Below are 57,671 nucleotides of genomic sequence, written 5' to 3' on the forward strand. Positions count from 1 at the left end.
GGTCAGTGGAGGCGCATTATAGGGAGTTCCTGACAGCCTGCAACCCCTAATTTCAAAAAACTTTTCAACCGTGTTTTTTTTCAGCAAAAATGGGGTAAAAGGCCAGAATTTAAACAATTATTAAGCTAAACATTAACTACCCAAGTTAAACAGTAGAGTAAAATAGAAGTATAAGAAGATAGATAGGACAAAACACCATGCAACTAAATACCCAACAGCAGGCCGCCCAGCGCAATCTTTCGTATCTGCTGGCCGAAAAAATTGGCCAGCGCATTCTCGCAGGGGAATATGAAGCCGGCAGTATATTGCCTGGCGAGATAGAGTTGGGGGAGCAATTTGGTGTCAGCCGCACCGCTGTACGTGAAGCGGTAAAAATGCTCGCTGCGAAAGGGATGTTATTACCGCGTCCGCGTATCGGTACCCGAGTGATGCCGCAAACCAATTGGAACTTCCTTGACCAAGAGTTGCTGACCTGGTGGATGACCCGAGAGAACTTCGATCAAGTGATGCAACACTTCCTTATATTAAGGAGGTCACTCGAACCTCAAGCCTGTTATCTGGCAGCTATCAATGCCAGTGAAAAACAAAAAGCCCTGTTAGCATTATTAATGACAGAAATGTACGAGCTGCATACCCATTTTAATCGCGAACGATGGATTCAAGTGGATGCCCAATTTCATCAATTGATCTATGAGGCCAGTGGTAATCCATTTTTAACGTCTTTCGCTAATTTGTTCAGTTCGGTTTATCACAGTTACTTTCGTTCTATTACCGGCGATGAGGTGATTAAGCTGCAACACCATCAAAATATTGTCGATACCATTCTGGCTGGCGATAGCCAAGGTGCATTGGTGGCTTGTCAGGTGTTATTAAAAGAGAAAGACTAACGGTCAGATATTCTTTATATCTATATAGAGAGGGTACTCACGCCCACCCAATATAATCAGGACGGACAATGATAAAATCTGCGCGCAGCATGGCGGGTCTCCCTTGGATCGCCGCCATGGCTTTCTTTATGCAGGCTTTGGATGCCACCATATTGAATACGGCACTCCCTTCAATCGCTGAAAGCCTTAATCGCTCACCTCTAACCATGCAGTCAGCTATTATCAGCTATACCCTCACGGTGGCGATGTTGATTCCGGTCAGTGGTTGGTTGGCCGATCGTTTCGGCACTCGGCGCATTTTCATTTTGGCCGTTTCATTATTTACGCTGGGGTCATTACTGTGTGCGCTTTCTGGTTCTCTACCATTTTTGGTGGCATCCCGAGTTATTCAAGGGGTGGGTGGTGCCATGATGATGCCCGTCGCCAGGCTAGCACTTATCCGGGCTTATCCGCGCAGTGAGTTATTGCCAGTATTAAATTTCGTCACCATCCCCGGATTAATCGGCCCTGTCATGGGACCATTATTAGGGGGATTATTGGTCACCTACGCCACATGGCACTGGATTTTTATCCTTAATATTCCCATCGGCTTACTGGGTATCTTTTATGCCCGTAAATATATGCCCGACTTCACCATGCCGAAACGCGCCTTTGATATTATCGGTTTCCTGTTATTCGGTAGCAGCTTGGTTATGATATCCGTGAGTCTGGAAATAATGGGCCGACCAGATATTGCCAGTTACCTGCCAGCCACAGTGCTGTTGGGCGGTTTATTAATGCTGCTCTTCTATATATTCCACGCCAAAGGCCATCCTAATCCGCTAATTGGTTTGCCGCTGTTTAAAACCCGAACCTTTTCCGTCGGTATTGCGGGTAACGTAGCTTCACGTTTAGGCACTGGCTGCGTTCCTTTCCTGATGCCACTCATGTTACAAGTCGGGTTTGGTTATTCCGCTATTATTGCTGGTTGTATGATGGCCCCCACCGCCATTGGTTCAATGATGGCAAAATCAGCGGTAACTCAAGTTTTACGTTCGCTGGGTTATCGCACCGTATTAGTGGGCATTACGGCCATTATCGGCGTACTGATAGCCTTGTTTGCTTTTCAATCGCCGGGCATGTCACCTTGGATGATGATATTGCCACTGTTTATATTGGGTATGGCAATGTCGACACAATTTACGGCAATGAACACTATTACTCTGGCTGATTTAACCGATAACAATGCCAGCTCAGGTAACAGTGTTTTGGCGGTAACCCAGCAACTGGCGATTAGCTTTGGCGTTGCCATCAGTGCCGTAGTTTTGCGGTTTTACGATGGGTTGTCGTTTGGGGATAATATTGACCACTTCCACTACACCTTTATTACGATGGGTGCCGTGACATTGCTGTCATCCGTGGTGTTCTTATTACTCAAACCTAAAGATGGAGATAACTTGATTCAGGGCCGTAATGTGAAAAAAATTACGCAACCCGCAGAGAGTGAAGTTTAACGGACGGCGACTGAGCCGCGCTCGATTAGCTCGGGAGTGAGAATCAGAACTTGTGGTTCCGCTTCCGGGTTATTTAGTCGATGAATAAGAGTATCAATAGCCAGCTCACCGAGATCATCTTTTGGTTGATGAATAGTCGTCAACGGTGGCGTCATATATTGTGCAATTTCGATATCATCATAACCAATGACCGCCATGTCCTGCGGAATCGATAACCCAGCCTGATGTAAGGCCTGATAAACCCCAACTGCCATCGCATCATTACTGGTAAAGACCGCTTCAGGGGGCTGCGGCAATGCCAGTAACTGCTTCATGGCAACCAATCCGCCACTAAATTCAAAATCACTGATCACTTCATAATCAGGAAGCACCGGTAGACCCGCGCGATCCATTGCCTGGCGGAATCCTTGCAAACGTTCTTTCGCCGGTGTTTTATCTTGTGGGCCAGCAATACAGGCGATACGAGTATATCCTCTGGCAATCAGGTACGAGGTTGCCATTTCCCCACCTAATAAAGAGTTATCCTGAATGACATCATTCACCCCTTCAAAAGGGGCCCAGTCCATCATAATAATCGGTAGAGAGGGGTAGCAGCGCAGAATATCCTGCGATGGGCGGTGACTTTCGGTACACATCAGCAGCAAACCGTCGACACGTTTTTGCATTAGAGTTTCAATACTACGACTCATGCGATCGATGTCACCCTCGGTATTACACAAAATCAAACTGTAGCCGCGCTCATAGCAACTACGCTCCACACCACGAACCACTTCGGCGTAAAACGGGTTGCTACTGGCAGTGACTAACATGCCGATCGTCCGGGTTTCATTGAGTTTTAAACTGCGCGCTAACGCAGATGGGGCATAGTTAAGTTGCTTGATGGCAGCCAGCACTTTGTCGCGAATAGGATCGCTAACAAAACGATTTTTATTAATAACATGCGAGACTGTAGAGGTTGATACGCCCGCTAAACGGGCGACATCTTTCATGGTGGTCAAAGTTATACCCGACCTTGTAAGAAACTATCGATCTCGGCCCGCCAAGGAATGGAAGGTTGTGCGCCAGGGCGAGTCACTGCAATCGCAGCCGCAGCATGAGCAAAACGGACAGCGGAATCCATTGCCTGGCCTTCCAGTAAAGCAGTCAATAATGCGCCATTGAATGTATCACCGGCGGCAATAGTATCTACTGCATTAACTTTAAAGCCAGCGACCAATTTACCCAGGCCCTGCTCACTAAGCCATACACCACGGCTACCCAAGGTAATGATGACGGTGGCGATACCTTTATCATGCAAAATTTGCGCGGCTTTCGCTGCGTCATCATCCTGCTCAATATGAATGCCCGTTAAGTGCTCAGCTTCTGTTTCATTTGGAGTAATCATATCCACCAGCGATAACAGCTCATCTGGCAGTTCGCGGGCAGGAGCTGGATTCAGGATAACCTGAGTGTGATGCAGCTTTGCCAATTTAGCGGCGGCGATAACCGTCTCAAGTGGAGATTCCAGTTGCATCAATAATGCATCGGCATCAATAACTTGCTGTTGATAACGGCCAAGATACTCTGGTGTTACTGCCGAGTTTGCCCCAGCATGAATACCAATGACGTTCTCGCCTTCACCATTAACAAATATCAGCGCTACCCCCGTGGTAGTGCCTGCTACCGCTTCAATAGGTGCGGTATCAATATTGTCACTGGCTAATTGCAGACGTACCCGGTCACCAATATCATCTTCACCCACACAGGCAATAAACGCGATATTCGCCCCACTACGGCCAGCAGCAACGGCCTGATTAGCACCTTTGCCACCGAAAGCAACTTTATACTGCTTCCCGATCACCGTTTCACCTGGACGCGGAAACTGCTCAATATTCAGAATATGGTCGGCATTAATGCTGCCCAGGACCACCAGTTTACCTGCTTCCATCGTATTTATTCCTTTGTGAATGATGCCGCTGCCGGTACGTTTTGTTTTCCGTTTTAAGGCAGCGGCGTTATATGCCATGCTTTTCGATATTATTAGTGAATGACGATATTATTTAGTCACTAACTTCAGATCTACTGGGATAACGGCCTGGACTTTCTCGCCTTTCAATACTTTATCCGCAGTTTGTACACCAATGACACCAATCTGGTCTGGGCGTTGAGCAATAGTTGCGCCCATTTTGCCACTCTCGACAGCTTTAATACCATCGTCAGTACCATCAAAACCAACCACTAACACATCAGTTTTGCCCGCAGTCTGCAAGGCGCGTAAAGCACCCAGTGCCATTTCATCATTCTGAGCAAACACGGCCTGAACATCTGGATGAGCAGTCAGCAAGTTCTGCATGACGTTCAAACCTTTAGTCCGGTCAAAATCTGCTGGCTGACTAGCCAACAACTGGAATTTGTTTTTTTCCATTGATTGCTTGAAGCCTTCACCGCGCTCACGAGCAGCAGACGCGCCAGCAATCCCTTCCAACTGAATGACTTTGGCATCACTACCGACTTTCTTAGCAATATAATCACCAGCCATTTTGCCACCGAAGCGGTTGTCAGAGGCAACGTGGCTCACCACCGTACCGGCATTAGCCAGGCGGTCGAGAGTTATAACGGGAATGTTTGCCTGATTAGCCATTTTAACCGCGTTGCCCACGGCATCGGAGTCAGTTGGGTTGATCAATAGCAATTTGGTGCCGCGCACCGTTAAATCCTGCACGTTGGCTAATTCTTTAGCTGGGTTGTTTTGGGAATCCAAAATCACCAGGTTGTAGCCCAGTTTATCTGCTTCTTTTTGCGCGCCGTCTTTCATTGAAACAAAGAACGGGTTATTCAGCGTGGAAACAACCAACGCAATCGTGTCTTTTGCCAGCGCGTTAGCACTGACAGTAGCGCTCAATGCAACAACAGAGATCAAAGTAGCCAGTTTCTTCATTTTCATGGTCGCAATTCCTGTAGGGAGAGAGGTTATTTGCTGCTTTTATTGTCTACCAATACCGCAAGCAGGATAACCACTGCTTTGACGATCATTTGGTAGTAAGAGGAGACACCCAATAAATTCAAACCGTTATTTAAAAACCCGAGGATTAATGCGCCGATCAGGGTGCCAACAATCCGCCCTTTACCCCCAGCAAGACTGGTACCCCCCAGAACCACGGCTGCTATCGCATCCAGTTCATAACCGGTACCGGCAGTAGGTTGTGCTGATGATAAGCGGGCAACTTCGATAATTCCCGCCAATGCCGCCAACAATCCACAGAGTGAATAAACAATAATTTTAACTTTATCAACGCTGATACCAGAGAGGCGTGTTGCGGACTCATTGCCCCCCAGCGCATAAATATAACGACCCAGACGCGTGTGATGCAGCATGTACCATGCCGCAATAAAGACAATCGCCATCAGCCAGATAGGTGTTGGGATACCCAATGGGCGACCAATACCGAACCAGCCAAAGGTATCTGCCACATCAGTAAAACCGGTATTTATCGGGCTACCATTGGTGTAAACCATGGTGACACCACGCAGTAACAGCATCATGACCAGGGTAGCAATAAAGGCCTGCACTTTACCTTTCGCCACAATCACCCCAGTGATGCCACCGACAAACGCCCCCAATGCCAGCGCGGCACCCACGGCAACCAGCGCATTAACTTCCAACCCGACAATGGAGGCCGCAACCGCACCGGTCAGCGCCAATAATGACCCCACTGACAGGTCAATCCCTGAAGTCAGGATAACCAGTGTCATCCCGACGGCCATAATGGCGTTGACGGAAGTCTGCTGGAGAATGTTAAACATGTTATTCAGGGTAAAGAAGTTCGGGCTTAGTGACGAAACCACAGCAATCAGCACCAGCAGCGCAATCAGTGATTTTTGTTCTAATAACCATTCCTTACTGAACCAGCGCTTGGTATTGATAGTTTGGGAACTCATATCTGATTACTCCTGCTCTACGCTGTATTGCTTGCCGACGGCAGCTGCCATCAACACTTCCTGGGTAGCCTGTTCAATGGAGAACTCGCCGCTTAGCTGGCCTTCATGCATCACAATGATGCGGTCACTCATGCCCAACACTTCCGGCATTTCCGAGGAGACCAATATGATGCTCAGCCCTTCTTGTTTGAATTGGTTTATTAGCTGGTAGATCTCTTTTTTAGCCCCGACGTCCACACCACGAGTCGGTTCATCAAGGATCAACACTTTTGGCCGGGTCATCAAACCTCGAGCGATAGCCACTTTTTGCTGATTACCACCGGATAACAGGCCAATAGGCTGTTCCATGGAAGGCGTTTTGATATTAAATAAACGAATGAAATCCGCCACCGCCTGCTGCTCATCAGCATGTTTGAGCGAACCGCCTGAACGACTGAAATAACGCAATGCAGTCAAAGACATATTCTCTTTAACTGACATTCCGAGCACTAAGCCATCCCGTTTGCGGTCTTCGGAAATATAAACAATGCCGTTTGCCAAACCATCCTGCGGCGAATGAGTCACCACTTCGCGGCCATCTAACATCACAAAGCCCGATTTACGCGGCAGCGCACCATAAATGATTTTCATCAGCTCAGTGCGGCCTGCGCCCATCAAGCCCGCTACCCCCAAGATCTCACCACTGTAGAGAGTGAAATTGACATTCTCGACCCCAGGGCCGCATAGCTGTTTGACCTGTAAACGTTTTTCGCCGCGCGGTAAATTCAGACGCGGGTATTGCTCTTCCAATTTACGGCCAACCATCATTTCAATCAGAGAGTTTTCAGTGAGTGTATTAACCGGTTTTTCGGCGATAAACTGCCCATCACGGAATACCGTGACGTCATCGCAAATCTCAAAGATTTCTTTAAGACGGTGGGAAATATAAACAATGCCGCGACCTTGCGCTTTCAGCTCCTTAATAACATTAAATAAAGAAGCTGTTTCGGTGTCAGTCAGCGCATCGGTAGGCTCATCCATAATGATGACTTTGGATTCAAAGCTCAGCACTTTGGCGATTTCCACCATTTGCTGATCACCAATCGAAAGCTCGCCCACCAGCCGATGGCTGCTATAGCTGATATTAAGGCGCGCCAACAGTAAATCAGCTTCGGCATACATTTTTTTCCAATCAATGCCGCCAAAACGATTTACAAACTCGCGCCCTAAAAAGATATTTTCTGCGATGGTTAACTGTGGAATCAGGTTAAGTTCCTGATGAATAATGCCAATACCCGCTTCCTGCGACTCTTTCGGGCCATTAAACACCACTTCTTTACCCAAAAAATGCTGACTGCCGGCATCCTTATTGTAGATGCCAGTCAGCACTTTCATCATGGTCGATTTTCCGGCCCCATTTTCGCCTACAAGTGCCATCACCCTGCCAGGATAGACACTTAGCGCAGCACCTGAGAGTGCTTTGACGCCGGGAAAGGCTTTATCAATCCCTTTCAGTTGCAGCAAAGGTTGCATAAACGCCTCAGAAAGTTACGCCGGAGCAGAGAATGATGTTAGCAAAGGGGGAACATTCCCCGCTACGAATCACTGCCCGGCTTTGTTTGGTCTGCTCTTTAAAAGCCTCATGGCTGATATAGTGCAAAGCAATTTGGTTTCCCTGGTGTTGCTCAAGTTGTGATAATTGTGCGAGTAACGTTTCATGGAGTTGCGGATTATTTTTAACAATCTCCTGCGCAAGGTAAGCACTCTCAACCTGCATTTCTTGCGTTACCACCTCAAGAACCTGGAGGAATCCAGGGACGCCTTGAGTCAGTGCCAAATCGATACGTGTGGTGGTTGCCGGTATTGGCAGCCCCGCATCACCTATCACAATCTGATCGGTATGGCCCAGGCGAGAGATAACAGCGGAAATATCAGAATTTAGTAACGCGCCTTTTTTCATTTTCTACTCCAACAGCGAAACGTTTCGCTGATACTGAGTTTAGAAAAATGGCAGCAGAAGGCAAACCCAATTTGATGAAATTGTGATCGCCATCGAAACGTTTCGCTGAACAAATGAAAAGCGGGATGATGAATGTAAAAAAGGCCGTTATGTTTAACGGCCCAGACTGCTGACAAAATCTAATAAAGGGGAATCGTACCGTTGGGGTCGTAGTGGCGTGAGCCACCGAAGTGCCCCTAGGTGCGATCCCCCCTTCAATCACTGAACTATCAGCGACTTTATTATTAACTTCAGTCCGTTATGTTTAACGGCCTTCTAAGTTAAATCTCTACCTGCGTCCCCAGCTCAATAACCCTATTCGGAGGGATCTCAAACTGATCGGCTGCACGCAGCGCATTACGACTAAGGGCCACAAACAACTTGCCGCGCAAGAACAAATACCACGGCCGCTTGGTCAGGATAAGTGACTCGTGGGACATAAAGAATGACGTTTCCATCATCTGGCAAGGTAACCCCTCCAAACCGCAGCGATGGAAAATCTCTTCCACATTCGGGGTTTCGCGCCAACCGTAACTCGCCACTACCCGCCAGAATGTCGGCGAGAGCTGCTCGATAGTTACTCGATTAACGTTATGAACATAAGGCGCATCTTCAGTTCGCAGTGTCAGTAGAACAACCCGATCATGTAACACTTTGTTATGTTTAAGGTTATGTAGTAATGCAAACGGGATAACATTCATCGCCCGAGACATATACACCGCCGTGCCCGGAACCCGTACCGGAGGCGATTTCTCCAATGAGGCAATCATCGCCTCCAGAGAGTTACCGTGTTCGTGCATACGGCGCAGCAAGCTGAAACGTTCACTCTTCCAAGTGGTCATGATGATAAACATCACCAGGCCCAGTGACAGTGGTAACCAACCGCCGGAGAACAATTTCAATGCGTTAGCGGAGAACATTGGCACATCAATAACCAATAACGCCACCAGCAATAAGTAGACAAAGAAGCGGTTCCAGTGCCAATTTTTCAGTGCCACGGTGCAGAACAGAACACTGGTAATAACCATCGTGCCCGTCACCGCGATGCCGTAAGCCGCTGCCAGATTACTGGAACGTTCAAAGCCAACAATCACCAATACCACCGCCAGATACAGTGTCCAGTTAATCACCGGGATATATATCTGGCCTGACTCCATTTCTGAGGTATGAATAATACGCATCGGCGGCAAATAACCTAAACGGACGGCTTGCCGGGTCAGGGAAAAGACACCGGAGATAACAGCCTGTGAGGCAATTACCGTCGCCAACGTTGCCAGTATTAACAGTGGAATCAATGCCCAGTCAGGGGCGAGTAGGAAGAAGGGGTTTTTGATAGCTTCCGGGTTTTTCAATAATAACGCGCCCTGGCCAAAATAATTCAGCACCAATGACGGTAAAACCACAGTAAACCACGCCAACCGAATAGGAAATTTACCAAAGTGCCCCATATCTGCATATAAAGCCTCCACCCCGGTAATTGCCAACACCACCGCACCAAGGGCAAAGAAAGAAACAGATTTATATTCAGTAAAGAAGCTGATTGCCCATTTAGGATTCAGTGCAGCCAATACTTCTGGATTGGCGATAATGCTGCGCAACCCCAGCAGCGCCAGTGTCAGGAACCAAACCAGCATCACCGGGGCAAATAATTTACCCACGCTACCGGTACCGTGTTTTTGAATAACAAACAGTAGGGTTAAAACGGCAATCGAGCAGGGGACAATATAAGGATCAAGTGCAGGCGCGGCAATTTCCAGCCCTTCGATGGCCGACATAACGGATATGGCCGGCGTGATGACCACCTCACCATAAAAGAAGCTGCCGCCAATTAAACCGAGGATAACCAAAATTGAAGTGGCTCTGGAAGAGGTATTACGCCCAGCCAAAGACATTAATGTTAAAATCCCCCCTTCACCGGCGTTATCCGCACGCATGACATAGGTCAGATATTTAACCGAGACAATCAGAATTAACATCCAGAAGATCAGTGATAAAAAACCAAATACCACATCAGGGCGGACATCAAAACCATAATGACCAGAAAAACACTCTCGCAGGGTATAGAGTGGGCTGGTACCAATATCACCATAAACGACCCCTATTGCAGCCAGGGTTACCGCCGATAAAGATTGTTTTTTATGTTCTGTGCTCATAATTGATTTCTTTTTGCTAGAACATCCATAAGCCGATGCGTGCACTTAGTCATCGCTACTGCCTGTTATGTATTCTTATACACCTGCCAAAAGGCGCACAGTATGCACCATTTCAATAGATTGCCTACTCTTAAATCAAACAACAAAAAGCACGAAAATAGATCGACTACAAATAGCTGGTGATATAAAAATATTACTAATCAATGAGCTATCCTATTAAGAAAAACATGCTATACCACTAAGAAAAAGAGGATCTATTCCCCCTGATCAGGTAACAATCAATCAACTAACGGAACATATAGAGCAATTATGGCGCAATCATCACAATTAGCTGAAAGAATCTCCCGCTTGAGCAGTGCCCTTGAAAGTGGTCTGTATGAAAGACAGGAAGCTATCCGCTTATGTTTGCTGGCCGCACTGAGTGGCGAAAGCGTATTCCTGCTCGGCCCTCCGGGGATTGCTAAAAGTCTGATTGCTCGACGCCTAAAATTTGCTTTTCGCAATGCCAGGGCATTTGAATATCTAATGACCCGTTTTTCGACACCAGAAGAAGTGTTTGGCCCACTCTCTATTCAAGCTCTGAAAGAAGAGGGGCGCTATCAGCGCATGACTGGAGGTTATTTACCTGAAGCTGAAATCGTTTTTCTGGATGAAATTTGGAAAGCTGGCCCAGCTATTCTGAATACTTTGCTGACCGCTATTAACGAACGACGCTTTCGTAATGGTGATCGGGAAGACAGTATCCCGATGCGCTTGTTGGTGACGGCCTCTAACGAATTACCCGATGCAGACAGCAGCCTGGAAGCGCTTTATGACCGAATGCTGATCCGCCTGTGGCTGGATCGCGTGCAAGAAAAACAGAACTTCCGCTCATTGCTGCTCAGCCGACAAAATGAAAATCATAATCCGGTAGCGGAAAATCTCAGTATCAGCGATGAAGAGTTTTATCAGTGGCAGCCCTTAATAGACAAAATAGCCCTACCGGATAACTGTTTTGAGCTTATTTTTCAGCTACGTCAGCAGCTCAGCGCACAAGAACAAGCGCCGTATGTCTCTGACCGGCGGTGGAAAAAGGCTCTGCGTTTGCTGCAAGCCAGCGCCTTCTTCAGCGGGCGAGATGAAATAGCGCCAATAGACTTAATTTTGCTGAAAGATTGCTTATGGCATGATTTAAGTTCGCTTAAATTGCTACAGCAACAGCTTGAACAGTTGCTAACAGAGCAGGGATATCAGCAACAGAGCCTATTGATGAAGCTCCAGCATATCCATGCTCAATGGTTGAAACACCAACAGCAACAAAGTGACCATCAAGCGCTGACAGTGAACAAACAAAGCGGTATGTTCAGCCGTAAACCACAATATTCCCTGCCAGACCATCTTACTGATAGCACCCTGACACTATTCCTGCAAAAGCCGCTTAACTTGCATGACATTCAGGTCAATCATCTGCAAATAGAGAAAGAGGCACTGGCGCAGTGGTTAAATAAAGGTGGGGTTTTACGCGCCAAATTAAATGGTGTCGGTTATGCCCAATCTATTGATGCTGAAGTTGATGATCAACTACATATCACGGTGCTGGATGTCAGCCGCCAATCATCAATATTGTCGCAACCCGGAGCTTCCAGCACCAGTGTGCCCCCCGAGTTGCTGGTGGAGTTGGCGGAATTGGAAAATAGCCTGGCTGAGCAACGGCGGCTATTCAGTCAACATCAACCTTGCTTATTCACGCCGTCCTCTTGGTTGGCGAAAATAGAAGCCAGCTTATTGAATGTGGCTGAACAAGTGAAACAGCTACAACAAAAACTACGTGGTCATTGATCTATGCTCAGCCTGGCAACCCTGGATTTGCTGCTATCGATAAGTGAAAGTGAGCTTATCGAAGAGATGGTGGTGGGGTTACTGGCCTCACCGCAGTTAGCCATATTCTTTGAAAAATTTCCGCGCATTAAACGGGCATTAATGAAGGATATCCCTGGCTGGAAGCAAAACTTACAACAGCGAATTCGGGAGGCAAAAGTCCCAGCTGGTCTGGCAAACGAGTTTGCTTTATACCAACAGAGTCAATTGGAAGATAGCTCACTATTTTATGCCCATCTCCCGCAGATTGTGGTGCAACTGCAACAATGGCATTCCCCTTTCGCCACACAAGCTAAAACATTGCTGCATACCGCTGATTTAGAAAGAAATCCCCAAACCGGTGATAGTTTTCAAACTCTCTTTTTACAGCGCTGGCGTGTCAACCTGACCTTACAAACCATCACCATCCATCATCAGCTACTGGAGCAAGAGCGAGAGCAACTTTTAGCTGAGTTACAACAGCGACTTGCGCTCAGTGGTGCTTTGGAACCCATTCTTGCAACCAATGATGGGGCGGCAGGCCGGCTTTGGGATATGAGCCAGGGACATTTGCAGCGTGGTGATTATCAATTATTGCTGCAATATGGCGATTTTCTACAACAGCAGCCGGAATTACAGCAACTTGCAGAGCAATTGGGGCGCAGCCGCAGTGCTAAAGCGCAACCTACTCCTGATGCCCGCTTTGAACCTTACACCGTCATGGTTCGCCAACCTGATACCGTGCCAGAAGAGGTCAGTGGCATTCACCAGAGCAATGATATTCTACGATTATTGCCGACCGAATTAGTTATGTTGGGGATGAGCGAGCTGGAGTTTGAGTTTTATCGCCGCTTACTGGAGCGACGTTTACTCACCTATCGCCTACAAGGTGATAATTGGCAGGAAAAGACCTTGCAGCGGCCAGTCAGCCTTAAAAGTCATGACGAACACCCGCGCGGCCCTTTTATCGTCTGTGTTGATACCTCCGGTTCGATGGGAGGCTTCAATGAACAATGTGCCAAAGCTTTCTGTTTAGCGCTGTTACGTATTGCGCTGGAGGATAATCGCCGCTGTTACATCATGCTGTTCGCGACAGAAATCATTCACTACGAGCTATCATCAGCCAGTGGTATTGAGCAGGCGATACGCTTTCTCAGCCAACATTTTCGTGGCGGCACTGACCTGGCAGCCTGCTTAGCCAGCACTCTGAGCAAAATGGAAGAGCGAGACTGGTATGATGCCGATGCCGTGATTATTTCAGATTTCATTGCCCAGCGCTTACCCGAGGAATTGATCCGAAAAATTAAAATCCAGCAGCAAGCTCATCAACACCGGTTTCATGCCGTGGCGATGTCGGCCTATGGCAAGCCCGGTATCATGCGGATTTTCGATCATATCTGGCGCTTTGATACCGGGTTAAAAAGCCGTTTAATGCGCCGCTGGAAGCGCTAAGAAACTATTTTAGTTCAGTAACCCTGCCCCGACGTTAATTGATAATCCCAAGATCGTCATATTGAAAATAAAGGATAACACTGACTGCAAAAGCACCACACGACGGATATCTGACGTGCCGGTCGAGACATCAGCGGTTTGGGAAGCGACACCAATAGTGAATGAAAAATAAAGAAAATCCCAATAAGTAGGTTCAGTAACCTCTTTAGGGAAAATTAACGGGAGAACAGCGTCTGACTCATCGCGGGATAAATAAAATAGATGGGCATAATGCATAGTAAAAGCAGTTGGCAATAATAGCCAAGAGACCAATAACGTCATTCCAGTAAGGACTAAATGGAATGCTTTGGCCGAACCCGATAATTGATTCGCCGTGCTTAACTCAAACAGAATAACCAGAATACTCGCCAGACACGCCATGCTGACAATACTCAGCACCATGGTGGCACTTTCATCCTGCACACGAGCTATTAATCTGATTTTTTTCGGATCATTGCGCAATAATTGCAGCCATAAAAAGAACAAATAGAGCCACGCAAATATATTCCAACTCACCATCAAGCGCAGTAATACAGTGAAATGCGATGGCAACAGGAAGTAAGTGATTATTCCAGCACCAACGGATAATAGCAGCCTTGGACGCGCATGTGAGTAGTGTTTAAGAGGGTGAAATCGGGCCATAATATCAACAACCTTATAGGTGAAATACCTCAGTATTATGCCACCTACAGCATAGATGAAAGAACTCGCTTATGTTTATAATGTTAAAAACCCGCTATAGCGGCATAAGCCATAACGGGTTGAAATAATTCAGAGATAACCTGGAGGGAATTACAGCAAGCCTTCTACCTGCTCGCTGACGTCTGGCCCCCATACACCACATTGCACCTGACCAATATGCTGCAGTTGCAGCAATAACATCACTAAACGGGATTGCCCAATGCCACCACCGATTGTCTGCGGCATTTCACCTTTCAGCAGCGATTGATGCCATTCCAGTTTCAGGCGATCTTCATCAGATGTCAGCGCCAATTGACGTTTCAGCGCTTCTGCATCAACGCGAATTCCCATGGATGAAATTTCAAAAGCATCTTCCAACACGGGGTTCCAAACAATAATGTCACCGTTTAGCCCGGCAAAACCTTCCCCGCACGGAGAGGTCCAGTCATCATAATCCGGGGCACGAACATCATGAGATTTACCGTCAGCCAATTTGCCGCCAATCCCAATCAAGAAGACGGCACCCAACTCTTTAGCAATGGCGCGTTCACGGCCTTTCGCATCCAGATCAGGGAATTTAGCGCGCAGGCTTTCACTGTGGATAAAATGAATCTGTTCTGGCAAGAAAGGTTTTATATCAAATTCTGCACTGATCGCGGCTTCGGTTTCTTTAATAGCCGCGTAGATTTTGTTAACAGTGGATTTCAGGTAAGCCAGGTTGCGCTCGCCATCACCCATAACGCGCTCCCAATCCCACTGATCGACATACACAGAATGAATGGCACTCAAGCGATCTTCATCAGGACGCAATGCTTTCATATGAGTGTAAATTCCTTGGTCAGCACCAAAATCAAAGCGACCTAAGGTTTTACGTTTCCATTTAGCCAATGAATGAACAACTTCAAAAGTTGCATCTGGCAAGCTTTTTACTTTTACCTGAACGGCTTTCTCTGAACCAGACAGGTTATCTTGGGTACCGTCACCCACACGGCTCAGGATAGGTGCCTGCACCTCAATCAGGCCCAATTGCTGCTCTAATTGACGGGAAAAGAAGGATTTTACAAAACTGATCTGTTGTTGTTTTTGGATAAATTGCTTTTTCATTGTCGTTTTCTCAATTCGTTGCTGTCGATTATGCAAATTGTCTGTTGTGCCGTTTGGCTTGTCATCGATTAAGCAACAGAATGAGGGTTAAATTCAATATCCAACAAACAATATTGCCTTTTCACTTTTAATCATTCATTTTTATGCATCTATAATTAGATAATCGATAAAAAAACGGGGTTAATATGAGTGAAATTTATCAAATCGATAATCTCGATCGCGGCATCCTGAACGCGTTAATGGAAAATGCGCGTACGCCTTATGCGGAATTAGCTAAAAATTTTGGTGTCAGCCCAGGAACAATTCACGTCCGAGTTGAGAAAATGCGTCAGGCGGGGATTATCACCGCAGCCTGTGTTCATGTTAATCCAAAGCAACTGGGTTATGACGTGTGCTGCTTTATCGGCATTATTTTGAAAAGTGCCAAAGATTACCCTTCGGCCCTAAAAAAACTGGATAGTTTAGAAGAAGTTGTCGAAGCCTATTACACCACTGGCCATTACAGCATCTTTATTAAGGTCATGTGTAAATCGATAGATGCACTGCAACAGGTACTTATCAACAAGATCCAAACCATTGATGAGATCCAGTCAACCGAGACGCTTATTTCCCTGCAAAACCCCATCATGCGTACCATCGTGCCCTGAGCACTAAATAACTATACCCACATTATCCACAGGTAGATCCCAGCTGATTCACAGCGTACAATACCGGTTCATTACTTCGGTTGGGTTCTTTATGGCTGACATTACCTTGATCAGTGGCAGTACGCTTGGCAGTGCTGAATACGTTGCTGAACATTTAGCTGAGAAATTAGAAGAGGCGGGTTTCACGACAGAAACACTGCATGGCCCGGAATTAGACGAGCTTACTCTGGATGGTATGTGGCTAATTATCACTTCCACCCATGGTGCGGGTGATCTGCCAGACAATCTTCAACCCTTATTAGAGCAAATCGAGCAGCAGATACCGGATCTCTCGCAGATTCGCTTTGGTGCTGTTGGTTTGGGCAGTTCAGAATATGACACTTTCTGTGGTGCGGTCAGGAAATTGGATCAACAACTGATCACTCAAGGAGCGATTCGTGTGGGTGATATTTTAGAAATTGATGTCATTCAACATGAAATTCCTGAGGACCCGGCAGAGATTTGGGTTAAAAATTGGATTAATTTACTCTAATTTGCTTAAAGATCATGCGAACGAATGTGGATAAGTAAGCTTGAAAGCAGGGTATAAGCAGTACATATCCACATAACAACCTTAGTGACTTAAAGTGCCTGTGCATAACATGCCATTTAGATCCCAGCTTATACGCAATAGGATCACCGATCATTCACAGCAAACGATCCTCCTTAATTACATGATCTTAAATGTGAATAGTCACTTATCCACAGAGGATCACGATCCTAATAAGAGATCTAATAAAGAGATCTTTAAATAAAAAGATCTTCTTTTAATTAAGAGCGATCCTAAGCTGCTTGGTCGATCGTCTAAACTTGAGTAGAATCCCCCACCCCAGGGCAAACACAGAAATTCGCATAACGGCGAGGTGCAGTACCATGTTTTATCCAGATCAATTTGACGTCATCATCATTGGTGGTGGCCATGCCGGCACGGAAGCTGCAATGGCAGCGGCACGCATGGGACGTCAGACCTTATTGCTGACGCACAATATCGACACTCTGGGACAAATGTCTTGTAACCCAGCGATTGGCGGTATCGGTAAGGGGCATTTGGTAAAAGAGATCGATGCTCTGGGCGGGTTAATGGCAATGGCAACTGACCAGGCGGGTATTCAGTTTAGGATACTAAACGCCAGCAAAGGGCCAGCGGTAAGAGCAACTCGAGCCCAAGCCGACCGTGTTTTGTATCGCCAGGCTGTACGTACCGCATTGGAAAACCAGCCTAATTTGATGATTTTCCAGCAGCCAGTAGAAGATCTGATTGTTGAAAACGATCGAGTGGTCGGTGCTGTGACCCAAATGGGGTTAAAATTCCGCGCTAAAGCTGTGGTTTTAACTGTCGGCACTTTCCTCGATGGCAAAATTCATATTGGTCTTGAGAACTACAGCGGCGGCCGTGCGGGTGATCCGCCATCCATCTCCTTGTCACAACGCCTGCGTGAATTACCGCTACGGGTAAATCGCCTTAAAACCGGCACTCCGCCACGTATTGATGCACGAACTATTGATTTTAGCCAATTGGCCCCGCAACTGGGCGATACACCTATTCCGGTCTTTTCATTCTTGGGGAATGCCAGCCAGCATCCAGAGCAAATGGCATGTCATATCACCTACACCAATGAAAAAACCCATGAAGTGATCCGCAATAACCTGGATCGCAGCCCGATGTATGCGGGGATCATTGAGGGGATCGGGCCACGTTATTGCCCATCGATCGAAGACAAAGTCATGCGCTTTGCGGATCGTAATTCACATCAGATCTTCCTTGAACCTGAAGGCCTGACCAGCAATGAGATCTATCCAAACGGTATTTCTACCAGCTTACCTTTTGATGTTCAGATGCAGATAGTCCGCTCGATGAAAGGGCTGGAAAATGCACGTATCGTCCGGCCTGGTTATGCCATTGAATATGATTTCTTTGATCCTCGCGATTTGAAACCGACTCTGGAAAGTAAATATATCCAGGGCTTGTTCTTTGCCGGACAAATCAATGGGACTACGGGCTATGAAGAAGCTGCTGCCCAAGGGCTGCTTGCAGGCCTCAATGCAGGCCGTTTCGCCAACGATGAAGACGGATGGTCACCTCGCCGCGATGAAGCTTACCTTGGCGTGCTGGTGGACGATTTAAGCACCCTCGGTACCAAAGAACCGTACCGCATGTTTACCTCACGAGCGGAATATCGTTTGATGCTGCGTGAAGATAATGCGGATCTGCGTTTGACCGAAATGGGCCGTAAACTAGGGCTGGTCGATGATACCCGGTGGGCTCACTTTAGTCAGAAAATTGAGCAAATTGAAAAAGAACGCCAGCGCCTGCGTGATATTTGGGTTCATCCTCATTCTGAGAACGTAGCTGAAATCAATGCGCTGCTGAAAGCCCCATTGTCAAAAGAAGCCAACGGGGAAGAATTACTGCGTCGCCCTGAAATTGACTATCGTTTGTTAACAACGTTGCCTTCGTTTGGCCCGGCATTAACCGATCCCCAAGCGGCAGATCAGGTTGAGATTCAGGTTAAATATGAAGGTTATATTGCCCGTCAGCAGGAAGAGATCGAAAAGCAGTTACGGAATGAGAATACCTTATTGCCCGCTGATCTCGATTATCGCCAAGTGTCTGGTTTATCGAATGAAGTTATCGCTAAATTGAATGACCACAAACCTAATTCGATCGGGCAAGCTTCACGTATTTCAGGCATTACACCTGCGGCAATTTCCATCTTGTTGGTTTGGCTGAAAAAACAAGGTCTGTTGCGCCGTAGCGCGTAACCATCAAACATTTACCGGGTTGCAAGAATAAGCGGCCCGGTAATTCAGGCCACAACCAACTATTCAAACCACTGCTAAGCTAGATTATCATTCCACATATTGGCTCATTACACGCTGACAGATTTTTTCAGTCAGAGGATACTGTTGTGTTAAAAAAATTAGATTCCCTGCTGAATGCAGCAGGTATTGCGTTACCCGATCAGCAAAAACACCAATTGATAGGCTATGTGGAACTGCTTGATAAGTGGAACAAAGCTTATAATCTGACTTCTGTGCGTGACCCAATGCAAATGCTGGTGCGGCATATTCTGGATAGCATTGTCGTTAATCCACACTTGCAAGGTAGCCGTTTTATTGATGTTGGCACAGGGCCTGGACTGCCTGGAATACCGTTAGCCATTGTGCGCCCTGATGCACATTTCGTATTGCTCGATAGCTTGGGTAAACGGGTTCGTTTTCTACGTCAGGTACAGCATGAGTTAGGACTAAGCAATATCGAACCGGTACAAAGCCGTGTTGAGGACTTTGCCGCAACACCACCATTTGACGGTGTTATAAGCCGTGCATTTGCATCCTTACAAGATATGCTGTCCTGGTGCCATCATTTGCCAGCCAAGCCTGAAGGGCGTTTTTATGCGCTTAAAGGGGTAAGGCCGGATGATGAATTAGCCACATTGCCTGAAGGAATAGTTCTTGAGTCGGTTGTTCGATTGCAGGTACCGGAGTTGGACGGTGAACGTCATTTGGTTATTCTTAAGTCAAACTAACTTTGTTATTTATCAAAAAAATGTAATAAATCCTTAGAGTAAGCAAGGTAATTTGTCGACTATAGCACTTTTAATATTGGCGATTATTTATCCGCTGGCTATAGTTCGAAAAGAATATATTTAACGGCTTGTTTACAATATCAGCAGCAATGAACGACATAATCATATTGAAGATGATCAAATAGTCACCCTGGTCATTATTTTATCGAAGATGTCATTCTTTTTATGTGTCCGAAGTGTTGCAGGATTATTATCTGAAATGTCAACGGTAAGTTTTTACTAAGTAGATAAGTTGTTTGATAATGGTTTAATTTTAACATTATGATTTATAAAAGTTTTTAATGGCTCTTTTCGTTAAAGACAAATCAGGCTGTTATGGGCTATAAATCGTTTTGTTTTAAGTTTTGTGATCCGTTGCACGCTTTATTGATAATAATTGGAATCGTCAGACAATTAAATTTGGCCTATATTCCGAGAGCAATCTGCTGAAAAGAGCCAGAAAGTAAAAAAATTGAATAATTGTTCACCTTTTCGTTACTTATCGATTGAATTCGTTTGAGTGGCCCGTATAATTTGCTCGTTTTTTGCTGCTTGACTCAATGGGGTAAAAGGCAGTTCTATACCTCACTCAATATACCTTTAGTGTGGTTCGGAGAGAACAAACGTCATGCCTGTATCCCTTTACAGTGGGAAAATTGCACGAAAGTTGCTGTTGTTGCAGTTAATGACTTTTGTTGTTCTCAGTGCTGTTTTTGGTTTTAAAAGCCTGGAATGGAGTGCTTCTGCTTTGGCGGGAGGGTTGGCAGCCTGGTTACCCAGTGCCATATTTATGTTGTTTGCTTGCCGCCATCAGGCAAAAACAGCTGCTCCGGGTCGTGTTGCGTGGTCATTTGCCATTGGCGAAGGGTTAAAAATTATCATGACGATAATTTTGCTGATCGTGGCATTAGGGCTGTTTAAAGCAGCGTTTGCGCCACTCGGTTTAACCTATTTAGCGGTGCTGATTGTGCAGATATTGGCACCGGCCGTGATAAGCGGCTACCGTACTTAACAGTTATCGTATTTAACTACAAAAAGGGTAAGAGGCATCATGTCTGCATCAGGAGAAATCTCTACTCCAAGGGACTACATAGGTCACCATCTGAATAACCTTCAGTTGGACCTGCGTACCTTTGAGTTGGTCAATCCCCACTCACCTGGCCCTGCGACGTTCTGGACGTTGAACATTGACTCTTTGTTCTTCTCTGTCGTGCTGGGGTTAGCTTTTCTGTTTGTTTTCCGCAAAGTCGCGGCAGGTGCCACCAGTGGTGTGCCTGGCAAATTGCAGACGGCTGTTGAGTTAATTATCGGTTTTGTCGATAACAGCGTACGGGATATGTACCACGGCAAAAGTAAAGTCATCGCACCATTAGCCCTGACCGTGTTTGTTTGGGTTTTATTGATGAATATGATGGACTTACTGCCAATCGATTTACTGCCTTACATTGGTGAACATGTCTTTGGGTTGCCTGCACTGCGTGTGGTACCTACCGCTGACGTGAGTATTACCTTGTCCATGGCATTGGGTGTCTTCATCCTGATCCTGTTCTATAGCATTAAAATGAAAGGTGTAGGCGGCTTCGTAAAAGAATTAACGATGCAGCCGTTCAATCACCCGATATTCATTCCAGTTAACTTAATTCTGGAAGGTGTCAGCCTGCTGTCCAAACCGGTTTCACTCGGTCTGCGACTGTTCGGCAACATGTATGCGGGTGAGTTGATCTTCATCCTGATTGCTGGCCTGTTGCCGTGGTGGTCACAGTGGATGCTCAGTTTACCTTGGGCTATCTTCCACATACTGATTATTACGTTACAAGCCTTTATCTTCATGGTTCTGACGATTGTCTATCTGTCGATGGCGTCCGAAGAGCACTGATTTTCTTATAACACTACTGCGTTTTAACTGAAATAAACTGGAGACTGTCATGGAAAACCTGAATATGGATCTGCTGTACATGGCTGCCGCTATAATGATGGGTTTAGCGGCAATCGGTGCTGCGATCGGTATCGGCATCCTGGGTGGTAAATTTTTGGAAGGCGCTGCACGTCAGCCTGACCTGATTCCTCTGCTGCGTACACAGTTCTTTATCGTCATGGGCCTGGTTGACGCCATCCCTATGATCGCTGTTGGTCTGGGTCTGTACGTGATGTTTGCTGTCGCGTAAGTAGAGTTTTCTCTACTGTGAACTACACCAAACTATTAACTTTTAAAGAGGCATTGTGCTGTGAATCTTAACGCAACAATCCTCGGCCAGGCCATCGCGTTTGTCCTGTTTGTCCTGTTTTGTATGAAGTATATATGGCCGCCGATTATGGCTGCCATCGAGAAGCGTCAAAAAGAAATTGCTGACGGTCTCTCTTCTGCAGAGCGTGCCAAAAAAGATTTGGACTTAGCGCAAGCCAATGCGACCGACCAACTGAAGAAGGCCAAAGCAGAAGCACAGGTGATTATTGAGCAGGCAAGTAAACGCAAAGCTCAGATCCTTGATGAAGCTAAAGCAGAAGCTGAACAGGAACGTAACAAAATCGTGGCGCAAGCGCAGGCAGAGATCGACGCCGAACGTAAGCGTGCTCGTGAAGAGTTGCGTAAGCAAGTCGCGATGTTGGCTATAGCTGGCGCCGAGAAGATCATCGAACGTTCCGTGGATGAAGCTGCTAACAGCGACATCGTTGATAAACTGGTCGCTGAACTGTAAGGAGGGAGGGGCTGATGTCTGAATTTGTAACTGTAGCTCGCCCCTACGCCAAAGCAGCTTTTGACTTTGCTGTTGAGCACCAGGCGGTTGATCGTTGGCAAGATATGCTGGCTTTTACTGCCCAAGTGACTCGCAATGAACAGATCGCTGAATTGCTTTCCGGTGCGGTAGCGCCAGAAACAATGTCTAAGACGTTTATTGCAGTCTGTGGTGATCAGCTCGATGAACCCGCACAGAACTTCATTCGAGTTATGGCGGAGAATGGCCGTTTACTGGTTCTTCCTGAGGTACTACAGCAGTTTATTCAACTGCGTGCCTCGCTGGAGTCGACCGTCGACGTTGAAGTGAGCTCTGCGAGCCCATTGAACGACGAACAGCTGGCTAAAATTGCCGCTGCGATGGAAAAACGTCTATCACGCAAAGTTAAGCTGAATTGCAAAATCGATAAGTCCGTAATGGCCGGCGTAGTAATACGTGCAGGCGATATGGTGATAGATGGCAGCGTTCGCGGTCGTCTAGAACGCCTGGCGGACGTCTTGCAGTCTTAAGGGGACTGGAGCATATGCAACTGAATTCCACCGAAATCAGCGAACTGATCAAGCAGCGCATTGCTCAGTTCAATGTAGTGAGCGAAGCTCACAATGAAGGTACTATTGTTTCCGTTAGTGACGGGATCATTCGTGTACACGGTCTGGCTGATGTAATGCAAGGCGAGATGATCGCACTGCCTGGCAACCGTTACGCAATCGCACTGAACCTGGAGCGCGACTCCGTAGGTGCTGTAGTTATGGGTCCGTACGCCGATCTTGCTGAAGGCATGAAGGTTAAATGTACTGGCCGTATCCTGGAAGTTCCAGTCGGTCGTGGCCTGTTGGGTCGCGTCGTCAATACTCTGGGTGAACCTGTTGATGGTAAAGGTCCGGTAGAAAACGACGGCTTCTCAGCTGTTGAAGCTATCGCGCCTGGCGTTATCGAACGTCAATCCGTTGATGAACCTGTTCAGACTGGCTATAAGTCAGTCGATGCCATGATTCCAATCGGTCGTGGTCAGCGTGAATTGATTATCGGCGACCGTCAGACAGGTAAAACTGCTCTGGCGATTGATGCGATCATCAACCAGCGCGATTCAGGCATTAAATGTGTGTATGTTGCTATCGGCCAGAAAGCCTCTACTGTTGCAAACGTAGTGCGTAAACTGGAAGAACATGGCGCGTTAGCTAACACCATTGTGGTGGTAGCGACTGCATCAGAATCTGCAGCATTACAATACCTGGCACCTTACTCCGGTTGTGCCATGGGTGAATATTTCCGCGACCGCGGTGAAGATGCGCTGATTATTTATGATGACCTGTCTAAACAGGCTGTTGCATATCGTCAAATCTCCTTGCTGCTCCGTCGTCCACCAGGTCGTGAAGCTTATCCTGGCGACGTATTCTACCTCCACTCCCGTTTGTTGGAGCGTGCTGCGCGTGTTAACGCCGATTACGTTGAAGCCTTTACCAAGGGTGAAGTGAAAGGTAAAACCGGTTCTTTGACCGCATTGCCAATCATTGAAACCCAAGCAGGGGACGTTTCCGCGTTCGTTCCGACCAACGTAATTTCTATTACCGATGGTCAGATCTTCCTGGAATCCAGCCTGTTTAACGCCGGTATTCGTCCTGCGGTTAACCCAGGTATCTCCGTATCCCGTGTGGGTGGTGCAGCGCAGACTAAGATCATGAAAAAACTGTCCGGTGGTATCCGTACCGCTCTGGCACAGTATCGTGAACTTGCTGCGTTCTCCCAGTTCGCATCCGATTTGGATGATGCAACACGTAAGCAGCTGAGCCACGGTCAGAAAGTGACCGAGCTTCTGAAACAGAAACAATACGCACCGATGTCAGTTGCGCAGCAGTCTCTGGTTCTGTTCGCAGCTGAACGTGGTTATCTGGGTGATATCGAGTTGGCGAAGGTAGGTAGCTTTGAAGCTGCGCTGTTGGCGTTTGCTGACCGTGAGCATGCCGAGCTTCTGCAACAAATCAACCAAACTGGCGCGTATAACGATGAGATCGAGGCCAAGCTGAAAGGCATCCTTGATACATTTAAGGCAACCCAGTCCTGGTAACGCTATGCGGCCCTGCTTTTCATTAGGAAAGCAGGCCGTCTGGCAATGAGGAGAAGCAGAAATGGCCGGCGCAAAAGAGATACGTTCCAAGATCGCCAGCGTGCAAAACACGCAAAAGATCACCAAAGCCATGGAGATGGTCGCCGCCTCCAAAATGCGTAAATCGCAGGAACGCATGGCGGCCAGCCGTCCTTATGCAGAAACAATGCGTAGTGTGATTGGTCACCTTGCGCTAGGTAATCTGGAATACAAACATCCATACCTGGAAGAGCGTGATGTTAAGCGCGTTGGGTATCTGGTGGTTTCTACAGACCGTGGCTTGTGTGGTGGTTTGAACATTAACCTGTTCAAAAAACTGTTGGCTGAGATGAAAGGTTGGTCTGAAAAAGGCGTTGAATGCGATTTAGCGCTGATTGGATCAAAAGCAGCTTCTTTCTTTGGTTCCGTGGGCGGCAAAATTGTTGCTCAAGTGACTGGCATGGGGGATACCCCTTCTCTGTCAGAACTTATCGGGCCGGTGAAAGTGATGCTGCAAGCCTATGATGAAGGTCGTTTGGATAAACTGTATATCGTTAATAACAAGTTTATCAATACGATGTCTCAGGAACCACGGATCATGCAGCTATTACCTCTTCCGCCTGCGGAAGACGGTGAGCTGAAGAAGAAATCCTGGGATTACCTGTATGAACCCGATCCTAAAGCACTGCTGGATACCCTCCTGCGTCGCTATGTAGAATCGCAAGTTTATCAGGGCGTCGTTGAAAACCTGGCCAGCGAACAGGCCGCGCGAATGGTAGCGATGAAAGCCGCCACCGATAACGGCGGTAGTCTGATCAAAGAGCTGCAGTTGGTTTACAACAAGGCTCGTCAGGCCAGCATCACTCAGGAACTCACCGAGATCGTCGGGGGAGCCTCCGCGGTTTAACCAGGTTATTACCCTAAATAGTTCAGATTGCGGGAAGGCGGCAACTGAGCACATCCCCAGGTGCTTGCTCAAGTAGGCAACTAGGGTGAGAGAAAGCAGCCAACGCCCCAGCAATTTGGAATATGACGGGTAAACGTATTACGTAGAGGATTCAAGATGGCTACTGGAAAGATTATCCAGGTAATCGGCGCCGTAGTGGACGTCGAATTCCCCCAAGACGCTGTACCAAAAGTGTACAACGCCCTTGAGGTTGAAGGCGCGGCTGAGAAGCTCGTGCTGGAAGTTCAGCAACAGCTGGGCGGTGGTGTTGTTCGTTGTATCGCAATGGGCTCTTCCGATGGTCTGAGCCGCGGGTTGAAAGTCATCAACCTAGAACACCCAATTGAAGTGCCAGTGGGCAAGTCAACTCTGGGCCGTATCATGAACGTATTGGGTGACCCAATCGACATGAAAGGTCCTATCGGTGAAGAAGAGCGTTGGGCAATCCACCGTGAAGCGCCTTCTTACGAAGAGCTTGCCAGCTCGCAAGACTTGTTAGAAACCGGTATCAAGGTAATGGACTTGATTTGTCCGTTCGCTAAGGGCGGTAAAGTCGGTCTGTTCGGTGGTGCGGGTGTAGGTAAAACAGTAAACATGATGGAGCTGATTCGTAACATTGCGATTGAGCACTCAGGTTACTCTGTATTTGCCGGTGTGGGTGAGCGTACTCGTGAGGGTAACGACTTCTACCACGAGATGACTGACTCCAACGTTCTGGACAAAGTATCCTTGGTTTATGGCCAGATGAATGAGCCACCAGGAAACCGTCTGCGCGTTGCACTGACTGGCCTGACCATGGCGGAGAAATTCCGTGATGAAGGTCGTGACGTATTGCTGTTCATCGATAACATCTATCGTTATACCTTAGCCGGTACGGAAGTTTCCGCACTGCTGGGTCGTATGCCATCTGCCGTAGGCTACCAGCCAACTCTGGCAGAAGAGATGGGTGTGTTGCAGGAACGTATTACTTCCACCAAGACGGGTTCAATCACCTCTGTTCAGGCCGTTTACGTGCCAGCGGATGACTTGACTGACCCATCTCCAGCAACCACCTTTGCTCACTTGGATGCAACCGTCGTTCTGAGCCGTCAAATCGCCTCTCTGGGTATTTACCCGGCGGTTGACCCGCTTGACTCCACCAGCCGTCAGCTTGATCCGTTGGTTGTTGGTCAGGAGCACTACGATGTAGCGCGTGGCGTGCAGTCTATTCTGCAACGTTACCAGGAACTGAAAGATATTATCGCAATCTTGGGTATGGACGAGTTGTCAGAAGATGACAAACTGGTGGTATCCCGTGCGCGTAAAATCCAACGCTTCCTGTCTCAACCGTTCTTCGTGGCAGAAGTCTTTACCGGTTCACCGGGCAAGTTCGTATCGCTGAAAGATACCATCCGTGGTTTCAAAGGCATCATGAACGGCGACTATGACCACCTGCCGGAGCAGGCGTTCTACATGGTTGGCACCATTGAAGAAGCAGTGGAAAAAGCCAAGAAACTGTAACGCTGTTGACTGGAGGGTGACATGGCTGCAATGACTTACCATCTGGATGTTGTGAGCGCGGAGAAGAAGATGTTCTCTGGCGTGGTGCAAAAAATTCAGGTGACGGGTAGTGAAGGTGAGCTAGGGATCTTCCCTGGTCATGCCCCACTGCTCACTGCCATTAAGCCTGGCATGATACGTATCGTTAAGCAGTTCGGTGAGGAAGAGTTTATTTATCTTTCTGGCGGCATCCTTGAGGTGCAACCGAGTGTGGTGATCGTATTGGCTGACACTGCTATTCGTGGAACTGATCTGGATGAAGCTAAGGCGTTGGAATCTAAACGCAAAGCAGAAGAACATATCAATAATTCCCACGGCGATGTCGACTATGCACAGGCATCCGCTGAATTGGCGAAGGCGATTGCAAAACTACGTGTAATCGAGCTGACCAGGAAAGCGATGTAATTTTACAATGGTGGGTTTTTAGTAACCCACTAATTTGTAAAGTTATTATATATTCAACGTAATTGAGGTTGTCGGTTGTCAGCGAAGGTTGCTAAACCGCCCGTAACTTCAAATACGAAGATATAAAGAACGATAGAATGCCAGTCAGTAAAGCTGATTGGCATTTTTTTTTTACCTTCGCACCCAATAATATGCATTCGTTAGCCACCTTCTTCCGACTTTCTGCTATTTAATTAAGCCTCAGCTAAACTAAAAGCGTTTCTTTCTAAAAACTCTTGTTTCTTGCCGTAAAATAAGTAGTTAATAATCTCTGTGGTAGATTGTTTTTTGAGAAAAATAGGTCAAAAAACGTCGCTGATCGCAGACACTTTTTGCGACATTTTTTTATTACATGCCTCATCGCTACAACCCTCTAACCATGCGGGTTGAGTACGTTTTTCGCTGAGAAATATGTAGTAATTATTTCGCTAAACAGGTTTACTTCCGTCTATTAATTTGGAGTTATCAGGTTGCTTATGTCTAACAGCTCAATGAGTGTAGTCATCCTTGCCGCAGGTAAGGGGACACGTATGTATTCCGACCTTCCTAAGGTGTTACACCCACTGGCAGGTAAGCCGATGGTTCAGCATGTTATTGATGCTGCCATGAAGTTGGGTGCACAACAGGTTCATCTGGTTTATGGGCATGGCGGCGAGTTGTTGCAAAAAACACTCACTGACCCGGCATTGAACTGGGTGCTGCAAGCTGAGCAGTTGGGTACCGGGCATGCGATGCAACAAGCTGCGCCACATTTTTCTGATGATGAAGATGTCCTGATGCTGTACGGCGATGTACCGTTAATCTCAGTTGATACGCTCCAGCGCTTGTTAGCGGCTAAGCCACAAGGTGGTATTGGCTTGCTGACAGTGAAGCTGGATAACCCTAGTGGCTATGGCCGTATTGTTCGCGAAAATGGTGATGTAGTCGGAATTGTTGAGCATAAAGATGCCAGCGACACGCAGCGTGAAATTAATGAAATCAATACCGGGATTTTGGTTGCCAACGGTCGTGATTTAAAGCGTTGGTTATCACTGCTGGATAACAATAATGCCCAGGGTGAGTTTTATATCACCGATATTATTGCGCTGGCCCATGCTGATGGTAAGAAGATAGCTACGGTGCATCCCACTCGTCTGAGTGAGGTTGAGGGGGTCAACAACCGCCTGCAATTAGCCGCTCTTGAACGCGTTTATCAGTCAGAGCAAGCTGAGAAGCTTTTGCTCGCTGGGGTGATGTTGCTGGACCCAGCGCGCTTTGATTTGCGTGGAGAATTAACACATGGCCGCGACATCACTATTGATACCAATGTCATCATCGAAGGTCATGTGACTTTAGGTGATCGGGTTCGTATTGGTACTGGATGCGTTCTCAAAAACTGTGTGATTGGTGATGATTCCGAAATCAGCCCATACAGTGTATTAGAAGATTCTCGTTTGGATGCCGGTTGTACTGTTGGGCCATTTGCCCGCTTGCGGCCTGGTGCGGAATTAGCTGAAGGCGCACATGTCGGTAACTTTGTTGAGATCAAGAAAGCCCGCTTGGGTAAAGGCTCTAAAGCGGGTCATCTCTCCTATTTAGGTGATGCTGAAATTGGCTCTGGCGTAAATATTGGCGCAGGAACTATAACTTGCAACTATGATGGAGCTAATAAGTTTAAAACGATTATCGGCGATGATGTCTTTGTCGGATCCGATACTCAACTGGTGGCTCCGGTCACTGTTGCAAACGGCGCGACGATTGCCGCAGGGACAACTGTCACCCGTGATATCGCCGAAAACGAGTTAGTGCTTAGCCGTGTTAAGCAAGTCCATATTCAAGGATGGCAGCGTCCGGTTAAGAAAAAATAATATATAAAACAGTCCCTTCAACGTTCGTTATTCTGCATTGAAGGGATGTTTTGCCCTGTATTTTTGGCATATATATTTCTGCTGAGAGTACAGAACAAAACATAATAATCCCCAACTCTACAGGCTCGGGGAACCCGGAAAATCCGGAAATTCAGGTCACTGACATCGACAAGGTTCTAAAAGAACCTTACATAGGAATAAAACAGATGTGTGGAATTGTTGGCGCAGTAGCGCAACGTGATATCGCTGAGATTCTGATCGAAGGTTTACGTCGTCTTGAATACCGTGGCTATGACTCAGCCGGTTTAGCTGTAGTGGATGCTGAAGGTAATCTGACTCGTTTACGTCGTGTGGGCAAAGTTCAGGCGCTGTCTGATGCGGCCGAAAAGCAGGCTTTACATGGTGGAACCGGGATTGCACATACCCGTTGGGCCACCCATGGTGAGCCATCAGAGGCCAATGCGCACCCTCATGTTTCTGACTATATCTCCGTGGTTCACAACGGTATTATCGAAAATCACGAACCTTTACGTGAATTATTGATTAGCCGTGGCTACCGTTTCAGTTCTGAAACTGATACTGAAGTTATTGCTCATCTGGTGCACTGGGAGCTACAGCAGGGCGGTTCTTTGCTGGAAGTGGTCAAACGTGTGATCCCGCAATTGCGTGGCGCGTACGGCACTGTGGTGATGGATAGTCGTGACCCAAGCCGCTTGGTCGCCGCCCGCTCTGGTAGTCCTTTGGTGATTGGTTGTGGTGTAGGTGAAAACTTTATCGCCTCCGACCAACTGGCTCTGTTGCCAGTGACCCGTCGCTTTATCTTCCTGGAAGAAGGTGATGTGGTTGAAGTGACTCGCCGTAGCATCGCTATTTTTGATAAGCAGGGTAACGCAATTGAGCGCCCTGAAATCGAATCTCAGGTGCAATATGATGCCGGTGATAAAGGTGTTTACCGCCATTATATGCAAAAAGAGATTTATGAACAGCCGATGGCGATTAAAAATACGCTGGAAGGCCGTTTAAACCACGGGGCGATTGATTTATCAGAGCTTGGTCCGAAAGCCGATGCTCTGTTGGCCGATGTGCAACATATCCAAATCATAGCCTGTGGTACTTCTTACAACTCAGGTATGGTTTCACGCTATTGGTTTGAGTCATTAGCCGGTGTGCCTTGTGACGTAGAAATCGCCTCTGAATTCCGCTACCGCAAATCTGCTGTGCGCCCTAATAGCCTGCTGATCACCTTGTCACAATCGGGTGAAACTGCAGATACGCTGGCTGCTCTGCGTTTATCCAAAGAGTTAGGATACTTAGGTTCGCTGGCAATTTGTAACGTCGCCGGTTCCTCGCTGGTTCGTGAGTCAGATTTGGCCTTGATGACCAAAGCTGGTACCGAGATTGGCGTGGCCTCAACCAAAGCCTTTACCACTCAGTTGACCGTGTTATTAATGCTGGTGGGGCGTATCGGCAAGTTAAAAGGTGCTGATGCCAGTCTGGAGCACGATATTGTTCATGCGTTACAGGCGCTGCCTGCCCGCATAGAGCAGATGCTGTCTCTGGATAAAACCATTGAAGCGCTGGCTGAAGGTTTCTCTGATAAGCACAATGCATTGTTCCTTGGTCGTGGTGATCAATACCCGATTGCGATGGAAGGTGCGCTGAAACTGAAAGAGATCTCTTATATTCATGCCGAAGCTTATGCTGCGGGTGAATTGAAACACGGCCCATTGGCATTGATTGATGCTGACATGCCGGTCATCGTGGTCGCGCCAAATAACGAATTGTTGGAAAAACTGAAATCTAACATTGAAGAAGTGCGCGCACGCGGCGGTTTACTGTATGTATTCGCTGATCAAGATGCAGGTTTTGCTGATAGCGAAGGCATGAAAATTATTCAGTTACCACATGTGGAAGAGATTATTGCCCCTATCTTCTACACCGTGCCGTTACAGTTGCTGTCTTACCATGTCGCGCTGATTAAAGGTACCGATGTGGATCAGCCACGTAACCTGGCAAAATCGGTCACAGTTGAGTAATAAGCGGAAAATCGCATAAATAAAAGCCGGCATTTTGTCGGCTTTTTTGTTTTTATGATCCCGTCATAAACTGTCATTTTCGCGCAAAAAATAAACCAGTAATACAGTGTGTTAAAATGGGGAAAGTGAGGTTTTTACGAAATAAAGGATAAATTAATTACTATAAATAGAGATTAATTTGTTGATATATAATGTATTTATTTAAACCCTTCTTGTTTGTCATATAACTGTAATATTCCGTACATTTTTCTGTCATTAAACTGTCCTATTTTCCCTCCTGCACCATACTTAATCTGATGAAAACATTTTAGAGTTAATTCTAATATCCCATTAGGAGGGATTATGAAACTGATGCGTACCACCGTAGCCAGCATTGTGGCAGCGACTTTATCTATGACCACTGTGTCCGCGTTCGCTGCTGCAAGCCTGACAGGTGCAGGTGCGACATTCCCCGCGCCGGTGTATGCCAAGTGGGCAGATTCTTATCAGAAAGAAACAGGTAACAAAGTTAACTATCAGGGGATCGGTTCTTCAGGCGGCGTGAAACAAATCATTGCCAATACTGTAGATTTCGGTGCTTCTGATGCGCCATTAGCAGACGACAAACTGGCTGCTGAAGGTTTGTTCCAATTCCCGACAGTGATTGGCGGTGTGGTGTTGGCCGTGAATATCCCTGGCATTAAATCCGGTGAGCTGACTTTAGACGGTAAAACACTGGGTGATATCTATCTGGGCAATGTGAAAAAGTGGAATGACCCGGCTATCACTAAGTTGAACCCAGGCGTTAAATTACCAGATCAAAACATCGCTGTAGTGCGCCGCGCTGACGGTTCCGGTACCTCATTCGTATTCACCAGCTACCTGGCTAAAGTGAATGCAGAATGGAAAGAAAAAGTGGGTGCAGGTTCTACTGTTAACTGGCCGACCGGTTTGGGCGGCAAAGGTAATGACGGTATCGCCGCATTCGTACAGCGCCTACCAGGCTCCATTGGTTATGTCGAATATGCTTACGCCAAACAGAATAACCTGGCTTACACCAAACTGGTTTCTGCTGATGGCAAACCCGTTAGCCCGACTGAGCACAGCTTTAGCTCTGCGGCAAAAGGTGTAGACTGGAGCAAAACATTCGCTCAAGATTTGACCAATCAAAAAGGTGATGATGTATGGCCAATTACATCAACAACTTTCATCTTGGTACATAAAGAGCAAAAAAATGCCGCTAACGGCGCTGAAGTATTGAAATTCTTTGACTGGGGTTACACCCACGGTGCTAAACAAGCCAACGAGCTGGATTATGCAACATTGCCAGCTGAAGTTGTCGAGCAAGTCCGTGCTGCCTGGAAAACTCAGATTAAAGACAGCAGCGGTAAGCCAATCTTTTGATTTCCTGGCAACAAGCGGTTTATGAAATATTGATTCACAATATATACCCTAAATAATTCGAGTTGCAGGTAGGCGGCAATTGAGATAATCCCCAGGAGCTTACTCAAGTAAGTGACTGGGGTGAGCGAAAGCAGCCAACACCCCTGCAGCTTGAAGTATTAGCGGTAGGATGAGAAGAGAGTCTATGGCTGCGAACAAGCCGACAATCAAAGCACCGAGTCAATACGGTGACATCATTTTCAGTGCGCTGGTTAAACTGGCTGCGCTGATTACGCTATTTCTGTTGGGCGGCATTATCGTTTCACTGATTATTGCTTCCTGGCCAAGTATCGAGAAATTTGGTTGGGCTTTCCTGTGGACTAAAGAGTGGGATGCGCCAGCTGAACAGTTTGGTGCATTAGTACCGATTTACGGTACGGTTGTGACCTCGGTTATCGCTTTGCTCATTGCGGTTCCGGTTAGTTTCGGTATTGCCCTGTTTCTCACTGAACTCGCGCCGAACTGGCTAAAACGCCCGTTAGGTGTGGCGATTGAATTGCTGGCGGCCATCCCAAGTATTGTTTACGGCATGTGGGGTCTTTTCGTCTTCGCTCCGCTGTTTGCCCGCTACTTCCAAGAGCCGGTCGGCAACGTGATGTCCGGCATCCCCATTGTTGGCGTATTGTTCTCTGGCCCGGCATTCGGTATTGGTATTCTGGCCGCCGGTGTCATCCTGGCTATCATGATTATTCCTTACATTGCCGCGGTTATGCGCGATGTGTTCGAACAAACCCCCGTGATGATGAAAGAGTCGGCCTATGGCATTGGCTGTACCACATGGGAAGTGATTTGGCGCATTGTGCTGCCTTATACCAAAAATGGTGTTATCGGCGGTGTGATGTTGGGCCTGGGTCGTGCATTGGGTGAAACCATGGCAGTGACCTTTATTATCGGTAATACCTATCAGCTCGACAGCTTCTCACTGTTTATGCCGGGTAACAGCATTACCTCTGCGTTGGCAAATGAATTTGCTGAAGCTGAATCTGGTTTACATACCGCCGCGTTGATGGAACTGGGCCTAATCTTATTCGTTATTACCTTTATCGTACTGGCTTTATCTAAGCTAATGATTTTGCGTCTGGCTAAGAAAGAGGGGCGCTAAGATGACAACGATGAATATGCAAAGTGATGCGACGCTGATGGAAACCCGCCGTAAAAAGCAGGCCTGGCGTCGTCAAAAGAATCGGATTGCCTTGATACTTTCAATGGCAACTATGGCGTTTGGCCTGTTCTGGTTAGTGTGGATTTTATTTTCTACTATCACCAAAGGTATCGACGGCATGTCTTTGGCGCTGTTTACCGAGATGACACCACCGCCGAATACCGCTGGCGGTGGTTTGGCTAACGCCATTGCCGGCAGTGGATTACTCATTCTGTGGGCGACCGTCATCGGCACCCCATTGGGCATCATGGCGGGAATTTATCTGGCGGAATATGGCCGTAAATCCTGGCTGGCAGAAATTACCCGCTTTATTAATGATATTTTGCTATCAGCTCCTTCTATCGTGGTCGGCTTGTTTGTTTACACCATTGTGGTTGCCAAGATGGAGCATTTCTCGGGCTGGGCTGGGGTGATTGCACTGGCGCTGTTACAGATACCTATTGTTATCCGTACCACTGAAAATATGTTGAAACTGGTGCCTGATAGCCTGCGCGAAGCGGCCTACGCATTAGGAACGCCAAAATGGCGCATGATATCGGCCATTACGTTGAAAGCCTCTATATCAGGTATTTTGACCGGGATCTTGCTGGCAGTCGCACGTATTGCCGGTGAAACGGCACCTTTGCTGTTCACGTCGCTCTCCAACCAATTCTGGAGCACCGATCTGACGCGGCCTATTGCGAACTTGCCGGTCACTATCTTTAAGTTTGCCATGAGCCCGTTTGCCGAATGGCAGCAGTTGGCATGGGCCGGGGTGCTGTTAATCACGCTATGTGTACTGTTACTGAATATTCTGGCTCGCGTTATTTTCGCTAAGAAAAAATATTAATCGGCTGAGAAAGTGCCATTAATTAGCAAAGAAAATAACGATTCGCCAATAAATTCCAAAATGCGGCTACGGCGGCATTGGCTAAAAGAGAGAAGTCTTGATGAGTATGGCTACTGACATCAACAACAGCAAAATTCAGGTTCGCGATCTGAACTTCTACTACGGCAAATTCCATGCGCTGAAGAATATTTCGCTGGATATTGCCAAAAACCAGGTCACGGCATTCATTGGCCCATCAGGCTGCGGTAAATCAACACTGCTGCGTACATTCAATAAAATGTATCAGTTGTACCCGGATCAGCGTGCTGAAGGTGATATTTTGCTGGATGGGCAGAATATCCTGACCGATAAACAAGATATTGCATTACTGCGGGCCAAAGTGGGTATGGTTTTCCAAAAGCCAACGCCATTCCCAATGTCGATTTACGATAACATCGCCTTTGGTGTGAAACTGTTTGAGAACTTGTCTCGCGCTGATATGGATGAACGCGTGCAATGGGCATTGACCAAAGCGGCTTTGTGGAATGAAACCAAGGATAAGCTGCACCAGAGTGGCTATAGCTTGTCGGGTGGGCAGCAGCAGCGTTTATGTATCGCCCGTGGTATTGCCATCCGCCCTGATGTGTTGTTGCTTGATGAGCCTTGTTCAGCACTTGACCCAATTTCTACCGGTCGAATTGAAGAGCTGATTAGTGAGTTGAAGTCAGACTATACCGTGGTGATTGTAACGCACAATATGCAACAGGCCGCTCGCTGTTCAGATCACACAGCATTTATGTATTTGGGCGAGCTAATTGAATTCAGTGATACCGATACCCTGTTTACCGCGCCACAGCAGAAACAGACGGAAGATTATATCACCGGTCGCTATGGCTGATTTTACTCATAGGCTACTACATTTATTTTGCCTACTTGTACGGGAAGTATCATGGATAACTTGAATCTTAATAAACATATTTCCGGCCAGTTCAATGCAGAACTTGAACATATCCGCACCCAGGTTTTGACCATGGGCGGGCTGGTGGAACAACAATTATCTGACGCCATCACCGCCATGCACAATCAGGATGGTGAGTTAGCAAAACAGGTCATTGCTGGCGATAAGAAGGTCAATATGATGGAAGTGGCTATTGATGAAGCCTGTGTGCGCATCATTGCCAAACGCCAGCCAACAGCGAGTGATCTGCGCCTGGTGATGGCCATCATCAAAACGATTTCTGAGCTAGAGCGTATCGGTGATGTGGCCGATAAAATCTGCCGTACTGCGCTGGAAAAATTCTCGCATCAACACCAACCTCTGTTGGTCAGTTTGGAGTCTTTAGGACGCCATACTGTACAGATGCTGCACGATGTCCTGGATGCCTTTGCCCGCATGGATTTGGATGAAGCTATTCGAATTTATCGCGAAGACAAAAAAGTCGATCAGGAATATGAAGGCATTGTGCGCCAGTTGATGACGTATATGATGGAAGATCCGCGCACCATACCAAGCGTATTAACAGCGCTGTTTTGCGCCCGTTCAATTGAGCGTATTGGCGATCGCTGCCAAAATATTTGCGAATTCATCTTCTACTTTGTCAAAGGGCATGATTTCCGTCATTTGGGCGGCGACGATTTAGAAAAACTGCTTTCTAATAAAGCTGAAAAGTAACCTCTTTACCCCAATCATACCGAAGTTAAGGTGTGGTTGGGGGCTATTCCGTGTTCCCTCCTTCTTATGCTCCAACCCTTCTTAATGCGCGATTTTTTATCAATATAACGAGTCTTATTCACTGAGATTAATTGGTTATAAATATATCGTTTTATATTATTTCCTGACCTAACGCCGAATTGATAGCTTACACACAGCGCAACATCTTAATCCTCTTAGGAGCTTTCAATGAAGCAATCTCTATCCACAAAAAAAAGCGTTCTGGCACTGACGTTGTTAGCAAGCCTGGCCACACTTTCTGGTGCGGCTCATGCAGATAAACTGGATGATATCAAGAAGGAAGGAGTGGTGCGGATTGCTGTTTTCGATAGCAACCCTCCATTTGGCTACATCGACCCACAGACCAAAAAATTGGTGGGATATGATGTGGATGTGGCGAATGCGATTGCGAAAGATTTAGGCGTAAAAGTTGAATTGCGGGCAACCAACCCGGCTAACCGTATTCCGTTACTGACATCTAAAAAAGTGGATTTGATTGCTGCCAACTTTACCATTACTAATGACCGCGCCAAGGAAGTGAACTTCAGCTTGCCGTATTTTGCCACCGGTCAGAAATTTATTGCTCATAAAGGTGTGCTGAAAACGCCAGAAGATATCGGCAAATTACGTATCGGTGCGGATAAAGGCACAGTACAGGAAATAACCTTGCGTGATCGCTATCCAACCGCAAAAGTCATTTCCTACGATGATACTCCAGTGGCATTTACCGCTCTGCGCAATGGTAATGTTCAAGCTATCACTCAGGATGATGCCAAATTAGTCGGGCTACTGGGTAACCTTCCTGAAGCACAAAAAGCAGATTTTGAAATCTCACCATTCAGTATTACCAAAGAATATCAAGGTATTGGCATTCCTAAAGGTGAAGATCGTTTAACCGCTGAAGTGAACGAGACACTGGTTAAACTGGAAAAAGATGGCGAAGCAGCGAAAATTTATGATCGCTGGTTCGGGCCAGAAACCAAAGCTGCTCAGCCACGTGGTGATTTCAAATTTGCACCATTGGATCAACAGCCTAAAGCATAATATATCCTTCGTCCTTGAAGTTGCAGGGGTGTTAGCTGCGCGCACTTACCCGAATCACTTACTTGAGTAAGCTCATCGGGATTCGTTTGCTGGCTGCCTACCTGCAACGTCAATGACTTAGGCTATAACGTTATGGCTCATAGGTATGTAAGAGTAAAAAATGGATTTTATTGTGTGCCCAAAAAAGACCCTATTGAAGCGTCAAACAGAAATAGGTCTAAAGCCCTATGAATCTACATCACCTCACTGACTGGTTACTGGCCCCGCAGTATCTTGGCTGGTTGTGGCACGGTTTTCTGCTGACGTTATGGATTTCAGCCTGCACCGTGGTGGCCTCGACGTTATTGGGTTTTTTGCTGGCCGCCGCCAGAGACAGTGAACTCAAAGCACTACAATGGCTTGCCATTGGTTACAGCACCCTATTTCGCAACACACCACTGCTGATCCAGTTGTTCTTTTGGTACTTCGCTGCCAGTCAGTTTCTACCCGCATCCTGGATACCTTGGCTTAATACTCCTCATGAAATCACGTTTTTCGGGTTAACCCTCGGCTGGCCTTCTTTTGAATTTTTGGCTGGTTTTATCGGGTTAACCTGCTATTCCACGGCATTTATTGCTGAAGAGTTGCGTTCGGGGATCAGCGGGGTTGCGAAGGGGCAAAAGTATGCTGCCCATGCACTGGGGTTGACGGGATGGCAGGCCATGCGCCATGTGGTGTTGCCGCAGGCGTTGAAGATAGCGATGCCGCCGTTACTTGGCCAATATATGAATATTATTAAAAACTCGTCATTAGCAATGGCTATTGGGGTGGCGGAGCTTTCTTATGCCTCTCGTCAGGTTGAAACCGAAACATTGCGCACATTCCAGGCTTTCGGGGTTGCGACGGTGTTGTATATCGCGATTATTGCGTTGATTGAGGCCTGGGGCATGTGGCGTCAGCAGCGAGCCGTCGCTAAGGGGCACTGAGATGGATTTTACCATTATTGCTGATAACTGGACTTATCTGTTGTGGGGCACTTTTCCTGATGGCCCGCTAGGTGGAGCGGCATTAACATTGCTGATCAGCCTGTTGGCTGGGGTGGCTTCGGCAATTTTAGGCACGGTGCTGGGCGTGGCGTTGGCGATGTCCCGTGGTGTTTGGGCCGGAGTATTGGCCGCCGTTCTAGGGTTTTTCCGCGCCATTCCGGTGATTATGTTGATTTTCTGGACATATTTTCTTCTGCCAATTGTGTTTGGTGTGGATATACCGGAAATCACCACGGTGGTGTGTGCGCTGGCACTGATTGCATCAGCTTATCTGGCTCATGCGGTGAAAGCCGGGATCGCGGCAATTGGGGCAGGGCAGTGGCAGGCGGGTTTGTCATTAGGTTTCAATCGCTGGCAGGTTTTGTGGTTTATCGTCTTGCCACAGGCCTTACGCATGATGGTGCCATCATTCATTAATCAATGGATTTCTTTGATTAAAGACACCTCGCTGGCCTATATCGTCGGGGTAAATGAACTGACATTTTTGGCCACTCAGGTTAATAACCGCAGCATGGTTTACCCGATGGAAGTGTTCCTGTTCGTGGCATTGGTCTATTTCGTTTTATGTCTGACTTTAGACTTGCTGGCAAATGCACTTAATCGTCGTTTTAGCCCGCAACATACCATTAATAAACAAAGCGCCATGAAGCGATCATGGCGTTGGTGGCGAAATAAGTCAGTATTACCAGCAAGTTAATGGCGGGTAATCTGCCAGCCTCTTTCACGCCATAAGTCAGGCAGTTGCCGCATATCATCAAACATGGTGACCAATGGATGGTGAATCGGTTGGTTATGCGGGTCGGCGCAGTAATAATACACCGGTATCCCTGCGGCTATTCCGGCATGGGTGCCGGCTGCTGAGTCTTCAACTAAAATGCAGCGCTCGGCCGCAACCTGCATCTCTTCTGCTGCATGATAAATCAGTGTCGGATCGGGCTTCCAACGCTGAATGTCGTAGCCGCTATAAAGTCTGTCTTCAAAAAACGGCAGTAAGCCAGTCAGGCCAAGCGAGTGCTGCATTTTACTCACTGGCCCATTAGACACCACACAAACCGGCAATGTGATTTGCTCTAGCAGCTCTTTTGCTCCAGCAATAGGTTGTAGCTCCGCATCAAATAAGCGGGCAACTTCGGCACGGTAGAGTTTTTCCAGCTTTTCAATAGATTCATCCAGGCCGTTTTCTTGACTCACCCGCGCGACAATCTCATTGAGTTTTACGCCTTTAAACCGCTTAATCACTTCTTCCAGTGACAGGTGAATATCATAATGGGCAAACATCACGACATAGGCCCGACAACACAAGATTTCACTGTCGACCAGGGTTCCGTCGCAATCGAACATAACGCATTCAATATTACTCACTTATTTCTCCCTTTAATCATCCCAACCCTCTTTATTCCACTTTAACCATCCTGCCCCAGAATGCGATAGATAATTACCTTGCCAGCAATATTACTCATATCAACTGAATAAAATTCAATAAGTTGAATAACACTGGTTAATGTTTAATCAGTTGTTGCGCAACAAGGCAGATAAAAAATAGCCAAATAGAGTGTGATCTCGCTCTAAACAACAGTTTTTTTGTTATAGGATATCCCTAACTATCACTCCCTTCTGTGGAACTCCTCGAATGAGTAAACCAAACCTTGATACTGAGCAGGGGCTGCTCGAACGTGTTTTTAAACTGAAACAACATGGGACTACCGCCCGTACTGAGTTAATTGCGGGTATCACAACCTTCCTGACCATGGTCTATATCGTGTTCGTTAACCCACAGATTTTAGGGGTTGCGGGTATGGATGTGCAGGCCGTATTCGTGACGACTTGCCTGATTGCCGCCTTTGGTAGCATCTTTATGGGCCTATTGGCTAACTTACCGGTCGCACTTGCACCGGCGATGGGGCTTAATGCTTTCTTCGCTTTTGTGGTGGTTGGCGCGATGGGTATTTCATGGCAAGTCGGTATGGGTGCTATTTTCTGGGGCGCAATCGGTTTCCTTTTGCTCACCATTTTCCGTATCCGATACTGGATGATCGCTAACATTCCGCTAAGCCTGCGAGTAGGGATCACCAGCGGTATCGGCCTGTTTATTGCCATGATGGGGCTGAAAAATGCCGGCATTGTGGTGGCAAACCCAGACACGTTAGTCGCGGTTGGTAATCTAACCTCGCACAGTGTGCTGTTAGGGGCGTTGGGCTTCTTTATTATCGCAGTTCTGGCCTCTCGCAATATCCATGCCGCAGTCCTGGTATCGATTGTGGTGACGACATTAATCGGCTGGGCGCTGGGTGATGTCCATTACTCTGGCATCTTCTCCATGCCGCCAAGTGTAACCTCAGTGGTCGGGCAGGTCGATTTAGCCGGTGCGCTGAATATTGGTATGGCGGGAATCATTTTCTCCTTCATGTTGGTTAACCTGTTCGATTCATCCGGTACATTGATTGGTGTGACGGATAAAGCCGGTTTAACTGACCATAAAGGCAAGTTCCCGCGCATGAAACAAGCGCTGTATGTGGACAGCATCAGCTCTGTTGCCGGCGCGTTTATTGGTACGTCATCAGTGACCGCTTATATCGAAAGCTCTTCCGGTGTTTCTGTCGGTGGCCGTACCGGTTTAACTGCCGTGGTGGTGGGGATTCTCTTCCTGCTGGTAATGTTTGTTTCTCCGCTGGCGGGAATGGTGCCTGCCTATGCCGCAGCCGGTGCGTTGATTTATGTCGGCGTGTTGATGACATCCAGCTTATCCCGTGTGAAATGGGATGACCTGACCGAAGCGGTTCCGGCGTTTGTTACCGCAGTGATGATGCCGTTCAGCTTCTCGATTACAGAAGGGATCGCGCTGGGCTTTATCTCTTACTGTCTGATGAAGTTGGGTACTGGCCGCTGGCGTGAGATCAGCCCATGCGTGGTGGTGGTTGCGCTACTGTTTGTGCTGAAAATTGCGTTTGTTGATCACTAATCGCAAATACTGTTGATCATTAATAGCAAATAGCGAAACGGCCCGCTCTCAGTATTGAAAGTGGGCCGTTTTATTGAATATCGTATTACTTCAGTTGAGCGCTGATTTGCTCCAGTGCTTTTGTGGCACATTGTGCATCCAGATGCCCGCCGGGCGCGCCAGCAACACCTATCGCACCAACCACTTCATCTCCTGCTTTCACCGGCACACCGCCACCTAAAAGTAAGAAACCGGGAATATCTTTCAGGTTATTGGCCGCGGGTGTTTTCTGACTGTTTTCCATAACTGTCCCACTTGGGGTTTTGGTCGACAGCGCAGTAAAGGCTTTTTGCTCACTGGCTTTTACGGTATGTGGGCCAGCATTATCAGCACGCAGCACAGTTTTGATGATGCCAGCGCGATCCACAACAGTTACCGCAACGTTATAGCCATCAGCCTGGCAAACGGCGAGGGCACGGCTTGCTACGTCGGTAGCCAGAGCCAAAGAGATATTGCGTTCAGTATTCAGACCCGCAGCAGAAGCTTGAGTTATCAGGCCGATGAATAAGGCAGAGGTCAGGGCAATAGGCTTGATCATATAAAATCCTTATTGTTAGCGAAGTGAATTCCTCACAGTAACGCTATGCTACGGCGAAAAGTGGTGAAAAAACATTCGGCTAACTACCCGTTTTACTAGGTACTTATACTTATACTCGTCATACTTCAAGCCGCATGTGCGTTGGCTGCATTCGTTCACCCTAGTCACTTACTTGAGTAAGCTCCAAGGGATTCGCTCAATTGCCGCCTTCCTGCAACTCGAATTATTTAGAGTATATTGGCGCCTACCTGTAACGCCAATTGCCTTGGGGATTATTGGGAGGATAAGTGATAGTGATGAATCAGTAATGCCAGCGAGTTGACCTCTAGCTTGGCAAAGATATTCGCGCGGTGAGCCTCAACGGTGCGCGGTGATAGCGACAATATATGGGCAATCTGTTTGCTGGTTTCCCCTTGAATGATCAGGGCGGCAACTTCCCGCTCGCGGGCTGAGAGTTGGTTGAATAACTGTTGATAGCTCGCCCGCTGCTTATGGGCTGTCAGCGATTGTTCATGCTGCTCCAGCGCCATACTGACGGTTTCGATCAGGACATCTGCATCAATCGGTTTGGTTAAAAACTCCAGTGCACCACCTTTAAAGGCCCGGCGGCATAATTCAACATTACCATGCCCCGTCATAATGATGACCGGCAGGGCGCTATTACGCTCTTGAATAGCTTCTAATATCGTCATGCCACTTTTACCCGGCATGCGAATATCGAGCAGTACACAACTTGGCTGAGTAATGGCAAAGGTATCGAGGAATATCTGGCCATTACTGAATGCGTTAACCTCCCAGCCCATAGTCGTGAGTAATGCGCTCAATGCTGTGCGAACACCCTCATCATCATCAATCAGATAAATGTGTTTTGTCATGCGTACTCCCGGCAATTAGAGGAAAAGTGAGGGTAAAGCAAGCGCCCCCATGTTCATTGTTTCCCGCTTTTATGTCGCCCCCCATTCGTTGTACCAAGGTTTCACAAAGAGTCAGCCCTAAGCCCAACCCGCTCTCTCGAGTGGTATAGAAGGGGGTAAACAGGCTATCTAACTGCTGCTGACTAAGTCCCGGCCCGTTATCTTCAATCTGAATAACCCATTGTTTGGCTGTGATATTTACTGTGAAAGTCACCGTCGGGGTAGGGGTATGTTGGAGAGCCTGAATGGCATTGCTGAGTAAATTATGAAAAACCTGCTCCAGCCATAAAGGGTCACTTTGTAGTGTGGGTAGATTTGCCGGAATCATGTTTATGATTTTGACATTCGCCGCGGTTATTTCCTGACTCAACAACACATTCACTCGTCGCCAGATATCAGCCACGACAACCGGTTGTAAATTTATCTGCCCACGGCTGAGTAAGGTTCGCAGCCGGTCTAATAAAGCAGCAATGCGTTTGATTTGCTCGACAGAGGCCACCAGCAGTGGGGCAACTTGCTTGTCCTGCGGTGGTAACAGCCGTAGCGCGGTCTGGTTATAGGTCAATGTTGCGGTGAGCGGCTGGTTTAATTCATGGGCGATGCCGGTTGCAATCTCCCCCATGGCATTGAGTCTGGCTTGATCGGCAAACTTGGCGCGCTGCTCGGCATGTAAACGGTGTTGAGCCAATTGTTGCCAGCGCTGCCAACTGTATAAGGCGGCGGCTATTATCAGCGAAAGCAGTAGGGCGGTGAACCAGGGTAAATCACGCCAAACCGGGGTGGCATGACCTATTAAAGTGAAAGATTGCGCCCCTTCGCCCACCGGTTTTTGCCACTGCCAGAAACTTTCAGGCGCTGAATGGCCCAAAATCGCGAGTTGATGCTGCTGATAGCGCAATACCAGACTATCAAAATGGGGCGGTAAACCTACCACTTGTAGCAACTTCTGGGCATTAACCTGCAAACCACTGCCGCTGTAGGAGTTCGCTAAACGATAATCTCCATCCTGAAGGTGCAAGGTGAGTTGACCGGGTTTCGATTGATCTGCTGGTGTTTGGTTTATCGCTACCAGTTGGGGGAAATGGCGCTGTAATTGCACCAGTTGGCTTGGTTCCAACGCCAAAAATAAAATCGCCTGCTGCTGCGCCAACTGTTGGCTCAATTCGCGATAAATAGTACGAAAATCGGCTTCTCGCTCAGCTTGCTGTGTATTCAGCCCGTACCAGCCTAGCCAGAGAGTGGACATCAGGGTCAGGATAAACCAGACAGTGATTTTAAAGGCCATGAGTGGGTTGCATCCACAAAAGAGAAGGTGGTTATTGATAACATGGGGCGCGATACAGAGGAAACCCCCAACACCGCATGACATGGGGGTTTTGTAACCTTCGAGAGTTATTTCACCCGAACGCGTTCAATGTAAGTGGCAAAGGCAGCAAGCTGTTTGGTCAGAAAATCCAGCGTTCCCTGATCCGTCAGTTCTTTCGTTTGTTCATCGACTTTGCTTTGAATCACGCCGCCCATAAATTCAGGTTTATTCATCACCATCGCTTCAAGGAAAACCAAAATCTGACGCAGATGATACTGGCAACGCGCTCCACCAATCGGCCCCATGGAGCTGGTCTGAATCGCGACCGGTTTGTTGGCGAGTGGCTGGTTGGGTAAACGGGATAACCAGTCGATGGCATTCTTCAACCCGCCAGGAACCGAATAGTTATATTCCGGTGTCACGATAATGACCCCATCGGCCTGACGAATCTGCTCAGCAATGGCCTCTATCGTGGATGGGAACCCATTTTCCTGCTGGATATCAGCATCATAAAGCGGTATATCGCCTATAGATGGCAGTGCTTCGATAGTCACCCCAGCCGGCGCTAACTTAGGCAGCGCACGCGCCACCATGGCATTGTAGGAACCACTACGCAAGCTACCCAATAGGGTAACTATTTTAAGGGATGGTTGTGACATGGCATGCTCCCGATAAGTGAATAAAAGATGCTGTTCCACCCCCAGAGTAGGGCAAACTTGTGCGATAAAACAATGACTATCTGCCCTGTTATCCCTTTAAATTTCACTTAAATCAGTCTCAGTTGCGGATTTATTGCACTGAAATTGTGATCGCAGGATAAAAACAGAAAAATCGTTTCTTTCCGTTATCAAGTCTATGAGTGGAATGCCGTTAATAGATCTGGAGCTATCCAGCTCTCTTACATTGAGCGACACGATAATGCTAAAAACCACTCAAGCCCGATTCACCTTACTCGTAAGTGCGTTTTTCATTTTCTTGCTGATAATCACCGTGGTGGTTATTCAGCTTTTTGTGACACCACAACTCAAGCAATCTGAAAGCACCATTGTTAGCAACAGCGTTGATCAAATCGCGACAGCGATAACGGCGCAAATGAACAAAGTAGAAGCACAAGCCCGCAGTATTACCCAGGCCGTTGCCATAATGGACAGTAATACCATCGACTCATTATTGCCGGGGTTAGTGGATCAATATGGTGACAGTAATGTCTTTGGTGGTGGGATTTGGCCATTACCCAATAAACGCGAGCAAGGAGTGATTAAATTCAGCACTTTCTTTGCCCGTAATGGGGAAAATAAGTTAACGGTAAATACCCACTGGAATTCGCCAGAGTCACAAAATTATTTTGAACAACCGTGGTACAAAGATGGCTTAAATGCTCCGAAAGGCTTCTGCGCGTGGGCGAAAGCCTATCAGGATGATGCCAGTCCGCAACCGAGAACCAACTGCGCGATGGCGATTTATAAAGGTGACGAGGCTTATGGTGTTTCTACCATTGATGTCACTTTAGGCTTCTTTAACCGCTTGGTTAAGGAGATGGAACAGAAGGTCAATGGCACCATTTTGATTGTCGAAGCGGATGGCAAAGTTGTGGGTAGCAGTGCCTTGGCCGATGGCAAAGCAGAATTAAAAAATCTGTCCGACTTTGCTGCCAGCTCACCAATGGCAGCGGAAACACAGCGGTTGTTGGCACAGATGAAAAACCAGAAATCACTGGAAAGTGAATTTGATGTCGATGGAACCTCTCATACCCTGTTTATCCGCCCGATCGCCAATAGCCCGTGGTATTTGGTCACTGACCTGCCAACCAGTTTGTTAGTCAAACAGAGCCACAGTATCTTGCTGCATCTGGGGTTAGTGCAGATTCCTATCATGCTGATATTGCTGTTGTTCCTGGTGTTCTCTATTCGCGTCTTTATGAAACGCTTGGCGGTTTTGAAAGAGAATATTACTGCATTATCTGCGGGAGGAGCTGATTTAACCCAGCGCTTACCACAAAGCAGTAGCCCGGAATTCAATGCTATTAACCAGAGTTTCAACGATTTTATCGACTATTTGCAGCAAATGATGCGTCAGGTCGGTGAAAGTAGCTTAGCTATCGCGTCGGCATCGCGCCAAATTGCCAGCGGCAATCTGGATTTATCCGCTCGCACTGAAGATCAAGCCAGTTCGATTGAAGAAACTGCTGCTTCAATGGATGAACTGACCAGTACCGTTAAACAAAATGCGGATAACGCCAGCCATGCTAACCAGTTGGCGATGGATGCTTCCACTGTGGCGGTGAAAGGCAGCACGGTAGTGAAGAAAGTGGTGGATACCATGGGGTCAATCAACCATTCGTCGAAGAAAATCGTCGATATTATCAGTGTGATTGATAGCATCGCTTTCCAAACCAATATTCTGGCGCTGAATGCGGCGGTAGAAGCAGCAAGAGCGGGTGAGCAAGGGCGAGGTTTTGCGGTCGTTGCTTCTGAAGTGCGTAATTTAGCGCAGCGCTCAGCGACTTCTGCCCGCGAAATTAAAAAGCTGATTGAAGACTCGGTGGCTGATATTGCGATTGGTACGGGTTTGGTGGCAGATGCGGGTACCACGATGGATGACCTGATGAGTGGGGTTTCCAATGTGGCGGCATTAATGAATGAAATTATGTCATCAAGCCAGGAGCAAAGTTTGGGTATCGAGCAAGTTAATCTGGCTATTAATCAGTTAGATAACACAACGCAGCAAAACGCGGCGCTGGTGGAACAAGTGGCGGCGGCGGCTCAAGCTATGCAGGATCAAACCTTGCAGTTAGAAAGTGTGATTAGCGGCTTTAAGGTTTAATTTTATACCCGTCATACTTCAAGCTGCATGTGTGTTGGCTACGCTCAATAACCCGAATCACTTACTTATGTAAGCTCATCGGGATTATCTCGCTTGCCGCCTTCCTGCAACTCGAATTATTTAGGGTATATATTGCTGTTATGCCAAAAAACTTAACCCCTTTTGAATATCAGAAGGGGTTAAGACTGCTGGCTAAGTCGATTGAAGGGGAAATGTTCCGTTGGGGTCGTAGTCGCGTAAGCGACCGGAGCGCCCCTAGGAGCAGTCGCCCCTTCACACACCTGGCTTGCCAATGGTTTTATCATTAACCTCAGTTTTATTTATGACTCACGGCGAATTTTACTGGCAAATAAATTTCCCAGTGATTGGATTAACTGCACGGTGATAATCAATACAATAGCCGTGGTCACAGTGACGAAAGTATCAAAGCGCTGATAACCATAAGTAATGGCTAAATCACCAATCCCACCACCGCCTACGGTACCTGCCATCGCCGTGGCTCCAATCAAACCAATAGTAGCCGTGGTTAACGCCAATATTAAAGATGAGAGTGCTTCGGGCAGTAAAAAATACCAAATAGCTTGTAATGGGGTGGCTCCCATCGATTTCGCCGCTTCCAAAATACCGGGATTAACATCCAGCAGTGAGTTTTCTACCAAGCGACCAATATAGGGCGCGATAAAAATAATCAGCGGCACAATTGCCCCCGGTGTTCCTATGGTGGTGTTCACAATAAGGCGGGTGAGCGGGATAATCGCCACCATCAAAATAATAAAAGGCAGTGATCGGATGATATTGATGATGGGATTAAGAATATTATAAAAAGTGCGGTTCTTAATTAATCCGCCCGGCCGGGTCACTACCAGTAAAATGCCTAAAGGAATACCAATAAGGGAACCGATCACCAATGAAATACTGACCATAACCAAGGTGTCGTGTAGCGCCTGGACGAATTGGTCTAACGTAATTGCGGTTTCGATCATCAATTTATTTCCTGTATATCAATTCCTGTTCCTGCCAGATAATTAACAGCACCATCAATGGTGTGATTCTCGCCGGTTAATAACAGCACCATATGGCCCAATGTGGTATCTTGTATTTCTGACATATTGGCAAACAAAATATTGACGCCAATATCGTATTTCCTAATTAGCTGGTTGATTACCGGTTGGGTGGCTATCGCTCCGACAAATGCCAAACGGAATTGACGGCCGGTATGGCTATTATCCAATAGCTTTTTCACGCTATCGGGTAAGCTATCTTTGATGACGGTACGTACAAAGTTAATGGTTGTAGGATGAGTTGGATGACCAAACACCGTCAATACTGAACCTTGCTCAATAATTTGACCGTTTTCCATGACCGCCACCTTATTGCAGATTTTTTGAATAACTGACATTTCATGAGTAATCAGCAAAACCGTAATATTGTATTGCTGATTTATCTTCTTCAGTAATAACAAGATCTGAGCAGTAGTTTGAGGGTCTAGCGATGAGGTGGCCTCATCACACAGCAGAATAGATGGATTAGTTGCCAGCGCACGGGCAATACCGACCCGTTGCTTCTGCCCGCCTGATAATTCGTTAGGAAAACTGTGACTTTTATCCCCCAGCCCGACAAAATCCAACAGTTCAGCGACACGTTCCTGAATGAATTTTTTGTTTTTCCCTAATAAAATAAGTGGCATCGCGACGTTTTTAAAAACGGTCTTTGATTCCAGTAAATTAAAATTCTGGAATATCATGCCAATATTTTTTTTCAATAACCGGAGTTGCTCTTGGCTGAAATCATGCAGGTTTTTGCCATCAATAATGACATTTCCGGCCGTTGGGCTTTCCAGCGAATTGACCATCCGTAATAAGGTACTTTTCCCAGCACCACTGTAGCCGATGATGCCAAATATATCGCCATCCTCGACGGTTAAATTAACATCATTAAGTGCCTGTAGTTTGATACCTTTACGTTCAAAGGTTTTAGAAATATGCTGAAGCTCAATCATCTGTTATTCCATTAGTTTAGATAATCAGGCAGCATATAGCCTGTGTACTTCTCGTTTTCCAGAATATATTTTTTGAATTCAGGAGAGTGATACCCTGCAATAATATCTTTGGCAAACTCGGCATCTTTATTTTTACCGGCAACGGTCACCACATTAACAAATTGAGTGGTGGGTTTTTCAAGTTGCAGGGCAGAAGTCAGTTTTATTCCATTAGAAACCGCAAAATTGCCTTGGATAGCACCGTAATCGACATCAGGTAATGCTCTGACTTGTTGAGCGTTATCCATTTCTTTGATGACCAAATGATAAGGGTTTTCTGCAATATCTCTTTGCGAGAAGGTGGCCGGATCAATTTTTTCTTTCAGTTTTATCCAGCCAATAGATTGCAGCAACAGCGCTGCCCGGTATTCGTTTGATGGCTGATTTGGGACTGAAATCCATGCACCGTCTTTGGGCTTATCTTCTTTTTTATGCTGATTAGAATAGAGGCCCATTGGCGGGGTTGGAACCTGAATAATCCCTGTATTATCAATTCGTAATCGCTCATTTATCGCTTGCAGATAAATGGGATGCTGCATGATGTTGCCATCAATCTCACCGGTACTGACGGCGTTATTGACCTGAATCCCATCATTGAAGTCTTTATATTCGACGCTGTAGCCTTTCTTGATGAGATAGGGTGCCACGCCTTTCTCAAATTGCTCTTTATAAGGGCCAGGATTAAACCCTAACTTAATGACTTTCTTCTCATCACTATGAGCATTCAGTGAAGTTAAAATAAGTAAACCAGATAAGGCTATTGCCAGCGAACGCATTTTCATCATCATTTCCCTGTGGAATAAATATTAATTCAGACGCTAAAGAGGAATTTATTCACAAGGTTGCAGACTATTGGGTTCTCCGTAAACGAAGAATATAGACTTAGCTTATCCATTATCTATATATAGGATAAAAAGAGGGTATATCCAGATGGAATAACGAGGGGCACGCGATGAGTAGATTAACAACCCGCTGCATAATACACAGCGGGCTGTTTCGGTATAAACCTGAGTTTAGCCCTGAATTAAATTAGGAATCTTCACTACAGGGTTAACATCGGCTTCATAGTCCACACCATCGATAGCGAAACCGAACAGATTTAAGAACTCGGTTTTATAGCCGGTGAAATCGGTTAACTGATAAATATTGTCGTTGGTCACCTGATCCCACAACTGCTGTACCTGATTTTGAACTTCAGGAGCCAGTTCTTTGTAATCTGCACGCAGACGACCTTCCTGGTCCATATGTGGTGTGTTACCACACAGACTATCTTTATACAGTGAATAAACCTGCTCGATGCAACCCTCATGAGTGCCTTTCTCTTTCATCACTTTGAATAACAGTGACAGATACAGTGGCATCATTGGAATGGCAGAGCTGGCCTGAGTGACAACCGCTTTCAATACTGAAACACGCGCATCGCCGCCGCCATGGGCAGACAAGCTATCGCGGATTGCCAGAACTTTTTGATCCAAGTCCTTCTTGGCCGCGCCAATAGAGCCGTTCCAATAGATATCATGGGTGATCTTTTCGCCCAGATAGGTGAACGCCGTGGTTTGTGCGCCTTCGGCCAACACGCCAGCTTCCAGCAGCGCATCAATCCACATCTGCCAGTCTTCGCCACCCATTACTGCGACAGTGTTGTCGATCTCTTCTTGAGTTGCCGGTTGCAGCACCGCTTCTTTGATAACTTCTTTATCAGTATCAAGGCCACGGAACTTAACTTCATGCCCAATTGGCTTCAGTGTGGAGTTAAACACTTCGCCAGTTTTCGGGTGAGTACGGCGCGGTGAAGCCAGGCTGTAGATGACTTGATCAACCTGACCCAAATCTTGCTTGATAGCTTCAATCGTCAGACGTTTAATCTCATCGGAAAAAGCATCACCATTGATACTTTTCGCGTACAGGCCTTTTTGCTCGGCAAATTTATGGAATGCGGCGCTGTTGTACCAACCAGAGGTGCCTGGTTTGCCTTCTTCACCCGGACGTTCAAAGAACACACCCAGTGTATCGGCACCACAACCAAATGCTGCTGTAATGCGGGCTGCCAGCCCGTACCCAGTTGACGCACCAATCACTAATACTCTTTTTGGGCCGTTAGCGATTGGGCCTTCTGCGGTGACATAATCGATTTGCTTTTTGACGTTAGCTTCACAGCCCGCCGGATGAGCAGTCACACAGATAAAGCCGCGTACACGTGGTTTTATAATCATGGAAACCTCAGGTTTATAGATATAGTTAAGTGTTTGAGCCGTGTTCAGATTGATGGACGGTTCAGACTCATAGAGCAAGCTTATCAAAATGCTTCTATGGCATCACACTCATTTTCCAATACAGAAACTGGAGAAAATCCGCCCCAGTAAGTCATCAGAGCTAAATTCACCGGTAATTTCGCTCAATGACTGTTGTGCTAAACGTAATTCTTCCGCCAACAACTCGCCGGCGTAAGCGCTTACTAACTGTTCGTGGCCTTGTGCCAGATGCTGTGCGGCTGTTTCCAGCGCTTGCAAATGGCGGCGGCGGGCCAGGAAACCGCCTTCGGTATTGCTGGTAAAGCCCATACTCTGTTTGAGATGGTTGCGCAGCAGGTCAATACCTTCACCGGTTCGGGCTGACAGGCGAATTAGTGAGTGACCATTTACTTCGGTCAGACCTAAGGTTTCACCTGTAATGTCAGCTTTATTGCGTACCACGGTGATCGGCAGAGTAGCTGGCAAGCGCGCCATAAACTCTGGCCAGATAGCCGCCGGTTCAGTGGCGTCGGTGGTGGTGCCATCAACCATAAATAGCACCCGATCAGCTTGTTCAATCTCGTGCCACGCACGTTCGATACCAATGCGCTCAACTTCGTCACTGGCTTCCCGTAGGCCTGCTGTATCAATTATATGCAATGGCATCCCATCGATATGAATATGTTCTCGCAACACATCACGAGTGGTGCCAGCAATATCGGTGACAATTGCGGCTTCACGGCCCGCTAATGCATTGAGTAAACTTGATTTTCCAGCATTCGGTCGGCCGGCAATGACCACTTTCATCCCTTCGCGCAGCAAACTGCCTTGTCGGGCTTCAGTGCGCACTTGTTCTAAATCTGCCATCACGCCATTCAACTGACCTTCAATTTTGCCATCAGACAGGAAATCAATTTCTTCATCTGGGAAGTCAATCGCAGCTTCGACGTAGATTCGCAAGTGAGTGAGTGCTTCCACCAATTGATGGATACGGACTGAAAATGCGCCCTGTAATGAATTTACTGCCGAGCGTGCTGCCTGCTCTGAGCTGGCGTCAATGAGATCAGCAATAGCTTCTGCTTGTGCCAGATCCAGTTTGTCATTTAAGAATGCGCGCTCAGAGAACTCTCCTGGGCGTGCAATACGCAGCCCTGGCAGGGCCAGAATGCGTTTTAATAGTAAATCCAATATAACGGGGCCGCCATGACCTTGCAGCTCCAGCACGTCTTCGCCAGTGAAAGAATTTGGGCCGGGAAAGTAGAGCGCGATACCTTGGTCTAAAGTGCTGCCATCGACATCTTTAAACGGCAGATAATCGGCATAGCGTGGTTTGGGCAATTTACCCAAAACTGCTTGCGCAACCGTGGCGGCAGCACGACCTGAAACACGTAAAATACCAACGCCACCACGGCCTGGAGGTGTTGCTTGTGCCACGATAGTATCAGTGGTGCTCATGGTTATGCCTCTCTTTAAAAGAATAAGGCGGTCATATTGACCGCCCTTTAATACTTATGACTATCGTTGTGGATTATTTTTTCTTATCGCGGCTGTGTAAACCACGTTTTTCCAGACCACGATAGATCAACTGCTGTTGCAGGATGGTCACCAGGTTACTGACGATATAGTACAGAACCAGACCGGCCGGGAACCACAGGAAGAACACTGTGAAGATAACTGGCATGAAGGTCATGATTTTCTGCTGCATCGGGTCAGTCACGGTAGTCGGTGACATCTTCTGAATGAAGTACATGGTGATACCCATCAGAATTGGCAGAATGTAGTACGGGTCTTGCGCTGACAAGTCATGAATCCACAAGATGAATGGCGCATGGCGCAATTCAACGGAACTCATCAACATGTAGTACAACGCCAGGAAGATTGGCATCTGAATGACCAGCGGTAAGCAGCCACCCAGCGGATTAACCTTCTCAGCTTTGTACAACGCCATCATTTCCTGACTCATACGCTGCTTATCGTCACCGATACGCTCACGCATGGCAGCCAGTTTAGGCTGTAGCAAACGCATTTTCGCCATCGAGGTGTATTGCGCTTTAGTCAGCGGGTACATGATACCACGCACGATAAAGGTAATAACGATGATGGAGAAGCCCCAGTTACCGACAAAGCTGTGAATGAATTTCAACAGTTTGAACAGCGGCTGAGAGATAAACCATAACCAACCATAGTCAACAGTCAGGTCAAGATGTGGCGCGATAGCGGCCATTTTGTCCTGAATTTCTGGGCCAACCCACAAGGTAGCACCCAGTTGTTTCTGCTCACCTGGCTGAATAACGACCGGCGCACCTTTAAAGCCGATGGCTGCTAAACCGTTACCCAAGTCAGCGGAGTAAAAGGTGTTGGTTTCGTTAGCTGCTGGGATCCACGCGGTTGCAAAATACTGCTGCAACATCGCAACCCAACCGCCTTTGGTGGTGATGTCCAGGCTCTTATCTTCGATATCACTAAAGCTATATTTTTTATATTTAGTTTCATCAGAAGAGTAAGCCGCACCACGATAAGTATGCAGCGCAAAGTTATTGCTGCCGGTATCACGGTGTTTAGGCAAGTTGATGCTTTGCTTTAACTGACCAAACAGCGTCAGCTCCAGCGGGGCAGCAGAGGCGTTTTTAACGTGATAATCCACACCGATGGCGTAGTCATTACGTTTCAGCACAAAAGTCTTGGTGAAAACGGAGCCATCTTTGCCGGTGAAGGTCAATGGAATACGCAGTTCGTCCTGGCCATCAGCTAATACAAAGCTGGTTTGAGGCACTTCGAAAAGTGGGCGCTCGCCGTTTGCTGGATTGTCCGGGCCGCTTTTACCTGTCAGGCCACTTTGCGCCTGATAAATGAACGCAGGGGTGGTTTCCAGTAATTCGAAAGTTTTATCTGAACCCAGAGCATCCGGGTAAGCCAGCAGGTTAGCCTGCTCGATGTCACCGCCACGGGTATTAATGGTCAGAGACAGCACATCAGTTTTTACAGTAATCAGTTGACCCTGACCACTGCCTGGCACGGCCTGGCTTGCTTTATCACCGGTAGCAGTATTCGCAGTCTGTTGCGTGGTCTGAGCGGCTGGTTGTGGATTGTTGTCCACTTGCCAGGCTTGCCAGATCATGAAAGACACGAACAGCAGAGCGATGAGTAGAAGATTGCGTTGCGAATCCATCGTTAGTGTTCTCTGTTATCGTCGGGTTTCGGCGGCACGGGATCATCGCCACCTGGGTTCAAAGGGTGGCATTTTAATACGCGTTTCAGTGTTAACCAACTGCCTTTTATCATACCAAACCGGCTTAATGCCTCAATTCCGTAATGAGAGCATGTCGGATGGAAACGACAACGCGGCCCCAACAGCGGACTAATCACAAGCTGATAGCCCCTGATTAGCCCGATCAGGATGCGGGAGCCTGGCGACAGTGGCGACGCCATAATTTTTCCAAAGCTTCCGTCAACGCACGGTTGTCGAGGTCAGCCACACCCTTTTTCACCAAAACGACAAAATCCATAGACGGTAACGTATGCTGATGCAACCGGAAGCTTTCGCGAGCTAATCGCTTGATCCGATTACGTTCATGAGCACGTTTGACATGTTTTTTGGCGACGGTAAGACCGATGCGAGGATGCCCCAGCTCGTTCAGGCGGCCGAGGATGGTGATTTGCGGCGTGCCAGCCCGTTGTGGCTGCTGGAAGACAAAAGTGAAATGACTGGGAGTTAACAAACGTAACTCCCTAGGAAATGCGAGCTTAACCACTTAGATGGTTAGCTTTTATTACTTAGAAACAGTCAGACGAGAACGGCTTTTCGCACGACGGCGAGCCAGAACTTGACGACCATTTTTGGTGGCCATACGAGCACGGAAACCGTGGCTACGGTTGCGCTTCAATACGGACGGTTGGAAAGTGCGTTTCATAGCGATTTCTACCTAAACTTAAAATAATTACTGATTCAGTAAACGCGTTTGGCTGCTCGGAGTGAAGACACCGACGCCTCAATCGCAACATATAAAGAAGCGGGATTGTAATAATTGTACAGTCCTGAGTCAATTGACATTGCGCTCGCCCGCACAGAAGTTTTCTGTACCGGGAGTTTACCAAGAGCCTGTCCGTGTTCACCGCTGCTTTCTTTTTGACCGAGGTCATTAAGAGAACAGGCATCACACGTAGGGCTGAGGATTATACGGACTCCCTGATAAATCGCAAGGATCGCGGTGTGATCCTGGGTAGATTAATAGGGATCAGCGACTGGAAAAGGGCTGGTGATACCAGTAAATTCTGAAATATCCCCAGATCGTGGCTGTTGAAGGGCACGAAAAGCTGTGCGCCAGGTTACACTCCCAGCAGAAGTTATGGCCTGTGGATAAAAAGGATCTAATCTGTGAGGAAGGGGAGGATCTATTGCTCCTTTTGCGCTATGATCCGCCATTCCGATCACATCCACTACTCTGGGATCATTACTCCGAGATCGTGGGGGGATGTTAGTCGTAAAAACAACCGAAAAACGGTTCGCATGTCACTTTGGCTTGCTACAGGCCATATTGGCGTGTGTCAAAAACGATGAGTTACAAAAAATCCTGATTTCTTTCTTTTATTGATCTTGTTCGAGTGGAGTCCGCCGTGTCACTTTCGCTTTGGCAGCAGTGTCTTGCCCGATTGCAGGATGAGTTACCTGCCACAGAATTTAGTATGTGGATACGCCCCCTACAGGCGGAACTGAGTGACAATACTCTGGCGCTTTACGCACCTAATCGTTTTGTACTGGACTGGGTCCGTGATAAGTACTTAAACAATATCAATGGCTTGCTTAATGATTTCTGTGGCAGCGAGGTTCCCTTACTGCGTTTTGAAGTAGGGAGTAAACCTGCGGTGAGAGCACACAGTCATCCAGTTACAGCCAGCGTTAGTGCGCCTGTTGCTCCGGTTACCCGCAGTGCACCTGTGCGCCCGAGCTGGGATAGTTCGCCTGCTCAACCTGAACTTTCTTACCGTTCGAATGTGAACCCTAAGCACACATTTGATAACTTCGTTGAAGGTAAATCGAACCAATTGGCCCGTGCTGCGGCACGCCAGGTTGCAGATAACCCAGGTGGTGCGTATAACCCGTTATTCCTTTATGGCGGTACAGGTTTAGGTAAAACTCACCTGTTACATGCTGTGGGAAATGGCATCATGGCCCGTAAAGCCAATGCCAAAGTGGTTTACATGCATTCAGAGCGTTTTGTGCAAGATATGGTCAAAGCCTTGCAGAACAATGCGATAGAAGAGTTTAAACGCTATTATCGCTCGGTTGATGCATTATTAATCGATGATATTCAGTTCTTTGCCAATAAAGAGCGTTCCCAGGAAGAATTTTTCCACACCTTTAATGCCTTGCTGGAAGGTAATCAGCAAATCATTCTGACCTCAGATCGCTATCCAAAAGAGATCAATGGGGTAGAGGATCGTTTGAAATCGCGCTTTGGCTGGGGCCTGACGGTGGCGATTGAGCCGCCGGAACTGGAAACCCGCGTTGCGATTTTGATGAAGAAAGCGGATGAAAACGATATTCGCTTGCCGGGTGAGGTCGCGTTCTTTATTGCCAAGCGTCTGCGTTCCAACGTTCGTGAGCTGGAAGGGGCATTGAATCGAGTGATCGCAAATGCCAATTTTACCGGGCGAGCCATCACCATTGATTTTGTTCGCGAAGCTCTGCGTGACTTACTGGCATTGCAGGAAAAGCTGGTTACTATCGATAATATTCAAAAGACGGTCGCAGAATATTATAAAATTAAGGTCGCAGACCTGCTCTCCAAACGGCGTTCCCGTTCGGTAGCCCGTCCACGCCAAATGGCGATGGCATTGGCGAAAGAGCTAACCAACCACAGCCTGCCTGAAATCGGCGATGCGTTTGGTGGCCGCGACCATACCACGGTGTTGCATGCTTGCCGCAAGATTGAACAATTGCGTGAAGAGAGTCACGACATCAAAGAAGATTTCTCTAACTTAATCAGAACATTATCCTCCTAGCGCTATGAAATTTATCATTGAACGTGAGCATCTGCTAAAACCGCTGCAACAGGTCAGTAGCCCGCTGGGTGGACGTCCTACGTTGCCAATCTTGGGTAACTTGTTGCTACAAGTCACGGAAGGCTCTTTGTTGCTGACCGGTACCGATCTGGAAATGGAGATGGTTGCGCGCGTGGCGCTGTCTCATCCCCACGAGCAGGGTGCGACCACTGTACCTGCCCG

54 protein-coding genes (1 of these 54 running past the window's edge) are annotated in these 57,671 nt (G+C 47.3%); 31 read left to right on the plus strand and 23 right to left on the minus strand.

All coding sequences use genetic code 11. From position 1 onward, the window contains the following. Window positions 1-197 precede the first annotated feature (197 nt). Window positions 198-887 carry a FadR/GntR family transcriptional regulator gene (locus HU019_RS03385; protein ID WP_174848250.1) on the plus strand — a complete coding sequence of 230 codons (690 nt, stop codon included), beginning with the start codon at window positions 198-200 and terminating at the stop codon, window positions 885-887. Window positions 888-955: 68 nt separating this feature from the next. Then, on the plus strand, window positions 956-2,380 hold the full coding sequence (gene mdtD, locus HU019_RS03390) for a multidrug transporter subunit MdtD (RefSeq protein ID WP_174848251.1): 1,425 nt from the start codon (window positions 956-958) through the stop codon (window positions 2,378-2,380). On the opposite strand, the gene rbsR is transcribed toward mdtD, so the two are convergent. From rbsR to kup, 7 genes are all read right to left on the minus strand, one after another. Further along, window positions 2,377-3,378, minus strand: coding sequence for a ribose operon transcriptional repressor RbsR (gene rbsR, locus HU019_RS03395; RefSeq protein ID WP_174848252.1), 1,002 nt, complete (start codon window positions 3,376-3,378; stop codon window positions 2,377-2,379). The two genes, mdtD and rbsR, sit on opposite strands and share 4 nt — an antisense overlap. A gap of 2 nt (window positions 3,379-3,380) precedes the next feature. Then, a complete protein-coding gene (gene rbsK / locus HU019_RS03400; protein ID WP_174848253.1) occupies window positions 3,381-4,307 on the minus strand; it encodes a ribokinase in 927 nt (308 codons plus the stop codon). Window positions 4,308-4,415: 108 nt separating this feature from the next. Beyond that, on the minus strand, window positions 4,416-5,303 hold the full coding sequence (gene rbsB / locus HU019_RS03405; protein ID WP_005175185.1) for a ribose ABC transporter substrate-binding protein RbsB: 888 nt from the start codon (window positions 5,301-5,303) through the stop codon (window positions 4,416-4,418). A gap of 26 nt (window positions 5,304-5,329) precedes the next feature. Further along, window positions 5,330-6,298 carry a ribose ABC transporter permease gene (gene rbsC, locus HU019_RS03410; RefSeq protein ID WP_005175184.1) on the minus strand — a complete coding sequence of 323 codons (969 nt, stop codon included), beginning with the start codon at window positions 6,296-6,298 and terminating at the stop codon, window positions 5,330-5,332. A gap of 6 nt (window positions 6,299-6,304) precedes the next feature. Beyond that, complete coding sequence (gene rbsA / locus HU019_RS03415) at window positions 6,305-7,810, minus strand: ribose ABC transporter ATP-binding protein RbsA (protein ID WP_174848254.1); 1,506 nt, start codon at window positions 7,808-7,810, stop codon at window positions 6,305-6,307. Window positions 7,811-7,817: 7 nt separating this feature from the next. Further along, complete coding sequence (rbsD, locus tag HU019_RS03420; RefSeq protein WP_174848255.1) at window positions 7,818-8,237, minus strand: D-ribose pyranase; 420 nt, start codon at window positions 8,235-8,237, stop codon at window positions 7,818-7,820. Window positions 8,238-8,557: 320 nt separating this feature from the next. Beyond that, complete coding sequence (gene kup / locus HU019_RS03425; protein ID WP_174848256.1) at window positions 8,558-10,429, minus strand: low affinity potassium transporter Kup; 1,872 nt, start codon at window positions 10,427-10,429, stop codon at window positions 8,558-8,560. Window positions 10,430-10,738: 309 nt separating this feature from the next. Between kup and ravA the strand changes: the two genes are divergently transcribed. Next, window positions 10,739-12,247, plus strand: coding sequence for an ATPase RavA (ravA, locus tag HU019_RS03430; protein ID WP_174848257.1), 1,509 nt, complete (start codon window positions 10,739-10,741; stop codon window positions 12,245-12,247). A 3-nt stretch (window positions 12,248-12,250) separates the two neighbouring features. After that, on the plus strand, window positions 12,251-13,717 hold the full coding sequence (viaA, locus tag HU019_RS03435; RefSeq protein WP_174848258.1) for an ATPase RavA stimulator ViaA: 1,467 nt from the start codon (window positions 12,251-12,253) through the stop codon (window positions 13,715-13,717). 9 nt (window positions 13,718-13,726) lie between these two features. Here the strand turns inward: viaA and HU019_RS03440 are convergent, their stop codons facing one another. Both HU019_RS03440 and asnA read right to left on the minus strand, forming a co-directional pair. Beyond that, window positions 13,727-14,398 (minus strand): DUF1345 domain-containing protein, encoded by a 672-nt coding sequence (locus HU019_RS03440; RefSeq protein WP_174848259.1) that lies wholly within the window; start codon window positions 14,396-14,398, stop codon window positions 13,727-13,729. A gap of 150 nt (window positions 14,399-14,548) precedes the next feature. Next, window positions 14,549-15,541, minus strand: a complete 993-nt coding sequence (gene asnA / locus HU019_RS03445) for an aspartate--ammonia ligase (RefSeq protein WP_174848260.1) — start codon at window positions 15,539-15,541, stop codon at window positions 14,549-14,551. A gap of 185 nt (window positions 15,542-15,726) precedes the next feature. Here asnA and asnC point away from each other — a divergent pair, with 185 nt between their 5' ends. The 23 genes from asnC (at window position 15,727) to HU019_RS03560 (ending at window position 39,295) form a co-directional block, all read left to right on the plus strand. Further along, window positions 15,727-16,188, plus strand: coding sequence for a transcriptional regulator AsnC (asnC, locus tag HU019_RS03450; protein ID WP_050078711.1), 462 nt, complete (start codon window positions 15,727-15,729; stop codon window positions 16,186-16,188). Window positions 16,189-16,279: 91 nt separating this feature from the next. Further along, entirely contained in the window at window positions 16,280-16,720 is a 441-nt protein-coding gene (gene mioC / locus HU019_RS03455) for an FMN-binding protein MioC (protein ID WP_174848261.1), read from the plus strand. A gap of 380 nt (window positions 16,721-17,100) precedes the next feature. Next, on the plus strand, window positions 17,101-18,990 hold the full coding sequence (gene mnmG / locus HU019_RS03460) for a tRNA uridine-5-carboxymethylaminomethyl(34) synthesis enzyme MnmG (protein WP_174848262.1): 1,890 nt from the start codon (window positions 17,101-17,103) through the stop codon (window positions 18,988-18,990). A 146-nt stretch (window positions 18,991-19,136) separates the two neighbouring features. Further along, window positions 19,137-19,757: a 16S rRNA (guanine(527)-N(7))-methyltransferase RsmG gene (gene rsmG / locus HU019_RS03465; protein ID WP_174848263.1), complete on the plus strand. Its 621-nt coding sequence runs from the start codon at window positions 19,137-19,139 to the stop codon at window positions 19,755-19,757. A 667-nt stretch (window positions 19,758-20,424) separates the two neighbouring features. Next, window positions 20,425-20,808 (plus strand): F0F1 ATP synthase subunit I, encoded by a 384-nt coding sequence (gene atpI, locus HU019_RS03470; protein ID WP_174848264.1) that lies wholly within the window; start codon window positions 20,425-20,427, stop codon window positions 20,806-20,808. A gap of 39 nt (window positions 20,809-20,847) precedes the next feature. Further along, entirely contained in the window at window positions 20,848-21,672 is an 825-nt protein-coding gene (gene atpB / locus HU019_RS03475; RefSeq protein ID WP_005161179.1) for a F0F1 ATP synthase subunit A, read from the plus strand. A 49-nt stretch (window positions 21,673-21,721) separates the two neighbouring features. Further along, window positions 21,722-21,961: a F0F1 ATP synthase subunit C gene (atpE, locus tag HU019_RS03480; protein ID WP_004393045.1), complete on the plus strand. Its 240-nt coding sequence runs from the start codon at window positions 21,722-21,724 to the stop codon at window positions 21,959-21,961. 60 nt (window positions 21,962-22,021) lie between these two features. Next, complete coding sequence (gene atpF, locus HU019_RS03485; RefSeq protein ID WP_004393038.1) at window positions 22,022-22,492, plus strand: F0F1 ATP synthase subunit B; 471 nt, start codon at window positions 22,022-22,024, stop codon at window positions 22,490-22,492. Between the two features lie 14 nt (window positions 22,493-22,506). Beyond that, the gene (gene atpH / locus HU019_RS03490) at window positions 22,507-23,040 is read left to right on the plus strand and encodes a F0F1 ATP synthase subunit delta (protein ID WP_174848265.1); all 534 of its coding nucleotides are present in this window, start codon (window positions 22,507-22,509) and stop codon (window positions 23,038-23,040) included. Window positions 23,041-23,054: 14 nt separating this feature from the next. Beyond that, window positions 23,055-24,596, plus strand: coding sequence for a F0F1 ATP synthase subunit alpha (gene atpA / locus HU019_RS03495; protein ID WP_005161175.1), 1,542 nt, complete (start codon window positions 23,055-23,057; stop codon window positions 24,594-24,596). A gap of 61 nt (window positions 24,597-24,657) precedes the next feature. After that, on the plus strand, window positions 24,658-25,521 hold the full coding sequence (gene atpG, locus HU019_RS03500; RefSeq protein ID WP_174848266.1) for a F0F1 ATP synthase subunit gamma: 864 nt from the start codon (window positions 24,658-24,660) through the stop codon (window positions 25,519-25,521). 156 nt (window positions 25,522-25,677) lie between these two features. Then, complete coding sequence (gene atpD / locus HU019_RS03505; RefSeq protein WP_032816366.1) at window positions 25,678-27,060, plus strand: F0F1 ATP synthase subunit beta; 1,383 nt, start codon at window positions 25,678-25,680, stop codon at window positions 27,058-27,060. 21 nt (window positions 27,061-27,081) lie between these two features. Further along, window positions 27,082-27,504 (plus strand): F0F1 ATP synthase subunit epsilon, encoded by a 423-nt coding sequence (locus HU019_RS03510; RefSeq protein WP_005175169.1) that lies wholly within the window; start codon window positions 27,082-27,084, stop codon window positions 27,502-27,504. A 515-nt stretch (window positions 27,505-28,019) separates the two neighbouring features. Beyond that, on the plus strand, window positions 28,020-29,390 hold the full coding sequence (gene glmU, locus HU019_RS03515) for a bifunctional UDP-N-acetylglucosamine diphosphorylase/glucosamine-1-phosphate N-acetyltransferase GlmU (protein ID WP_174848267.1): 1,371 nt from the start codon (window positions 28,020-28,022) through the stop codon (window positions 29,388-29,390). Window positions 29,391-29,596: 206 nt separating this feature from the next. Then, a complete protein-coding gene (gene glmS, locus HU019_RS03520) occupies window positions 29,597-31,426 on the plus strand; it encodes a glutamine--fructose-6-phosphate transaminase (isomerizing) (RefSeq protein WP_174848268.1) in 1,830 nt (609 codons plus the stop codon). Window positions 31,427-31,768: 342 nt separating this feature from the next. Continuing rightward, window positions 31,769-32,809 (plus strand): phosphate ABC transporter substrate-binding protein PstS, encoded by a 1,041-nt coding sequence (gene pstS / locus HU019_RS03525; RefSeq protein WP_005175162.1) that lies wholly within the window; start codon window positions 31,769-31,771, stop codon window positions 32,807-32,809. A 184-nt stretch (window positions 32,810-32,993) separates the two neighbouring features. Next, window positions 32,994-33,950, plus strand: coding sequence for a phosphate ABC transporter permease PstC (pstC, locus tag HU019_RS03530; protein ID WP_005175159.1), 957 nt, complete (start codon window positions 32,994-32,996; stop codon window positions 33,948-33,950). A 1-nt stretch (window position 33,951) separates the two neighbouring features. Beyond that, window positions 33,952-34,839 carry a phosphate ABC transporter permease PstA gene (gene pstA / locus HU019_RS03535; protein WP_174848269.1) on the plus strand — a complete coding sequence of 296 codons (888 nt, stop codon included), beginning with the start codon at window positions 33,952-33,954 and terminating at the stop codon, window positions 34,837-34,839. 100 nt (window positions 34,840-34,939) lie between these two features. Beyond that, window positions 34,940-35,716, plus strand: a complete 777-nt coding sequence (pstB, locus tag HU019_RS03540) for a phosphate ABC transporter ATP-binding protein PstB (RefSeq protein WP_004713904.1) — start codon at window positions 34,940-34,942, stop codon at window positions 35,714-35,716. Between the two features lie 51 nt (window positions 35,717-35,767). Continuing rightward, window positions 35,768-36,490 (plus strand): phosphate signaling complex protein PhoU, encoded by a 723-nt coding sequence (gene phoU, locus HU019_RS03545; protein ID WP_050078729.1) that lies wholly within the window; start codon window positions 35,768-35,770, stop codon window positions 36,488-36,490. A 228-nt stretch (window positions 36,491-36,718) separates the two neighbouring features. Then, complete coding sequence (locus HU019_RS03550; protein WP_174848270.1) at window positions 36,719-37,573, plus strand: ABC transporter substrate-binding protein; 855 nt, start codon at window positions 36,719-36,721, stop codon at window positions 37,571-37,573. 227 nt (window positions 37,574-37,800) lie between these two features. Then, window positions 37,801-38,538 carry an amino acid ABC transporter permease gene (locus HU019_RS03555; RefSeq protein WP_174848271.1) on the plus strand — a complete coding sequence of 246 codons (738 nt, stop codon included), beginning with the start codon at window positions 37,801-37,803 and terminating at the stop codon, window positions 38,536-38,538. 1 nt (window position 38,539) lies between these two features. Continuing rightward, a complete protein-coding gene (locus tag HU019_RS03560) occupies window positions 38,540-39,295 on the plus strand; it encodes an amino acid ABC transporter permease (RefSeq protein WP_174848272.1) in 756 nt (251 codons plus the stop codon). Here HU019_RS03560 and yieH read toward each other — a convergent pair. Then, a complete protein-coding gene (yieH, locus tag HU019_RS03565; RefSeq protein ID WP_174848273.1) occupies window positions 39,292-39,960 on the minus strand; it encodes a 6-phosphogluconate phosphatase in 669 nt (222 codons plus the stop codon). The two genes, HU019_RS03560 and yieH, sit on opposite strands and share 4 nt — an antisense overlap. Window positions 39,961-40,228: 268 nt before the next feature. Between yieH and HU019_RS03570 the strand changes: the two genes are divergently transcribed. Then, window positions 40,229-41,557 (plus strand): NCS2 family permease, encoded by a 1,329-nt coding sequence (locus HU019_RS03570; RefSeq protein WP_050078735.1) that lies wholly within the window; start codon window positions 40,229-40,231, stop codon window positions 41,555-41,557. 85 nt (window positions 41,558-41,642) lie between these two features. On the opposite strand, the gene HU019_RS03575 is transcribed toward HU019_RS03570, so the two are convergent. From HU019_RS03575 to HU019_RS03590, 4 genes are all read right to left on the minus strand, one after another. Next, on the minus strand, window positions 41,643-42,134 hold the full coding sequence (locus HU019_RS03575; protein WP_174848274.1) for a GlcG/HbpS family heme-binding protein: 492 nt from the start codon (window positions 42,132-42,134) through the stop codon (window positions 41,643-41,645). A 272-nt stretch (window positions 42,135-42,406) separates the two neighbouring features. Beyond that, window positions 42,407-43,009 carry a response regulator transcription factor gene (locus tag HU019_RS03580; RefSeq protein WP_174848275.1) on the minus strand — a complete coding sequence of 201 codons (603 nt, stop codon included), beginning with the start codon at window positions 43,007-43,009 and terminating at the stop codon, window positions 42,407-42,409. Further along, window positions 42,984-44,333 (minus strand): sensor histidine kinase, encoded by a 1,350-nt coding sequence (locus HU019_RS03585; RefSeq protein WP_174848276.1) that lies wholly within the window; start codon window positions 44,331-44,333, stop codon window positions 42,984-42,986. The genes HU019_RS03580 and HU019_RS03585 overlap by 26 nt, the downstream gene beginning before the upstream one ends. A gap of 107 nt (window positions 44,334-44,440) precedes the next feature. Further along, window positions 44,441-45,013, minus strand: a complete 573-nt coding sequence (locus tag HU019_RS03590) for an NADPH-dependent FMN reductase (RefSeq protein WP_174848277.1) — start codon at window positions 45,011-45,013, stop codon at window positions 44,441-44,443. Window positions 45,014-45,272: 259 nt separating this feature from the next. Between HU019_RS03590 and HU019_RS03595 the strand changes: the two genes are divergently transcribed. Beyond that, window positions 45,273-47,177 (plus strand): methyl-accepting chemotaxis protein, encoded by a 1,905-nt coding sequence (locus tag HU019_RS03595; RefSeq protein ID WP_174848278.1) that lies wholly within the window; start codon window positions 45,273-45,275, stop codon window positions 47,175-47,177. A 320-nt stretch (window positions 47,178-47,497) separates the two neighbouring features. Here HU019_RS03595 and HU019_RS03600 read toward each other — a convergent pair whose 3' ends face one another. The 9 genes from HU019_RS03600 to rpmH all read right to left on the minus strand — a co-directional run bounded on the left by HU019_RS03600 (window position 47,498) and on the right by rpmH (window position 55,357). Then, window positions 47,498-48,160, minus strand: a complete 663-nt coding sequence (locus tag HU019_RS03600; RefSeq protein WP_019084191.1) for a methionine ABC transporter permease — start codon at window positions 48,158-48,160, stop codon at window positions 47,498-47,500. Then, entirely contained in the window at window positions 48,160-49,176 is a 1,017-nt protein-coding gene (locus HU019_RS03605; protein ID WP_174848279.1) for a methionine ABC transporter ATP-binding protein, read from the minus strand. The genes HU019_RS03600 and HU019_RS03605 overlap by 1 nt, the downstream gene beginning before the upstream one ends. Before the next feature lie 11 nt (window positions 49,177-49,187). Next, the gene (locus HU019_RS03610; RefSeq protein WP_174848280.1) at window positions 49,188-49,997 is read right to left on the minus strand and encodes a MetQ/NlpA family ABC transporter substrate-binding protein; all 810 of its coding nucleotides are present in this window, start codon (window positions 49,995-49,997) and stop codon (window positions 49,188-49,190) included. Window positions 49,998-50,228: 231 nt separating this feature from the next. Next, entirely contained in the window at window positions 50,229-51,428 is a 1,200-nt protein-coding gene (gene fabV, locus HU019_RS03615) for an enoyl-ACP reductase FabV (RefSeq protein WP_174848281.1), read from the minus strand. A gap of 108 nt (window positions 51,429-51,536) precedes the next feature. Then, the gene (mnmE, locus tag HU019_RS03620) at window positions 51,537-52,901 is read right to left on the minus strand and encodes a tRNA uridine-5-carboxymethylaminomethyl(34) synthesis GTPase MnmE (RefSeq protein WP_005175133.1); all 1,365 of its coding nucleotides are present in this window, start codon (window positions 52,899-52,901) and stop codon (window positions 51,537-51,539) included. 73 nt (window positions 52,902-52,974) lie between these two features. Next, window positions 52,975-54,615 carry a membrane protein insertase YidC gene (gene yidC / locus HU019_RS03625; RefSeq protein WP_174848282.1) on the minus strand — a complete coding sequence of 547 codons (1,641 nt, stop codon included), beginning with the start codon at window positions 54,613-54,615 and terminating at the stop codon, window positions 52,975-52,977. A 2-nt stretch (window positions 54,616-54,617) separates the two neighbouring features. Then, window positions 54,618-54,875, minus strand: coding sequence for a membrane protein insertion efficiency factor YidD (yidD, locus tag HU019_RS03630; RefSeq protein ID WP_005161103.1), 258 nt, complete (start codon window positions 54,873-54,875; stop codon window positions 54,618-54,620). Beyond that, a complete protein-coding gene (gene rnpA, locus HU019_RS03635) occupies window positions 54,839-55,198 on the minus strand; it encodes a ribonuclease P protein component (RefSeq protein ID WP_005161101.1) in 360 nt (119 codons plus the stop codon). The genes yidD and rnpA overlap by 37 nt, the downstream gene beginning before the upstream one ends. 18 nt (window positions 55,199-55,216) lie before the next feature. Next, window positions 55,217-55,357: a 50S ribosomal protein L34 gene (gene rpmH, locus HU019_RS03640; RefSeq protein WP_002220736.1), complete on the minus strand. Its 141-nt coding sequence runs from the start codon at window positions 55,355-55,357 to the stop codon at window positions 55,217-55,219. Between the two features lie 703 nt (window positions 55,358-56,060). Between rpmH and dnaA the strand changes: the two genes are divergently transcribed. Both dnaA and dnaN read left to right on the plus strand, forming a co-directional pair. Continuing rightward, window positions 56,061-57,449 (plus strand): chromosomal replication initiator protein DnaA, encoded by a 1,389-nt coding sequence (gene dnaA, locus HU019_RS03645; protein WP_005161100.1) that lies wholly within the window; start codon window positions 56,061-56,063, stop codon window positions 57,447-57,449. 4 nt (window positions 57,450-57,453) lie between these two features. Beyond that, window positions 57,454-57,671, plus strand: partial view of a DNA polymerase III subunit beta gene (gene dnaN, locus HU019_RS03650; protein ID WP_050078746.1) — the beginning only. It continues 883 nt past the right edge of the window; the window shows 218 of its 1,101 coding nt (coding positions 1-218); the start codon lies at window positions 57,454-57,456; the stop codon falls past the right edge of the window.

The sequence above is a fragment of the Yersinia artesiana genome, assembly GCF_902726545.1.
Taxonomy (GTDB): domain Bacteria; phylum Pseudomonadota; class Gammaproteobacteria; order Enterobacterales; family Enterobacteriaceae; genus Yersinia; species Yersinia artesiana.

Excerpts from the sequence above, each read along its gene's own strand:
- HU019_RS03385 (WP_174848250.1), top strand. The coding sequence starts at position 198 with ATGCAACTAAATACCCAACAGCAGGCCGCCCAGCGCAATCTTTCGTAT.
- mdtD (WP_174848251.1), top strand. The coding sequence starts at position 956 with ATGATAAAATCTGCGCGCAGCATGGCGGGTCTCCCTTGGATCGCCGCC.
- rbsK (WP_174848253.1), bottom strand. The coding sequence starts at position 4,307 with ATGGAAGCAGGTAAACTGGTGGTCCTGGGCAGCATTAATGCCGACCAT.
- rbsB (WP_005175185.1), bottom strand. The coding sequence starts at position 5,303 with ATGAAAATGAAGAAACTGGCTACTTTGATCTCTGTTGTTGCATTGAGC.
- rbsC (WP_005175184.1), bottom strand. The coding sequence starts at position 6,298 with ATGAGTTCCCAAACTATCAATACCAAGCGCTGGTTCAGTAAGGAATGG.
- rbsA (WP_174848254.1), bottom strand. The coding sequence starts at position 7,810 with ATGCAACCTTTGCTGCAACTGAAAGGGATTGATAAAGCCTTTCCCGGC.
- rbsD (WP_174848255.1), bottom strand. The coding sequence starts at position 8,237 with ATGAAAAAAGGCGCGTTACTAAATTCTGATATTTCCGCTGTTATCTCT.
- kup (WP_174848256.1), bottom strand. The coding sequence starts at position 10,429 with ATGAGCACAGAACATAAAAAACAATCTTTATCGGCGGTAACCCTGGCT.
- ravA (WP_174848257.1), top strand. The coding sequence starts at position 10,739 with ATGGCGCAATCATCACAATTAGCTGAAAGAATCTCCCGCTTGAGCAGT.
- viaA (WP_174848258.1), top strand. The coding sequence starts at position 12,251 with ATGCTCAGCCTGGCAACCCTGGATTTGCTGCTATCGATAAGTGAAAGT.
- HU019_RS03440 (WP_174848259.1), bottom strand. The coding sequence starts at position 14,398 with ATGGCCCGATTTCACCCTCTTAAACACTACTCACATGCGCGTCCAAGG.
- asnA (WP_174848260.1), bottom strand. The coding sequence starts at position 15,541 with ATGAAAAAGCAATTTATCCAAAAACAACAACAGATCAGTTTTGTAAAA.
- asnC (WP_050078711.1), top strand. The coding sequence starts at position 15,727 with ATGAGTGAAATTTATCAAATCGATAATCTCGATCGCGGCATCCTGAAC.
- mioC (WP_174848261.1), top strand. The coding sequence starts at position 16,280 with ATGGCTGACATTACCTTGATCAGTGGCAGTACGCTTGGCAGTGCTGAA.
- mnmG (WP_174848262.1), top strand. The coding sequence starts at position 17,101 with ATGTTTTATCCAGATCAATTTGACGTCATCATCATTGGTGGTGGCCAT.
- atpI (WP_174848264.1), top strand. The coding sequence starts at position 20,425 with ATGCCTGTATCCCTTTACAGTGGGAAAATTGCACGAAAGTTGCTGTTG.
- atpB (WP_005161179.1), top strand. The coding sequence starts at position 20,848 with ATGTCTGCATCAGGAGAAATCTCTACTCCAAGGGACTACATAGGTCAC.
- atpE (WP_004393045.1), top strand. The coding sequence starts at position 21,722 with ATGGAAAACCTGAATATGGATCTGCTGTACATGGCTGCCGCTATAATG.
- atpH (WP_174848265.1), top strand. The coding sequence starts at position 22,507 with ATGTCTGAATTTGTAACTGTAGCTCGCCCCTACGCCAAAGCAGCTTTT.
- atpA (WP_005161175.1), top strand. The coding sequence starts at position 23,055 with ATGCAACTGAATTCCACCGAAATCAGCGAACTGATCAAGCAGCGCATT.
- atpG (WP_174848266.1), top strand. The coding sequence starts at position 24,658 with ATGGCCGGCGCAAAAGAGATACGTTCCAAGATCGCCAGCGTGCAAAAC.
- atpD (WP_032816366.1), top strand. The coding sequence starts at position 25,678 with ATGGCTACTGGAAAGATTATCCAGGTAATCGGCGCCGTAGTGGACGTC.
- HU019_RS03510 (WP_005175169.1), top strand. The coding sequence starts at position 27,082 with ATGGCTGCAATGACTTACCATCTGGATGTTGTGAGCGCGGAGAAGAAG.
- glmU (WP_174848267.1), top strand. The coding sequence starts at position 28,020 with ATGTCTAACAGCTCAATGAGTGTAGTCATCCTTGCCGCAGGTAAGGGG.
- glmS (WP_174848268.1), top strand. The coding sequence starts at position 29,597 with ATGTGTGGAATTGTTGGCGCAGTAGCGCAACGTGATATCGCTGAGATT.
- pstS (WP_005175162.1), top strand. The coding sequence starts at position 31,769 with ATGAAACTGATGCGTACCACCGTAGCCAGCATTGTGGCAGCGACTTTA.
- pstC (WP_005175159.1), top strand. The coding sequence starts at position 32,994 with ATGGCTGCGAACAAGCCGACAATCAAAGCACCGAGTCAATACGGTGAC.
- pstA (WP_174848269.1), top strand. The coding sequence starts at position 33,952 with ATGACAACGATGAATATGCAAAGTGATGCGACGCTGATGGAAACCCGC.
- pstB (WP_004713904.1), top strand. The coding sequence starts at position 34,940 with ATGAGTATGGCTACTGACATCAACAACAGCAAAATTCAGGTTCGCGAT.
- phoU (WP_050078729.1), top strand. The coding sequence starts at position 35,768 with ATGGATAACTTGAATCTTAATAAACATATTTCCGGCCAGTTCAATGCA.
- HU019_RS03550 (WP_174848270.1), top strand. The coding sequence starts at position 36,719 with ATGAAGCAATCTCTATCCACAAAAAAAAGCGTTCTGGCACTGACGTTG.
- HU019_RS03555 (WP_174848271.1), top strand. The coding sequence starts at position 37,801 with ATGAATCTACATCACCTCACTGACTGGTTACTGGCCCCGCAGTATCTT.
- HU019_RS03560 (WP_174848272.1), top strand. The coding sequence starts at position 38,540 with ATGGATTTTACCATTATTGCTGATAACTGGACTTATCTGTTGTGGGGC.
- HU019_RS03570 (WP_050078735.1), top strand. The coding sequence starts at position 40,229 with ATGAGTAAACCAAACCTTGATACTGAGCAGGGGCTGCTCGAACGTGTT.
- HU019_RS03575 (WP_174848274.1), bottom strand. The coding sequence starts at position 42,134 with ATGATCAAGCCTATTGCCCTGACCTCTGCCTTATTCATCGGCCTGATA.
- HU019_RS03580 (WP_174848275.1), bottom strand. The coding sequence starts at position 43,009 with ATGACAAAACACATTTATCTGATTGATGATGATGAGGGTGTTCGCACA.
- HU019_RS03585 (WP_174848276.1), bottom strand. The coding sequence starts at position 44,333 with ATGGCCTTTAAAATCACTGTCTGGTTTATCCTGACCCTGATGTCCACT.
- HU019_RS03590 (WP_174848277.1), bottom strand. The coding sequence starts at position 45,013 with ATGTCACAACCATCCCTTAAAATAGTTACCCTATTGGGTAGCTTGCGT.
- HU019_RS03595 (WP_174848278.1), top strand. The coding sequence starts at position 45,273 with ATGCTAAAAACCACTCAAGCCCGATTCACCTTACTCGTAAGTGCGTTT.
- HU019_RS03600 (WP_019084191.1), bottom strand. The coding sequence starts at position 48,160 with ATGATCGAAACCGCAATTACGTTAGACCAATTCGTCCAGGCGCTACAC.
- HU019_RS03605 (WP_174848279.1), bottom strand. The coding sequence starts at position 49,176 with ATGATTGAGCTTCAGCATATTTCTAAAACCTTTGAACGTAAAGGTATC.
- HU019_RS03610 (WP_174848280.1), bottom strand. The coding sequence starts at position 49,997 with ATGAAAATGCGTTCGCTGGCAATAGCCTTATCTGGTTTACTTATTTTA.
- fabV (WP_174848281.1), bottom strand. The coding sequence starts at position 51,428 with ATGATTATAAAACCACGTGTACGCGGCTTTATCTGTGTGACTGCTCAT.
- mnmE (WP_005175133.1), bottom strand. The coding sequence starts at position 52,901 with ATGAGCACCACTGATACTATCGTGGCACAAGCAACACCTCCAGGCCGT.
- yidC (WP_174848282.1), bottom strand. The coding sequence starts at position 54,615 with ATGGATTCGCAACGCAATCTTCTACTCATCGCTCTGCTGTTCGTGTCT.
- yidD (WP_005161103.1), bottom strand. The coding sequence starts at position 54,875 with ATGGCGTCGCCACTGTCGCCAGGCTCCCGCATCCTGATCGGGCTAATC.
- rpmH (WP_002220736.1), bottom strand. The coding sequence starts at position 55,357 with ATGAAACGCACTTTCCAACCGTCCGTATTGAAGCGCAACCGTAGCCAC.